Origin of the sequence: Bradyrhizobium sp. CCBAU 11386, from assembly GCF_028128955.1 — a bacterium.
In the GTDB taxonomy this organism is placed as follows: domain Bacteria; phylum Pseudomonadota; class Alphaproteobacteria; order Rhizobiales; family Xanthobacteraceae; genus Bradyrhizobium.
On record NZ_LBKA01000017.1, the window covers coordinates 8,302 to 63,775 of the forward strand.

General features: G+C 64.3%; 56 protein-coding genes and 1 pseudogene (1 of these 57 cut by a window edge). 31 read left to right on the top strand and 26 right to left on the bottom strand.

Going from position 1 to position 55,474, the window contains the following annotated elements; all coding sequences use genetic code 11:
• Positions 1-219, top strand: a pseudogene (locus tag XI09_RS04920) (hypothetical protein); the annotation flags it as partial.
• 98 nt (positions 220-317) lie between these two features.
• On the opposite strand, the gene XI09_RS04925 reads toward XI09_RS04920, so the two are convergent.
• Positions 318-950, bottom strand: a complete 633-nt coding sequence (locus XI09_RS04925; protein ID WP_271565857.1) for a hypothetical protein — start codon at positions 948-950, stop codon at positions 318-320.
• Between the two features lie 275 nt (positions 951-1,225).
• Between XI09_RS04925 and XI09_RS04930 the strand changes: the two genes are divergently transcribed.
• A complete protein-coding gene (locus XI09_RS04930) occupies positions 1,226-1,396 on the top strand; it encodes a hypothetical protein (protein WP_271565858.1) in 171 nt (56 codons plus the stop codon).
• A gap of 127 nt (positions 1,397-1,523) precedes the next feature.
• Positions 1,524-1,766 carry a hypothetical protein gene (locus XI09_RS04935; RefSeq protein WP_092181558.1) on the top strand — a complete coding sequence of 81 codons (243 nt, stop codon included), beginning with the start codon at positions 1,524-1,526 and terminating at the stop codon, positions 1,764-1,766.
• A 79-nt stretch (positions 1,767-1,845) separates the two neighbouring features.
• Here XI09_RS04935 and XI09_RS04940 read toward each other — a convergent pair whose 3' ends face one another.
• Entirely contained in the window at positions 1,846-4,950 is a 3,105-nt protein-coding gene (locus XI09_RS04940; protein WP_271565921.1) for a DEAD/DEAH box helicase, read from the bottom strand.
• A 591-nt stretch (positions 4,951-5,541) separates the two neighbouring features.
• Here XI09_RS04940 and XI09_RS04945 point away from each other — a divergent pair.
• Both XI09_RS04945 and XI09_RS04950 read left to right on the top strand, forming a co-directional pair.
• Entirely contained in the window at positions 5,542-5,781 is a 240-nt protein-coding gene (locus tag XI09_RS04945) for a hypothetical protein (protein WP_092181554.1), read from the top strand.
• Positions 5,782-5,987: 206 nt separating this feature from the next.
• Positions 5,988-6,266, top strand: coding sequence for a hypothetical protein (locus XI09_RS04950; protein WP_271565859.1), 279 nt, complete (start codon positions 5,988-5,990; stop codon positions 6,264-6,266).
• 1 nt (position 6,267) lies between these two features.
• Here the strand turns inward: XI09_RS04950 and XI09_RS04955 are convergent, their stop codons facing one another.
• Complete coding sequence (locus XI09_RS04955; RefSeq protein ID WP_271565860.1) at positions 6,268-6,657, bottom strand: NUDIX hydrolase; 390 nt, start codon at positions 6,655-6,657, stop codon at positions 6,268-6,270.
• A 144-nt stretch (positions 6,658-6,801) separates the two neighbouring features.
• The gene (locus tag XI09_RS04960; protein ID WP_271565861.1) at positions 6,802-7,899 is read right to left on the bottom strand and encodes an AI-2E family transporter; all 1,098 of its coding nucleotides are present in this window, start codon (positions 7,897-7,899) and stop codon (positions 6,802-6,804) included.
• A 239-nt stretch (positions 7,900-8,138) separates the two neighbouring features.
• On the opposite strand from XI09_RS04960, the gene XI09_RS04965 reads away from it, so the two are divergent.
• The gene (locus XI09_RS04965) at positions 8,139-8,366 is read left to right on the top strand and encodes a hypothetical protein (RefSeq protein WP_271565862.1); all 228 of its coding nucleotides are present in this window, start codon (positions 8,139-8,141) and stop codon (positions 8,364-8,366) included.
• A 64-nt stretch (positions 8,367-8,430) separates the two neighbouring features.
• Here XI09_RS04965 and XI09_RS04970 read toward each other — a convergent pair whose 3' ends face one another.
• On the bottom strand, positions 8,431-8,982 hold the full coding sequence (locus XI09_RS04970) for a hypothetical protein (RefSeq protein ID WP_271565863.1): 552 nt from the start codon (positions 8,980-8,982) through the stop codon (positions 8,431-8,433).
• A gap of 490 nt (positions 8,983-9,472) precedes the next feature.
• On the opposite strand from XI09_RS04970, the gene XI09_RS04975 reads away from it, so the two are divergent.
• The gene (locus XI09_RS04975; RefSeq protein ID WP_442869532.1) at positions 9,473-11,326 is read left to right on the top strand and encodes an acetoacetate--CoA ligase; all 1,854 of its coding nucleotides are present in this window, start codon (positions 9,473-9,475) and stop codon (positions 11,324-11,326) included.
• A gap of 91 nt (positions 11,327-11,417) precedes the next feature.
• A complete protein-coding gene (locus XI09_RS04980; RefSeq protein WP_271565864.1) occupies positions 11,418-11,720 on the top strand; it encodes a hypothetical protein in 303 nt (100 codons plus the stop codon).
• 5 nt (positions 11,721-11,725) lie between these two features.
• On the opposite strand, the gene XI09_RS04985 is transcribed toward XI09_RS04980, so the two are convergent.
• Complete coding sequence (locus XI09_RS04985) at positions 11,726-11,944, bottom strand: hypothetical protein (RefSeq protein WP_271565865.1); 219 nt, start codon at positions 11,942-11,944, stop codon at positions 11,726-11,728.
• A 129-nt stretch (positions 11,945-12,073) separates the two neighbouring features.
• Positions 12,074-12,247, bottom strand: coding sequence for a hypothetical protein (locus XI09_RS04990; RefSeq protein WP_271565866.1), 174 nt, complete (start codon positions 12,245-12,247; stop codon positions 12,074-12,076).
• 261 nt (positions 12,248-12,508) lie between these two features.
• On the opposite strand from XI09_RS04990, the gene XI09_RS04995 reads away from it, so the two are divergent.
• From XI09_RS04995 to XI09_RS05005, 3 genes are all read left to right on the top strand, one after another.
• Positions 12,509-13,096, top strand: a complete 588-nt coding sequence (locus tag XI09_RS04995; RefSeq protein ID WP_271565867.1) for a formyltransferase family protein — start codon at positions 12,509-12,511, stop codon at positions 13,094-13,096.
• A 172-nt stretch (positions 13,097-13,268) separates the two neighbouring features.
• Positions 13,269-13,619 carry a hypothetical protein gene (locus XI09_RS05000; RefSeq protein WP_271565868.1) on the top strand — a complete coding sequence of 117 codons (351 nt, stop codon included), beginning with the start codon at positions 13,269-13,271 and terminating at the stop codon, positions 13,617-13,619.
• Positions 13,564-14,109: a hypothetical protein gene (locus XI09_RS05005; protein WP_271565869.1), complete on the top strand. Its 546-nt coding sequence runs from the start codon at positions 13,564-13,566 to the stop codon at positions 14,107-14,109. The genes XI09_RS05000 and XI09_RS05005 overlap by 56 nt, the downstream gene beginning before the upstream one ends.
• 52 nt (positions 14,110-14,161) lie before the next feature.
• Here XI09_RS05005 and XI09_RS05010 read toward each other — a convergent pair whose 3' ends face one another.
• The gene (locus XI09_RS05010; protein ID WP_271565870.1) at positions 14,162-14,560 is read right to left on the bottom strand and encodes a RidA family protein; all 399 of its coding nucleotides are present in this window, start codon (positions 14,558-14,560) and stop codon (positions 14,162-14,164) included.
• A gap of 140 nt (positions 14,561-14,700) precedes the next feature.
• Here XI09_RS05010 and XI09_RS05015 point away from each other — a divergent pair, with 140 nt between their 5' ends.
• Both XI09_RS05015 and XI09_RS05020 read left to right on the top strand, forming a co-directional pair.
• Complete coding sequence (locus tag XI09_RS05015; protein WP_271565871.1) at positions 14,701-15,576, top strand: DMT family transporter; 876 nt, start codon at positions 14,701-14,703, stop codon at positions 15,574-15,576.
• Positions 15,577-15,777: 201 nt separating this feature from the next.
• On the top strand, positions 15,778-17,211 hold the full coding sequence (locus XI09_RS05020; RefSeq protein WP_271565872.1) for a caspase family protein: 1,434 nt from the start codon (positions 15,778-15,780) through the stop codon (positions 17,209-17,211).
• Positions 17,212-17,270: 59 nt separating this feature from the next.
• On the opposite strand, the gene XI09_RS05025 is transcribed toward XI09_RS05020, so the two are convergent.
• The gene (locus tag XI09_RS05025; protein ID WP_271565873.1) at positions 17,271-18,230 is read right to left on the bottom strand and encodes a LysR family transcriptional regulator; all 960 of its coding nucleotides are present in this window, start codon (positions 18,228-18,230) and stop codon (positions 17,271-17,273) included.
• Positions 18,231-18,355: 125 nt separating this feature from the next.
• On the opposite strand from XI09_RS05025, the gene solA reads away from it, so the two are divergent.
• The 5 genes from solA (at position 18,356) to XI09_RS05050 (ending at position 22,860) form a co-directional block, all read left to right on the top strand.
• The gene (gene solA / locus XI09_RS05030) at positions 18,356-19,525 is read left to right on the top strand and encodes an N-methyl-L-tryptophan oxidase (RefSeq protein ID WP_271565874.1); all 1,170 of its coding nucleotides are present in this window, start codon (positions 18,356-18,358) and stop codon (positions 19,523-19,525) included.
• 76 nt (positions 19,526-19,601) lie between these two features.
• A complete protein-coding gene (locus tag XI09_RS05035; protein ID WP_271565875.1) occupies positions 19,602-20,414 on the top strand; it encodes a transporter substrate-binding domain-containing protein in 813 nt (270 codons plus the stop codon).
• 99 nt (positions 20,415-20,513) lie between these two features.
• Positions 20,514-21,257 (top strand): amino acid ABC transporter permease, encoded by a 744-nt coding sequence (locus tag XI09_RS05040; protein ID WP_271565876.1) that lies wholly within the window; start codon positions 20,514-20,516, stop codon positions 21,255-21,257.
• Positions 21,254-22,096 (top strand): amino acid ABC transporter permease, encoded by an 843-nt coding sequence (locus tag XI09_RS05045; RefSeq protein WP_271565877.1) that lies wholly within the window; start codon positions 21,254-21,256, stop codon positions 22,094-22,096. Before XI09_RS05040 ends, XI09_RS05045 begins: the two co-directional genes overlap by 4 nt.
• Positions 22,097-22,107: 11 nt before the next feature.
• A complete protein-coding gene (locus XI09_RS05050; protein ID WP_271565878.1) occupies positions 22,108-22,860 on the top strand; it encodes an amino acid ABC transporter ATP-binding protein in 753 nt (250 codons plus the stop codon).
• A 62-nt stretch (positions 22,861-22,922) separates the two neighbouring features.
• On the opposite strand, the gene XI09_RS05055 is transcribed toward XI09_RS05050, so the two are convergent.
• Both XI09_RS05055 and cysK read right to left on the bottom strand, forming a co-directional pair.
• Entirely contained in the window at positions 22,923-23,162 is a 240-nt protein-coding gene (locus tag XI09_RS05055; RefSeq protein WP_092181501.1) for a BrnA antitoxin family protein, read from the bottom strand.
• 3 nt (positions 23,163-23,165) lie between these two features.
• A complete protein-coding gene (gene cysK, locus XI09_RS05060; RefSeq protein WP_271565879.1) occupies positions 23,166-24,143 on the bottom strand; it encodes a cysteine synthase A in 978 nt (325 codons plus the stop codon).
• 223 nt (positions 24,144-24,366) lie between these two features.
• Here cysK and XI09_RS05065 point away from each other — a divergent pair, with 223 nt between their 5' ends.
• Positions 24,367-24,585, top strand: a complete 219-nt coding sequence (locus XI09_RS05065) for a hypothetical protein (RefSeq protein WP_271565880.1) — start codon at positions 24,367-24,369, stop codon at positions 24,583-24,585.
• Between the two features lie 3 nt (positions 24,586-24,588).
• Here the strand turns inward: XI09_RS05065 and tgt are convergent, their stop codons facing one another.
• Positions 24,589-25,746 (bottom strand): tRNA guanosine(34) transglycosylase Tgt, encoded by a 1,158-nt coding sequence (tgt, locus tag XI09_RS05070; protein ID WP_271565881.1) that lies wholly within the window; start codon positions 25,744-25,746, stop codon positions 24,589-24,591.
• Between the two features lie 189 nt (positions 25,747-25,935).
• Here tgt and XI09_RS05075 point away from each other — a divergent pair, with 189 nt between their 5' ends.
• From XI09_RS05075 to XI09_RS05090, 4 genes are all read left to right on the top strand, one after another.
• Complete coding sequence (locus XI09_RS05075; RefSeq protein ID WP_271565882.1) at positions 25,936-27,144, top strand: patatin-like phospholipase family protein; 1,209 nt, start codon at positions 25,936-25,938, stop codon at positions 27,142-27,144.
• 135 nt (positions 27,145-27,279) lie between these two features.
• Positions 27,280-28,026 (top strand): TetR/AcrR family transcriptional regulator, encoded by a 747-nt coding sequence (locus XI09_RS05080; protein ID WP_271565883.1) that lies wholly within the window; start codon positions 27,280-27,282, stop codon positions 28,024-28,026.
• Positions 28,027-28,262: 236 nt separating this feature from the next.
• Positions 28,263-28,865, top strand: coding sequence for a PepSY domain-containing protein (locus XI09_RS05085; protein ID WP_271565884.1), 603 nt, complete (start codon positions 28,263-28,265; stop codon positions 28,863-28,865).
• Positions 28,866-29,097: 232 nt separating this feature from the next.
• Positions 29,098-30,135 carry an aspartate-semialdehyde dehydrogenase gene (locus tag XI09_RS05090; RefSeq protein WP_271565885.1) on the top strand — a complete coding sequence of 346 codons (1,038 nt, stop codon included), beginning with the start codon at positions 29,098-29,100 and terminating at the stop codon, positions 30,133-30,135.
• 120 nt (positions 30,136-30,255) lie between these two features.
• Here the strand turns inward: XI09_RS05090 and queA are convergent, their stop codons facing one another.
• The 5 genes from queA to coaD all read right to left on the bottom strand — a co-directional run bounded on the left by queA (position 30,256) and on the right by coaD (position 33,442).
• Positions 30,256-31,329, bottom strand: coding sequence for a tRNA preQ1(34) S-adenosylmethionine ribosyltransferase-isomerase QueA (queA, locus tag XI09_RS05095; protein WP_271565886.1), 1,074 nt, complete (start codon positions 31,327-31,329; stop codon positions 30,256-30,258).
• Positions 31,330-31,448: 119 nt separating this feature from the next.
• Positions 31,449-31,913, bottom strand: coding sequence for a peptidylprolyl isomerase (locus XI09_RS05100; RefSeq protein ID WP_271565887.1), 465 nt, complete (start codon positions 31,911-31,913; stop codon positions 31,449-31,451).
• On the bottom strand, positions 31,910-32,320 hold the full coding sequence (locus tag XI09_RS05105; RefSeq protein ID WP_092181476.1) for a hypothetical protein: 411 nt from the start codon (positions 32,318-32,320) through the stop codon (positions 31,910-31,912). The genes XI09_RS05100 and XI09_RS05105 overlap by 4 nt, the downstream gene beginning before the upstream one ends.
• An 11-nt stretch (positions 32,321-32,331) precedes the next feature.
• A complete protein-coding gene (locus XI09_RS05110) occupies positions 32,332-32,907 on the bottom strand; it encodes a peptidylprolyl isomerase (protein WP_271565888.1) in 576 nt (191 codons plus the stop codon).
• Positions 32,908-32,944: 37 nt separating this feature from the next.
• Positions 32,945-33,442 carry a pantetheine-phosphate adenylyltransferase gene (coaD, locus tag XI09_RS05115; protein ID WP_271565889.1) on the bottom strand — a complete coding sequence of 166 codons (498 nt, stop codon included), beginning with the start codon at positions 33,440-33,442 and terminating at the stop codon, positions 32,945-32,947.
• Positions 33,443-33,722: 280 nt separating this feature from the next.
• On the opposite strand from coaD, the gene XI09_RS05120 reads away from it, so the two are divergent.
• Both XI09_RS05120 and XI09_RS05125 read left to right on the top strand, forming a co-directional pair.
• Complete coding sequence (locus tag XI09_RS05120) at positions 33,723-33,980, top strand: hypothetical protein (protein ID WP_271565890.1); 258 nt, start codon at positions 33,723-33,725, stop codon at positions 33,978-33,980.
• 217 nt (positions 33,981-34,197) lie between these two features.
• Entirely contained in the window at positions 34,198-36,051 is a 1,854-nt protein-coding gene (locus tag XI09_RS05125) for a potassium transporter Kup (RefSeq protein WP_271565922.1), read from the top strand.
• 49 nt (positions 36,052-36,100) lie between these two features.
• Here XI09_RS05125 and gyrA read toward each other — a convergent pair whose 3' ends face one another.
• The 6 genes from gyrA to XI09_RS05155 all read right to left on the bottom strand — a co-directional run bounded on the left by gyrA (position 36,101) and on the right by XI09_RS05155 (position 43,966).
• Positions 36,101-38,833 (bottom strand): DNA gyrase subunit A, encoded by a 2,733-nt coding sequence (gene gyrA / locus XI09_RS05130; RefSeq protein WP_271565891.1) that lies wholly within the window; start codon positions 38,831-38,833, stop codon positions 36,101-36,103.
• 169 nt (positions 38,834-39,002) lie between these two features.
• Positions 39,003-39,401, bottom strand: a complete 399-nt coding sequence (locus tag XI09_RS05135; protein ID WP_271565892.1) for a DUF2306 domain-containing protein — start codon at positions 39,399-39,401, stop codon at positions 39,003-39,005.
• A gap of 448 nt (positions 39,402-39,849) precedes the next feature.
• Positions 39,850-41,763 carry an AAA family ATPase gene (locus XI09_RS05140; protein ID WP_271565893.1) on the bottom strand — a complete coding sequence of 638 codons (1,914 nt, stop codon included), beginning with the start codon at positions 41,761-41,763 and terminating at the stop codon, positions 39,850-39,852.
• A gap of 66 nt (positions 41,764-41,829) precedes the next feature.
• The gene (locus XI09_RS05145) at positions 41,830-42,234 is read right to left on the bottom strand and encodes a DUF6262 family protein (protein WP_271565894.1); all 405 of its coding nucleotides are present in this window, start codon (positions 42,232-42,234) and stop codon (positions 41,830-41,832) included.
• Between the two features lie 33 nt (positions 42,235-42,267).
• A complete protein-coding gene (locus XI09_RS05150; protein WP_271565895.1) occupies positions 42,268-42,798 on the bottom strand; it encodes a hypothetical protein in 531 nt (176 codons plus the stop codon).
• A gap of 211 nt (positions 42,799-43,009) precedes the next feature.
• Positions 43,010-43,966 carry a GSU2403 family nucleotidyltransferase fold protein gene (locus XI09_RS05155; protein WP_271565896.1) on the bottom strand — a complete coding sequence of 319 codons (957 nt, stop codon included), beginning with the start codon at positions 43,964-43,966 and terminating at the stop codon, positions 43,010-43,012.
• Positions 43,967-44,226: 260 nt separating this feature from the next.
• Here XI09_RS05155 and XI09_RS05160 point away from each other — a divergent pair, with 260 nt between their 5' ends.
• Entirely contained in the window at positions 44,227-44,646 is a 420-nt protein-coding gene (locus tag XI09_RS05160) for a helix-turn-helix domain-containing protein (protein WP_271565897.1), read from the top strand.
• Entirely contained in the window at positions 44,618-45,253 is a 636-nt protein-coding gene (locus XI09_RS05165; protein ID WP_271565898.1) for a PIN domain-containing protein, read from the top strand. The genes XI09_RS05160 and XI09_RS05165 overlap by 29 nt, the downstream gene beginning before the upstream one ends.
• Before the next feature lie 346 nt (positions 45,254-45,599).
• Here the strand turns inward: XI09_RS05165 and XI09_RS05170 are convergent, their stop codons facing one another.
• From XI09_RS05170 to XI09_RS05180, 3 genes are all read right to left on the bottom strand, one after another.
• A complete protein-coding gene (locus XI09_RS05170; RefSeq protein WP_271565899.1) occupies positions 45,600-47,204 on the bottom strand; it encodes a hypothetical protein in 1,605 nt (534 codons plus the stop codon).
• Positions 47,201-48,424 carry a tyrosine-type recombinase/integrase gene (locus XI09_RS05175; RefSeq protein WP_271565900.1) on the bottom strand — a complete coding sequence of 408 codons (1,224 nt, stop codon included), beginning with the start codon at positions 48,422-48,424 and terminating at the stop codon, positions 47,201-47,203. The genes XI09_RS05170 and XI09_RS05175 overlap by 4 nt, the downstream gene beginning before the upstream one ends.
• Before the next feature lie 251 nt (positions 48,425-48,675).
• Positions 48,676-49,170 (bottom strand): single-stranded DNA-binding protein, encoded by a 495-nt coding sequence (locus XI09_RS05180; RefSeq protein WP_271565901.1) that lies wholly within the window; start codon positions 49,168-49,170, stop codon positions 48,676-48,678.
• Positions 49,171-49,620: 450 nt separating this feature from the next.
• On the opposite strand from XI09_RS05180, the gene XI09_RS05185 reads away from it, so the two are divergent.
• The 4 genes from XI09_RS05185 to XI09_RS05200 form a co-directional block, all read left to right on the top strand.
• The gene (locus XI09_RS05185) at positions 49,621-50,382 is read left to right on the top strand and encodes an outer membrane protein (protein ID WP_271565923.1); all 762 of its coding nucleotides are present in this window, start codon (positions 49,621-49,623) and stop codon (positions 50,380-50,382) included.
• A 229-nt stretch (positions 50,383-50,611) separates the two neighbouring features.
• Positions 50,612-51,301 (top strand): outer membrane protein, encoded by a 690-nt coding sequence (locus XI09_RS05190; RefSeq protein WP_271565902.1) that lies wholly within the window; start codon positions 50,612-50,614, stop codon positions 51,299-51,301.
• 277 nt (positions 51,302-51,578) lie between these two features.
• Positions 51,579-54,554: an excinuclease ABC subunit UvrA gene (uvrA, locus tag XI09_RS05195; RefSeq protein WP_271565903.1), complete on the top strand. Its 2,976-nt coding sequence runs from the start codon at positions 51,579-51,581 to the stop codon at positions 54,552-54,554.
• A 78-nt stretch (positions 54,555-54,632) separates the two neighbouring features.
• Positions 54,633-55,474: the 5' portion of a hypothetical protein gene (locus tag XI09_RS05200; protein WP_271565904.1), read on the top strand. It continues 28 nt past the right edge of the window; 842 of the gene's 870 nt are visible here — the first part of the coding sequence; its start codon is at positions 54,633-54,635; its stop codon lies off the right edge, out of view.

Consider the following 55,474-nt stretch of genomic DNA (forward strand, 5'->3'; position numbering starts at 1 on the left):
CTGCTGCTGGGCCGACCGGATATCGTCCGGGGCGTTCTGATCTATTGCGCTGATTACCGCTGCGGACATTCCATCGCGCGGACCGCTGGCCTGGTGACCTGCGGGCTGTCCGACATCGAGCCGCGCTTCATCTGCACTGCCTGCGGCGAGCGCGGCGCTGACGTCCGGCCAGACTTCAATAGGGACGGGCTGCCGACACCGGCGATGGGATATCGATAGCGGGGAAAAAACGGCCCCGGCCGTGGGGTTTCGTGGTGGGCGTTGAGGCCGGGGCCGTGGGGTGCTTGAACCTTGGGGAAGCTCAAGCAGGTCCGAGCTTACTCACAGCTCGGAGCGCCGTTCTGTTCGTTTCCCAACATTGGCAGTAGTGTTCCGGACCGGAACGGCAAACTCTTGCGCAACGAACGACCGAACGAGGCTAGGGGCGGCCTTGCTTCAGTGCGGGTGGGATGCCGGCTTGGTGAGCGCGCTGGGGCTATGCCTCGGGCCGCAGCGGTTCCCAGTTGCGGCNCGACCCGTTCGTCCGTGATGCTCTGTCGCAGAGACAGGAGCACCATTGAATCCTGCTGCAGCAGAGCAGCATTTTGCTGCAGTGCGTGGTTGTTCTCCTGCAGCGAAGCCGTGTGTTGCTGCTGGGCCGACTGGATATCCTTCAAGGCGGCGACAACCGGATCCGGTTTCGGCGCGGAAGGCTCCCGGCGCGGAAGCAGTTCGGCCAGACTGCCGACATTCAGCGACGAAAAATCAGACGGCAATGTATAGAGGGCCGCCGAGCCATTGATGGCCAAGGCACACACCGACAGTGCCAGGACCGATGTTCGGCTGGACTGCTTGATCGGGGCCGGAGCTTCCGCGGCTGCGGGCTCGGATGCTGCTGCGGCGGCTGCAAGTGCCGCAGGGTCGAGTTGTTCGACAAGGCCTGGCGCTTCGAATGTCGTGGTCACGTGCATTGACCTCAAATGAGCGAGCAAAAGGAAGCCGTCGCCGGAACGTCCTCGCGACGCCTCCTTTACGCAGCACCCATCTACACAACTGTCTAAAATTGTGGGCTTTTTGGATTAATTCCACGTTAGCGGCAGGGCCGGCCGGCAGGCCCAGCCACCCCGGCCGATTACGGGGTCCATGCGAGGGAACGAGCAACGGGGCAGCCGGCTTCGAAGCGCCACAAAGCCGCGAGACAACATCCTCAAACAGTGTAAGATTCAGCAAAACAGGAGGGAGCGGCATGTTTGAAATCAACGGTTTCGACACGGCAGGCATCGTCAGCCTGAAGCGGCTGTCACTTGCGGCCGCCCTGAAGAAGGCCAGAGAGCTCGTCGAGGACGGGTGCTGGGACGTCCAGATCGTTGATCCGACCGGCCGGGTATACACCTCCTTTGAGGAGCAGGCCGCCTAGCCACTCCGCCTTCGCTACCCGGTGGCACGAACCGGCGCTCGACGCCCGCGCGCCGCGCCGTTGCCAATCAACTCATTTGGGAGCACGCTCTCTCCAGGCGCTGAAGACGCCGCACAGGGAGAGACCCATGAAGGAATCGGGCCTGGACGCTCGCCATCGGGACAAGGATGGCGGGATCAGCAAGAAGCACGGCAACACGCTGGTTGGCACGTTGCGCAAGATCTACGGAAAGGGTTTTGCGGCCGGCTATCCCGATGCGACCCAGCTCAGCGAGGTCCTGCTTCAGCTGAACGAGACGTCGCTGAGCCAGCTGCGCCGTGATCACGACACCGGGCATTTGGGGCACAAGATCGACCACGCCTCGAAGTGATGGGCTCCGCCTGTCTGATGCACGTGGCCGATTCACTTGGCCGATGCACTTGGCCAAGTTCATCCGGCGCGTCCGCCCCTCAGGTCTCGTCCAGCACCTCGAACAACTCCTCCACCCGCTCGAACGGCGCGTCGCGCATCTGGCTGTGATAGACGACGCGATCGCCGTCGCGCTGGAGTGACTTTCCTCTCGACTTCCGCAACCGTCCGGGCAGGAATGTTGCGGCGACCGCTCCGAGGCCGACGTCGAGCCGGATGATGCCCCTTCGCTTGCATTCGAGCCTGAGCTTCGCGGCGGCGAAGAAATCGCGCGCGACTTTCGGCAGCGGGCCGAAGCGGCGGGAGGTTTCCTCCTCGAGGTCGACGAGGTCGTCCTCGCTGCTGCATCTTGCGGCGCGCGCATAGAGTTCGAGCCGCACGGGCTCGGAATGCACATAGGTCTCGGGCAGCATGTCCGCGACCGGCAGGTTCAGGTCGGGCACCCACACCGCGGCCCGCTCCTCATCCGCCTTCTCCGAGGCCATTTTCAGCATGTGGCTGTAGAGCACGGGCCCGAACACCTGGACATGGCCGGATTGCTGCTCCGAAAACAGGTCGCCCGCACCTCTGAGATCGAGATCGCGCTCGCTGATGGCAAAGCCGGCGCCCGGCCGGCTGAACTCCTCGAGCACGGCCAGCCGCTTCTCGGACTGGCCGGAATTCGTCTCGGTCAGCAAATGGGCGAACGCCCGGATGCCGCTACGGCCGACCCGTCCGCGCAGCTGATGCAGCTGGGCAAGGCCGAACTTTTCGGGCCAGCAGACCACGATGGTGTTCGCACGCGGAATGTCGAGGCCGCTCTCCACGATGTTGGTCGCGAGCAGGACGTCGGCCCTGCCCTCGACGAAGCTCATCATCCGGTCGTCGATCTCGTCGGCAGCCAATCTGCCGTGCAGGCACACGATGCGAAGATCGCCGGCTACCGCCTGCACCCGCGCCAGCATCGGATCCAGATCCTGGATGCGCGGACAGATCAGAAAACTCTGGCCGTGGCGCCGCTGCTCGCGCAGCAACGCCGACGCAATGGCCGCGTCCGACAGCGGCGCAATCCTGGTTGCGACCGGAAGCCGGTGCACCGGTGGCGAGGCGATCACGCTGAGGTCGCGGAAGCCGGCAAGGCCGGCGGCAAGCGTGCGCGGGATCGGCGTGGCGCTCATCATCAGCACATGGACATTTTTGGCAAGGCTGGAAAGCCTGGCCTTCTCCGCCGCGCCAAAATGCTGCTCCTCGTCGATGATGACGAGGCCGAGATCGTCGAACTTCACGTCCTTCGCGCCCAGCGCCTGCGTTCCGACCACGACTTTGATCCGGCCGCTGCGCAGTCCCTCCCTGGTCTCCCGCAGCTCCGCGCCGGACGTCGCACGTGACAGGTTGCCGACCTCGATGCCGAACGGGGCGAAGCGCTTCTGGAACGTTGCGACGTGCTGCCGTGCCAGCACCGTCGTCGGCACCGCGATCGCCACCTGCTTGCCCGACAGCACCACGGCGGCAGCCGCCCGCAGCGCCACCTCGGTCTTGCCAAATCCCACGTCGCCGCAGATCACCCGGTCCATCGGATGGCCGGATGCAAGGTCATCCAGCACGTCGCGGATCGCCTTGGCCTGATCGATCGTCGTGAAATAAGGAAAGCGCGCAACGAACTTCTCATAGACCGATCCCGGCGGAACCAGCTTTTCGGCGCGCCGCCTTCGGCGCTGGCTGATGTGCTTGGCCAGCGCCTTGCCGGCGATCTGGATTTCGCGCTCGGCCTCGGTGCGGCGGGCCCACCAGGAGCTGCCGTCCGCCTTGTCGAGCGCCAGCTTGCCGGGCTCGGTCGCGTAGGGCCACATTAGGGCCAGATCGGGCGGCGGCACGAGAACCGCATTGTCGCCCGCGAACACCAGGCGGATCATCTCGCGCAGCGCGCCGCCGCCCGTGTTCACGGTCTGCAAGCCGTCAAGCACGGCAAGGCCGCGCTGGAGATGCACGACCACCGTGCCCTGCTCGGGCACGTCGGCATGGTCGAACGCCGCGCTCCAGGCCCGCGCCATCGGTTGCGGATGATGCGCCCGGCTGCCGAGCACGTCGGATGCCGTCACCACAACGAGAGACTTTTTCCCCGGCACCACGAAGCCCGCATCGAGATCGGCCAGAAGCGCCGCCTCGCCGCTCCGCCCGCGCGCCGCCGCGTCCCAATCCGCGCAGCGCTGCGCCTTGACGCCGCTCATCCGCTCCATCACGCGCAGGTCGTCCTCATGCGCCGCGACCAGGATCAGCCGCGAACCGGCCCGCCGCGTCTCCTCGACGAAGGCACGCAGCGCCTTCCTGGCGGAAGTCAGCTTCGAAAACTCCGGGATGGGCTGGAAGGACGCCGTCCGCGGCAACACCTTCATGCCCCTGGAGAGCTGCTTCCAGTCGCGCCGTCCGACGTATTCGCGCTCCCTCTCCGCGCGAGGCGCCGCCTCCTCGATCGTGCTCAGCCAGCCGTCGACGTGCAACGGGACCCCTGCGTCGGCGATCCATTTGGCGCGCCCGCAATAGTCGAACAGCGTCGCGCGCTTGCCGCGTTTGCCGGCGAAGGCCAGCCGCTCCGACATGGGATCGACGAGAAGCTCGCTGGTCTCGAAGATGATGTCGTGCTCTTTCGGATCGAACGCCACGATCCGGCTGATCGCGCGGCCTGAATGCTCGATCCGGAACGGCCCCAGCGCGCCCGCGGGAAATATCTCGAAGGTCTGCCCGTGAAACAGGGCTCCGCCCGGATAGTCCGGCTCGTCCTCGAGATCGTATCCCAGGACTTCGAGGCGTCCGCGCAGGTCGCGCTCGGAAAACGCGCCGCCCACCTTCAGGCTCACGCTCAGGCGCGACAGGCTCGCAGGCGGCGGCAGGCGCTCCATCACGGCTTCCGCCGTCGAGACCAGAAAGAGCGGCTTCCTGGATTTTGCGAGGCGTCGCAGCACGGAGGCTCTGCGCCCTGCGAGTTCGTGGGACGGCTCGAGCTGATCGAACGGCAAAGTGTTCAATCGCGGAAACACCAGGACCTCGCAGGAGGGATCGAGCGCGTGAATGACGCTGCCGAGCCGCTCCGCCCTGTTCTCGCTCTCGGCGAGAAAAACGATGCCGCTGCGTCCGGACTGCTTCCATTGTGCAAGCAGATGCAGAGCCATCGAACCGAGGGGCGACGAAGACGAGATCGTGGCGCGCTGCGACCCCTTGCCTTTCCTTGGCGATGTCTTGGTCGCCTTCGCCTTTTTGGTAAGCCTCACTTGAATCCGTCTCTGGTCGTAAACTGTCACCCACCGAACGCGAGCCGCCTCATTGTCGATTCGGCTGCTCGCCGCCATGCATATGGGATTTGCCCTGCCAACGCACGCCTCGTGGCAACGTTCGGGGCACCATTGCGCTTCCGAAATCTTTGGCTGTTGATCGCCCTACGGACGGGGAACTCGCCGCTGCTGAAGCATCCGACGCGGCGCAGGATCTGCTTCTCTGGATGCAGTGGCTGCTGCAATCGCGCGCGCCCTGCCCGCATGGCCGGCACGAAAAACCCCAGCGCTTGGACGCTGGGGTGTTTCGCTAAAAATGAATTGGTCAGGCAATGACACTTTCATAGCAGCGAATGCGCCGCGCGCTTGTGAACTGGTTCACACGCCTTGTTGGTTGTTGGCGCGGCCCGATCATGCCGGAACGGGGTACCGCACCTCCGGTTTGAGCCTGCGCGCGCCGCGCGCTAGGATGCCCCTTTTACGGAGGCTCATTTGAAACCATTCATTTTCATCGCCGCCATCGCGCTCCTTGCGACGGCCCCCGCCCGCTCGCAGCCGCTGGTCGATCCGAACAAGGTTGCTCCCGAATACCGCGAGGCGGCCGAGAAGCGCCGCGCCGAGCAGTTGCGACAGCGCGAATGCGCGATGAAGGCGGATCTGGAGAAGGTGCTGCCCAGGGATCGCACCGCCTTTCTCAACCATTGCCTGGACACGATGGCGGCCAAGCAATAGCGGCTGGTCGGGCAGCTTTGACGACCTGAGCCTGCCGCCGGTCGCGACGGGCCGATGACGCCTGGCCGCGTTTTGCGAGCATCGCCGTCGTGCGCGCGACATCGGCCGCGACAAGACCTCCCGGAAAACCGCCAAAGCCTTCAGGCTTTCTTCAGACATTTGCGATCACCTGACGATCCATTTCCATCAGTCATTGTCGATCGCGTATGAGTTTCGTCCAGATTCAGTGCACGCGCTGCAAGTCCGTGTTCCGCGATCGCGCCGGACGGTTGCAGGACGGCTATTCCAGGCAATGTCCGCGTTGCGAGGTGGTGCTGTTCTTCGCCGAGGATTCGCAGCACCCTTTCGTCAAGCGCGCGATGCGCAACGCGCGCAAGGCCCGCAAGGAGCAGCGCGAGGCCGAGGCGGCAAGGCGCGCAGCGCCCGAGCCGCGCGCGGAGCGGTCATTCGCCGGGCGGGGCCGTTCGGTGGGTCGAGAAGACTAGTTCACCGCTGCCGCTTCCTCGGAAACAGGCGGTCGCGGATATAGCGCGAGGTCGGGGTCAGGCGGATGCCGCGCGGCTTCTGCCAGGCGGCGCGGTCGATCTCCTTCTTGTCGCCGATCGCGAGCCTGCCCTTGGCGCCCTTGGCGATGAAGATCGCATCGCTCATCTTGCGGCCGGACCGCTTGTTCCTGGCCTTCACTTCCTTCCAGAGGCTGATCCTGCCGAGCTTCAGCTTGGGCAGCTCCTCCTTGATCTCCCGCCGCAGGCAGTCCTTCTCGGACTCGCGCGCGCGTTTGCGGCCGCCCGGGAACATCCACAGGCCGTCCGACCGGCGTCGAACCAACAATACCTTGCCGCGCTTGGCGGCAACCAGCTTGGAAGACTTCGCCATTGCTGCCGTAATCGAAAATAGAATCGTCCCAATCGTAACTTGTCTAGTCGGATAGACAAGTTCGGGACGCGCCTTGATCACAGCCGCGGGCCGTCGCACCGGCTGCGACACGGCGGGCAGATCATGCCGTTCGAGCGCGCGAGATCAGCCTTCGCCCGCCCTCGTGCCCGCCTCCGCCCGGTCCTCCGTCCTGATCCAGGCCATCATCATCTCCCAGGCCACCGACAGGATGATCGGCCCGATGAACAGGCCGACGATGCCATGGGCGAGCGTGCCGCCGATCACGCCGACGAAGATCACGATGGTCGGCGTGGTCAGGCCACGCCCCATCACGAGCGGCTTCAACATGGTGTCGATGAAGCCGACCAGGACGAGAAACACCGTGAGCAGCAGCGCCGTGGTGACGTCCTTGGCGGTCCAGATCCAGATGATCACCGGCAGCAGCACGAGGAAGGCGCCGATCTGCACGATCGAGAGCAGCAGCACGAGGAAGGCGAGAAGGCCGGCGCTCGGCACGGCCGCGAGCTTGAAGCCGATGCCGGCGAGCAGTGCCTGCACGATCGCGACGCCGATCACGCCTTGCGCCACGGCGCGGATGGTCGCGCCGGCGAGCCCCAGGAAATGCTCGCTCTGTTCGGGCACGATGCGAAACAGGAAGCCGCGGCCGGCCGCAACCAGCCTCGGCCCATGCGGGAACAGGAAGCCGGCCACGAACACCGAGACCAGAAACTGGAGCGTGCCGACGCCGGCATCGCCCGCGAGCGACAAGAGCGGCCCCGCCAGCGGCTGGAGATACGGCGCCACTTCCCGCAGCACCGCGCGGATGTTGGTATAGGCCTGGTCCCAGAGTTCGTAGAGCCACGGGCCGACGACCGGCCACGACTTCAGCTGCTCCGGCGCCGACTGGAGCGCGAGGTCGCCGGTGCCGAGCTGGTGCGCCAGTTCGCGCACGCCGTCCACCGCGCTGATGCCGAGCCAGGTTGCAGGGCCGATGACGATGCCGAGCGTGATCAAGGTGAGGATCGCCGCCGCGGTCTTGGGCCGCCCGCCGAGGATCTTGGCGACCCAGCTGAAGGCCGGGTAGAACGCGACCGCGAGCACGCCGCTCCAGGCCAGGATCGGCACGAACGGACGGATGATCAGGAAGGTCCAGATGATCAGCAGGGCGAGCAGGCCGAGCCGGATCACGAGCTGGATGATGTCCTCTCCCGTCAGGAGCTGACGGAGACTTTTCACGGGCACGACCTTCCTTGCGGCATCGACGCGGGTTCCGGCACTTGCACGGGCAAGCCGTTATTGCCAGCCACGGGCCGGGCGTCAAGACGAGGCGGGCTCGCGCCCGGCCCTCACCCGGGAAAATCCTGCAAGGGGTGGAGCCCGGCTTGGCTAACGGCGATTAACCGGATTTCGTTGCGCCGGTTTACGCCGATGCAAAGGCCCGCCCCTACCGTGCACCGAGGTCCCAAGAAACATTCCGTGCAATGGCCAACAGCATCTGGACGATCGAAGAATTCACCTGCACCGGTTGCAGCATGAACTACACCGCGACCCGGGAAGAGCACAGCGAGGTGCATTCCGGCAGCTTCAAATGCAGAATCTGCAGTGGCGTGGTGCACGCATGGTCCGGCAACCATCACTTCTTCGGCTGGCAAGCCGTGAAGACGAAGCCGCCGGTGTTTGGCCGGCGCTGGGCCGGCGTCGGGTGGTAGGCGACAGCTTTACAGGTGTGTCGTAACCCGGATGGAGCGCAGCGCAATCCGGGCTACGAGACCCTCACGAAACACTCCGGCCATGCCATCCCCTCGCTGTCATTGCCCGCGCAGGCGGGCAATCCAGTATTCCAGAGACAGCGAGGCGATACGGAGAAGCCGCGGCGTACTGGATACCCCGCCTGCCGCCTACGCTAAAGCTTCGGCGCCCCTGGACCTCAACCCCGGCGAAGCCTTGGCGTAGCCGGGTCGCGGGGTATGACGACGGAGCGAGAGGACCGACTTTGCCCGTCGAGCAAAACACCCCGCACAAATCTCCCGCCTCGCTTGTCAATCCTCGGCCGCAAATATATTCCACTTTACCGAAATTCGGATTTGCCCCCCCCCCCCCCCCCCCCCCCCCCCCCCCCCCCCCCCCCCCCCCCCCCCCCCCCCCCCCCCCCCCCCCCCCCCCCCCCCCCCCCCCCCCCCCCCCCCCCCCCCCCCCCCCCCCCCCCCCCCCCCCCCCCCCCCCCCCCCCCCCCCCCCCCCCCCCCCCCCCCCCCCCCCCCCCCCCCCCCCCCCCCCCCCCCCCCCCCCCCCCCCCCCCCCCCCCCCCCCCCCCCCCCCTCGTCACGAACCGCGGGCCGGGCAGCGATGGACGCGACGGCGTCGGGCGCGAGCAGCATTGCAGGGCGGGAAACCGTGAGCAATTGCCTTCGCGCGAACGACACGGCGCCGACAGCGTCTTCGCATGGCTTCGGGCGCGAGCACACGCCAGCTCTCGAAGTCCCAGCGAGGACGTGCGCGGACGGCGAAGTCGTGTGGTCCTGACGCCCGGGGTCTGTGCGTCAAGTCTCGTGGTGATGTGCGCTGCCCGACCGGGCCGCGCGCATCAGTCATCCGCGAGCCGACGGGGCAATAGTGCATCGCTCCCCGGGGAGAGCACGAAGGACACCGTTAAAACCATTCGCGCAGGGAAGGCCGGGCGATCCGGCGAAACCTGTGGTCCACCCCGTGTGCATCTTTTGTAGCGCACGGACCTGCGGGTGCCAGCCGGCGCCCGGCCTTCCCTGCGCCCTTGTCCTGATAAGGGCGACGCGGACGAAGCAAAGCTCGGGCGGAAGATGCCCGGCGCGGTCTGGTTTCCCGGCGCACAGGTCAACTATGCCCGGCAGGTGTTCCGGCATGTCGAGGCGGCCGACGCCGCCGGCCTGCCCGCGATCGTCAGCGGCGGCGAGGACGGCAGGCTGAGGGAAACGAGCTGGCCGGAGCTGCGGCGCAAGGCGGCGGCGCTCGCGCTGCATCTGAAGGATAACGGCATCAAGCCCGGCGACCGCGTTGCGGCCTATCTGCCCAACATCCCCGAGACCATCATCGCATTTCTCGCGACCGCCAGCATCGGCGCCGTCTGGAGCGTCTGCGCGCCCGATATGGCCGCGCCCGCCGTGATCGACCGCTTCAAGCAGATCGAACCCAAGGTGCTGATCGCCTGCGACGCCGTCACCTATGCCGGCCGGCAGCACGACCGGCGCGCAATCGTCGCCGAGCTGCGGCGATCGCTGCCCACGGTCGCGCATGTCATCCTGCACAGGGAGGCCGGCGCGCCGGCCGCACCGGATGCCCTGCTCTCCGAGATTGTCGCGAGGACAAGCGCCGCGATCGACGCGTTCGAGCCGGCCTGGCTGCCGTTCGATCATCCGCTCTGGATCGTCTATTCCAGCGGCACCACCGGCCTGCCCAAGCCGATCGTGCACGGCCATGGCGGCATCGTCATCGTGGTGCTGGCGCTGCTCGGCCTGCACAACGACATCGGCTGCTCCTATCACCAGAACTCCTTCGGCGAGCGCTATCACTGGTACTCTTCGACCGGCTGGATCATGTGGAATTCGCAAGTCGGCGGCCTGCTCAGCGGCACCACCTGCTGCACCTTCGACGGCAGCCCCGGCGGCGCCAAGGACAAGCCGGACTGGACCACGCTGTGGCGCTTCGTGGCGCAGTCGAAAGCGACCTTCTTCGGCGCGGGCGCGGCGTTCTTCGCCAACTGCGCCAAGGCCGAAATCGATCTCGCCGCCGCCGGCGATCTGTCGCGGCTGCGCTGCCTCGGCTCGACCGGCTCGCCGCTCAGCGCCGACACGCAAGCCTGGTTCAACGACCGCTTCGCCGCACTGTCGAAGACCAACGGCAGCAAGGCGCAGGCGGACATCTGGTGGGCGAACATTTCCGGCGGCACCGATTTCGCCGGCGCGTTCATCGGCGGCAACCGCGAATTGCCGCAGACGCCCGGCGCGATGCAATGCCGCCTGCTCGGCGCCGCTGTCGAAGCCTTCAGCGAACAGGGCCGCGCCGTCACCGGCGAGGTCGGCGAGCTCGTCTGCACCGAGCCGATGCCGTCGATGCCGCTCTACTTCTGGAACGACGAGGACGGCGTGCGTTACCGCTCCAGCTATTTCGAGACCTATCCGGACAATTTCGACGGCAGCGGCCGCGGGCCGGTGTGGCGGCACGGCGACTGGCTCAAGGTCAATCCGGACGGCTCCTGCATCATCTACGGCCGCAGCGATGCCACCATCAACCGGCACGGCCTGCGCATGGGCACGAGCGAGCTCTATTCCGCCATCGAAGCCTTGCCTGAGGTGCTCGACTCCCTCGTCGTCGACCTCGAATATCTCGGCCGCGACAGCTACATGCCGCTGTTCGTGGTGCTGCGCGACGGCGTCGCGTTCGACGACGCGATGCAGGCCAAGATCAACAAGGCGATCGAGGCCGGCCTGTCACGCCGCTTCCTGCCGAACGAGATCTTCGCCGTCGCCGAGATCCCGCGCACGCTGTCGGGCAAGAAGCAGGAACTGCCGATCAAGAAGCTGCTGCTCGGCCACCCCGTCGAGAAGGTCATCAACAAGGAGGCGATGGCCAATCCCGCCTGCCTCGACTGGTATCTCGCCTTCGCGCGCGACTATCTGGCACGGAACGCGGCCTGAAGGAGATCGCCCCAATTGCGTCGATGCCGTTTGCACTCCGTTCACCGATCGCCGCTAGATCAGGATGGATCTTCCGCAACGAACACGCGCCATGGCCGACCTCAACGCCGTCCTCACCAGGCTCAACGACCGCCTGCTCCGCCTCGAAGGCGAGCTGTTCGTGCTGCGCTCGCTGGCCCGCGCGACGCTGACCGCGGGCGACGACCATGCCGAGCGCATGCGCAAACTGGTCGAGGCCGCCAAGATCGCGCTCGACGACGAGGCGCTGAGGCCCCTGGACAAGCCGACACGGAAGTATGTCGAGGCTGCGAGCGCCATGGTCGACGAACTGCTGGTCGAACCGACCAAGGCCCGGCCACTGTTCACGGTGATCGACGGCGGGAAGCGCTCCTAGGCGCGCTAGAGCGCCGCGGGATTCTCCGCCTTCAGCCGGCTGAGGCCCGCCTCGATGATCGCGATCTCCTCGTCGATCTGGCTGATCGGCAGGCTGAAATCATAGCCGGACCTACTCTTCAGATCCACCGCGAGCCGTTGCCGGTGCATCATCAGCTGGTCGAGACCACGCCGGTTCTTCAGTCGGACATAGATGTCGACGATCTGCTCAATCGCGCTCGGCATGAAATCGGTCCCGGCGAAAAGGCCCGCGCGGCGCACCCACGCCGGCGGGACATTTTCGGTGTCGCGGTACGCAATACAAATCCGCGACGGATTCGTCGATACGCCAGGCTGGTTGAGAACGTATTACCGTCAGACGATTTCTCGATCGCCGAGCATGAAAAGGCCGCTGGCGATCAGGCCAGCGGCCAAAGCCGGGTTCGAAAACGGATGCGGGTTGAAATGTCGCCAGCCCCGGTATCGCCATTCTAACGGCGGGATGGATTCATTCTGTTCGAAATGAAACACAGGAACCGTCGCATCCATCACTTGCCGCCCGACCGTGGCCGTGCGGCAACGCTGGTCGGTGGCGCAGCAATAGGTCCGCGGCACTGTGCGATAGGCGCTGTAGGGGTAACACGGCCGGTAGGCGTAGCCGCGGGACGGTCGGCCGCGCAATCGTGGAATTCATCGTGTCCCGCGCCCGGCACATTGTTGATAACCGGCGCAAATGGCCCGCGGGTGGTGACACGGCGCCGGGACGTGTTATCGGGGGTATGACGCAGTTGCGAGACGGATCGGACACCCATGCGCATTACCCTCGTCGGCTCCCGCCATTTCGGCGTGGTCACCCTGAACATGCTCCGGGAGCACAGCGTCGCGATCGCACGGGTCGTCGTGACCGACGCCGAGGATCGCCTTGCCGCTGCGGCCAAGGCTGCCGGCATTGAGGTGGTGGTGCAGGCCAATCCGAAGCTGGTGGTGGCTTCCGAGATCGCCCCCGACACCGATATGATCATCACGGCCCACAGCCATGCCCGGATCGGCAGGGATGCGCTCGCCGCGGCCAGGTACGGCGGGATCGGCTATCACCCCTCGCTGCTGCCGCGTCACCGCGGCAAGGCCGCCGTGGAATGGACCATCAAGGAAGGCGATCCGATCGCCGGCGGCACGATCTATCATCTCGCCGCCCGCATGGACGCCGGCGCCATCGCCGCGCAGGACTGGTGCTTCGTCAAGAGGGGCGAGACCGCCCGCGAACTCTGGGAGCGCGCGCTCGCCCCGCTCGGGCTCAAATTGCTGGCCGACGTGATCGACTACGTCAAGGTTCACAAGGCACTGCCGGCCAAGACCCAGGACGAGCAGTTCGCGACCTCCGCACCGAGTCTGTCCTGACGTTTACCCTTAATGTGAAGCCGCATTGATTCTGCTTGGAAAATTGAAGCCAAAAACACAAATAAACCATTGTTTCCACAGGAACAATTTTCGATTTGGCATTGCAACAAATTTCGGTCACATTTCGTCCGAATAAGTGTCAGCATATCAGCCAAATTCAAGGACGGAATTCATGCGTTTTGGTCGCATCGCGGCGTTCTGTGCCGCTTCAGTTTTCGCCGGCACCCTCGCCGCCACCGCCTTCGCCCAGACCCCCTATGACGGCAACTGGCAGGTCACCATCGTGACCAAGTCCGGCTCCTGCGAACCGACCGCGAGCTCGATGCTGACGGTTGCCGACGGCAAAATCACCGCGCCCGGCGCTAACGTTTCCGGCACCATCGGCCGGGAGGGTCTTGTGAAAGTTTCGATCAATGGTGCATATGCCAACGGTCAACTCAGCGGCAACGCCGGATCGGGGAAGTGGAATGGAGCATCTGCAGGCATACCGTGCAGCGGGCGGTGGGAAGCATCGCGCCAATAAACCAACTGACGCTCGCGCCGGAGGCCGGCGGCTGCTGATCGCGGCCGCCGTTTTGCTTGCAGCAGCGTTCGCGAACACTGAAAGCAAGGCCCAGTCCGGCCCGTTTGCCCCGCTCGCGGGCAGCTGGAACGGCGGCGGCACCGTCACCCTGGATGACGGCTCTACCGAGCGGATCCGCTGCCGGGCCAAGTACGCTCCGATCGGGCCCACGATGGAGATGTCGCTGACCTGCGCCAGCGACGCCTACAAGTTCAACCTCGGAGCCAACGTCAAGGCCGAGGGCAGCGCCATCACCGGAAGCTGGAGCGAAGCCAGCCGCAATATCAGCGGCTCGCTCCAGGGCCGCGGCGGCGGCGGGAATTACGAACTGCTCGTCAGCGCGGCCGGCTTCAACGCCAACCTCGTGTTGAGGACGAGCGGCACCAAGCAGACGGTCTCGCTGAAGGCCGATAGCCAGTTCCGCGGCGCAAATATCTCGCTGTCGCGCTAAGCCGATACAGCCACGTCATAATCGATCCGGCGCCCGCGCCGGATCGATTTTTTTATGCGCTCGGAACGAACGCCGTCACCTCGATCTCGACCTTGGCCCGGTCGTCCACGAGGCCTCCGATATAGAGCAGCGTCGAAGGCGGGAAATTGCGTCCCAGCGTCTCCTTCCAGGCCGCGCCGATGCCGGCACCTGCGGCTTCATATTCGCTGCGACTGGTCAGGTACCAGGTCAGGCGGACGATGTGCTCGGGGCCGGCGCCGGCCTCGCCCAGGAGCTTGATGATCCGCTTCAGCGCGACCCCGACCTGCGCCGCCATGTCAGGGGCGTAGTCGCCCGCCTCGTCGCCGCCGGTCTGCCCGGCCAGCACCACCCAGCGGCCCGGCCCTTCGACCACGACGCCATGGGAAAAGCCGCGCGGTTTTTTCCATTCGGCCGGCTGCAGGATATGCATGAGCTGTTTCTCCCATTTCGCTCGTTGACCTTCCCTTAGCACGCACCCGCGCATCGCTGCATCCGCAGTTTTGGCCGTTGCAAACCGTATTGATGTCGCTGATACCAGCCTGCCCTCCAACGCCCTTGCCTTCCGCGTCAATGACCACTTCTCCGTCCAAAACGATGGCTGCATTGTGGATGGCCGGCTGGCTGTCCCTGACGCTGGTGATGGCGGTCGCGGGACGCGAGGCTGTGCGCGAGATGAACGTCTTCCAGGTGATGGAAGTGCGCTCGCTGCTCGGCCTCTGCATGCTCTATCCGATGATCCGGCGCGCCGGCGGCTTCGCGACGCTCAAGACCACGCGCCTGCCCCAGCACATCGCACGCAATCTGATCCACTACGTCTCGCAGCTCGGCTGGTTCTTCGCGCTGACGCTGATTCCGATCGGCCAGGTGGTGGCGATCGAGTTCACGATGCCGATCTGGACCGCAATCCTCGCCGCCAGCTTCCTGTCCGAGCGCATGACATCGTGGAAGATCGCCGCGATCGTGCTCGGCCTCGTCGGCGTGATCGTCATCGTGCGGCCCGCGACCGGCGAAATCAATCAAGGCCAGTTGATCGCGCTCGGCGCGGCGGTCGGCTTCGGCGTGTCCATGGCACTGGTCAAATCGCTCACCCGCACCGAGAGCGCGCTGGCGGTCCTGTTCTGGATGCTGGTCGTGCAGTCGGTCGCGGGCTTCCTGCCGACGCTCTATGTCTGGGCCTGGCCGCCCACTCATGTCTGGGGTTGGGTGGCCGTGATCGCGGTCTGCGGCACGTTCGCGCATTATTGCCTCGCCAGCGCCATGCGCTACGCCGACGCGACGGTGGTCGTTCCGATGGACTTCCTGCGGGTTCCCCTCACCGCCGCGGCCGGCTGGCTGCTGTATTCAGAGCGGCTCGACGGCTGGACCGTGCTCGGAGCGGCGCTGATCCTGTTCGGCAACCTCCTGAATCTGAAGCCAGCCGCCCCGATTCCGGCCCGCACGCCGTGAACCTGCGCGCTGCCTCGCGCGACAAAAACAAAGTGGCCGAGAGTGATCTGGATCACGTTGGAAGGGGCATCCCATCGTGCACATTCGGCCGCGAAGCAATGGGTTGGGCGAACCGTCGTTTCGCTAGCGCGAAGCCGGGCGTTTTCGTGTAGGTTCGCCGCCAATTTGTTGCTGCCTGCAATTCGATTCTGGGGATTTCAGATGCGCTATCTCACCCTCATCGCCTCGCTGATGTGCATGGCACTGTCGGTCAGTGCCGCGAAGGCCGACCGCCGTGTTGCTTTCGTCGTCGGCAACGGTTCCTACAAGAACGTCGCGCAATTGCCGAACCCGCCGATCGACGCCAAGGCGATGGCCGCAACGCTGCGCAATGTCGGCTTCGATGTGATCGAGGGGTCCAATCTCAGCCGCGACCAGATGACGGAAAAGCTGCTCGACTTCGGCCGCAAGGCGCAGGGCTCCGACATCGCATTGTTCTACTATGCCGGTCACGGCATCGCCGTCGGCGGCACCAACTACCTGCTGCCGGTTGACGCCGACATCAAGTCGGAGATGGATGTCAAGCTGGGCGCTGCCATCAACATCGACCTGACACTCGAGCAGACCATGGGCGATGCCAAGGTCAAGCTCGTCTTCCTCGATGCCTGCCGCGACAATCCGTTCGCCGCCAAGATCAAGTCGAACTCCGCGACCCGCAGCGTCAACGTGCAGAGCGGCCTTGCCGAGATGAAGTCCGGCGAAGGCACGCTGATCGCGTTCGCAACCGGCCCCGGCCAGACCGCGCTCGACGGCCAGGAGGGCAACAACAGCCCGTTCACCCGCGCGCTGATCGACAACATCACCAAGCCCGGCATCGAGATCCAGCAGGCGATGACGTCGGTCCGCGCCCAGGTCAATGAAGAGACCCACAAGGGCCAGCTTCCCTGGGGCCACACCAACCTGATCGGCGCCGTCTATCTCAACCAGGCTCCGACGACCCAGGTCGCCAATGCCGCGCCGACCGCTTCCGGCAGCGTGCCGGCAGCGACGGCCGGCAGCTCTGATGGTGTCGAGCTCGAGTACTGGCGCTCGGTGAAAGAGTCCAACAAGCCGGAAGAGCTCAACGCCTATCTCTCCGCCTATCCGAACGGCCAGTTCAAGGCGCTGGCGCTGGCGCGGCTTGCGGCGATCAAGAGCGGACCGTCGACGACGACCCGCACGCTCAACGCAGGCGTCGATCCCGCCACCTTTACCGATGAAGCCACTCAGCTCACCGAGGACCAGATCGGCCTCGACAAGAGCCAGCGCCGCGACGTGCAGCGTCGTCTCTCCGGGCTCGGCTTCGATACCAAGCAGACCGGCGTCTTCAGCGACGAAACCCGGTCGGTGCTCAAGCGCTGGCAGGCAGCGCGCGGCTATCCCTCGTCCGGTTACCTCAACAAGCTTCAGCACAAGGCGCTGCTCTCGGAGGTCGTGGCTGGCCCGCCGACCGCGAGCGACAACAGCCAGAAGGCGGCTCGGCGCGCCGCCAGCGCCCCCGCAGGCAGCAGCGCGCCGGCACCAGCTCCCCAACGCAACAACGCCGGCGATGCAGCCGGCGCGGCCTTCGTCGGCGGCGTCGTCGGCGGCATGATGGGCGGCATGTTCCGCCGCTGAGGCGAGATCAGACCCCGAATACAAAAGCCCGGCTCGCGCCGGGCTTTTTCTTGCTGGTCTTAGTAATCCTGGGTGAACCAGGGCACGAGCGTCCGGATACGCGGCATCGCCTGCGTCGTAATGCTCGTGCGAGCCATCTCTGCGATGCGCGGCGCCAGTGATGAGAGATCTCCCCGGCGGGTCACCAGAAGCAGTTCGCGAAAAAATCCAGGACCAGGCAGGGGGAGCGCGCTGACTTGAGCAGCGTGAGCGAGCCCCTGCAACAGACAGAGCGGCGTGGTGATCGCCACGCCCATGCCGGTAGCGACCATGGCTACCAAGCTGTCCGAGGTGTCAAACTCGAAGGCCCGTGGCGGGCGGATACCCAAACGGCTGAGATGACGCTCGACCTGAGCACCGACATAGGAGCGTTCGCTATGCCGGACAAGACGATGCCGGACAAGGATCTCGCGCAAGTCGAGGTCGGCAAATTCAGCTTCCAGTCCGCGCGGCACCACGAGCAGGTACGGCTCGCGGTAGAACGGGAAACGCTCGACATCATACAGATCGTCCATGGCATCGCATGTGATCGCCGCGTCGATCATGCGACGAACCAGGGCCTCCGCATGAGAATGAGCAAGACCCGACCATGCAGACAGGCTTAGTGCGATCGAACCCGTCATGAGCTCCTTGACGAGGTGCGCGCCGACCGTGCCCGCGTAGGAATCGACGAGCCCGAGCCTGAGATCAACGCGCTCGGACTGTTCGGCCGCAGCCCGGAGCGTGCTGAGAAGCACGTCGAAGTCGCGGTTCAGATCGAGAACGCGGTCGGCGAGGATGCGCCCCGCGCGGGTCGGCGTGAGCGGCCTGCGGCTCCGGTCGAAGAAGGCGACGCCGACCGCGGCTTCGGCACGCCGGACCGCCTGAGAGACTGCGGATTGCGTCATCCCGAATTGGCGGGACGCCTCGAGCATGCTGCCGGAGTCCGCGACAGCAGCGACAATCTGCAGGCTTCGCAGGTCTGGAACGGGTGGCTGCATCTCAATGACTTAAGCAGAAGTCATATGGGGATGCAAATTCTCTTCATTCCATGAATTATCCTTGTAGGAGAGCCGCATTTGAAAGCAGACTTGATGCTGTCCCAACAATTAAGCAGTCCCAATCCATGAGCGAGCGAGCGGACATTCTGGTGATCGGCCTCGGTGCCATGGGCAGCGCGGCCCTCTATCAATTGGCGAAGCGAGGGGTCCAAGCGGTCGGCGTCGATCGCTTTGCCCCTCCCCACCTGATGGGATCCAGCCACGGTGAGACCCGCATCACCCGGCAGGCCGTCGGTGAAGGCCGCGATTACGTGCCCCTGGTGCTGGATACGCACCGGATCTGGCGTGAGCTCGAAGCCGAGACGTCCGTCCAGCTCATGAACCCGTGCGGCGTCATCGTCATGGCGCCCGGCGTCGGCGAGACGTCGCACCACGGCAAGCCGGATTTCGTCGCACGTTCGATTGCGGCAGCTCGTGACTTCGGCATCGCGCACGAAGTGATCGACGGGCGAGAGGTGGCATATCGCTTCCCGCAATTCCTGAACCTCGAGGGCAACGAGAAGGCCTATTACGAGCCCGGCGGGGGATACGTTCTTCCAGAGAACTGCATCAAGGCGCAACTGACGCGCGCGGAGCAGCTCGGAGCCGTAATCCGCACGGGGGTCGAAGTTCTCTCTATCGCCCAGGCCGGCTCGGTTGTTCGGGTGGAGACGCCCTCAGGCAGCTTCGAAGCGGACCAGGTGGTCGTGTCGGCAGGCGCCTGGAATGCTCGCCTGTTGGGCGCGCCGTTTGACCGCGTGCTCACGGTGAAGCGTCAGGTGCTTCATTGGTACGAGCTCGATGACGTGAGCGCGTATCGCGCAAACGCCCCCGTGTTCATCTGGATGCATGGCGCGACGGATGTCGATTACCTCTACGGCTTCCCGCCACTGCCAGGCGATCGTCGCATCAAGGTGGCGACCGAGCAGTACGAGACGAGCACGACAGCCGATACCGTCGATCGCACCGTCGATCCGGCGGAGTCGGCCAAGATGTACCAGCAGCACGTCAAGGGGCGGCTCGCGGGCGCCACGCCACGCGTCGCGCAGGCGGCCGCCTGTCTCTACACGACCACGCCCGATCGGGGCTTCATCATCGACCGGCACCCCGACCAGGACAGAGTCTTTGTCGTCTCGGCGTGCTCCGGTCACGGCTTCAAGCACTCAGCCGGCATCGGAAACGTCGTGGCCCAGATGATGGTCGATGGTCGAAGCTCGATCGACCTTACCCCATTCTCCATGTCCCGTTTTTCGTGACGCTTGGCACGAACCTTGTAACGCAAAAGAATACGCGCGGCGCGCGTCGTGATTGCAATCCTGGAGGTGTCGTCCCATGAGAAATGTGCTCCGGTCCATGATGACAGGTGCCGCGGCGCTGCTGATGCTTGGCGGCGCTCAAGCGGCTGATGGCGTCGATGCCATCAAGCAGCGCGGCACGTTGAACGTCGGCGTCAAGGCAGACTACAAACCTTTTGGATACCGCGATCCCACCGGAAATGTGGTCGGCATCGAGCCTGATCTTGCCGCCGATATTGCCAAGCGCCTCGGAGTCAAGCTCGAGCTCGTTCCGGTCGCGGCGTCCAACAGAATCGAGTTTCTTCAGCAGGGCAAGGTTGATCTGCTGATCGCGACCATGTCGGACAGGCCGGAACGCCGCCGCGTCGTTCAAGCCATCGAGCCTCTGTATTATTCCGACTATGTGAACATACTTCTCAACAAGAAGGCCGGCATCAAGGACTGGGCCGAGCTCAAGGGAAAGCCCGTATGTGCAACGTCGGGGGCCTGGTACAACAAGGATGTTGCCAAATCCTACGGCCCCGAAATTGTTGCGTTTGACGGATCGGAGAAGCCTCTGTTCGCCATGAAGCAGGGCAACTGCATCGGCTATCTCTACGATCAGACCTTCCTGCAAGGCAAGTTGCTCGAGGACGAGTGGAAGACGGACTACGCCCTTCCCCTGAAAGGTGTCCTGCCTTCGCCATGGATGATCGCTGTCGCGCTCGAGAACACCAGCCTTCAGAAGCTGCTCGAAGATACGACAAAGGATTGGATGAAGACCGGCCTCATCGTGGAAGCGGAAAAGAAGTGGGGCATTACGCCGACCGAGTATTCACTCCTCATGCACGAGCAATACAAGGACAAATAGACGCGTGAAGCGGAGCGCCGGATCCATCTCGCGCTCCGAAGAGGTCAAGCCAATGCACTGATCCGAGGTGATTGCCTCAACAATTCGGTGTCGCGCAAAATGCAGGCAATCAGCAACTGGTTTCAGCGCCTCTATCAATCGACGGGGCTGAATTTCTCCGTATTCTACGATGCGTATGACTGGGATCGTTATCTCGGCGGACTGAAGATGACGCTGTTTCTGAGCGTCACGACCATCATGCTGAGCCTGGTCATCGGCGCGGCAGGTGCCTTGATGCAGGGTAGCCCGTCCAGATTGTTGCGGCTGGCCGTCAATATTTTCGTCGTGGTCTTCCGCAACACGCCACCGCTGGTCCAGATCTTCTTTTTCTATTTCGGGCTCGGCACCATGCTTCCGGCCGTCGAGACGGCAGGCATGCGCGTTGCACTGCTGAGCAACGTTCAGTGGGCCATCATTTCGCTGTCACTGTTTGCCGCCGCCTTCAACGTGGAGATCTTCCGCTCCGGCATCGAGGCCGTGCCGAGGACGACCGTGGAAGCCGCCGAGGCGCTGGGATACACGCGCCTCAAGGCCTACATCCATATCGTTCTTCCGCTGGCCATTCGCGTCTGCCTTCCCGCACTGAACAACAACCTCGTCAACCTGCTCAAGACGACCACGCTTGCCTACGCGATCGCGGTTCCCGAAACGCTGTATGCGGTCAAGCAGATCTGGTCGGAATCACAGAACGTTTTCGAAATGATGGTCGTGTTGCTTGCGACCTATGGCATCCTCGTAGGCGTCCTCGTCTGGTTGATGCATCGCTGGGAGCGGGCAATGCACATTCCGGGGTATGCACGATGAAGGCCGCCGAGCCCGTGCACAGGCTTGCCGTCCTTCTGCCGTATCGTCTCGCGCCGACCCGGATGTCCGTTCGGATCGGCCCGCTATCCGCCGCGATCCTCTGCTTCTGCGCCGTGATGGCTGCGTCCACGGCGTGGGCGCAGACCGCACCGACGATGCTGTCCCCGCTTCAGGTCATCGTGAAATGGTCGCCGCTCCTGCTGCGAGGGTTCGCTTTCAACATCCTGATCTCCTTGCTCGCCATGCTGCTGGGCACCGTCGTCGGTCTCGGCCTGGGTCTGGCCCTGTTGTCACAATACCGGTTGCTCGCCACCGCCAGCTGGTTCGTGACTCAATTCTTCCGCAACGCGCCCTGGCTGGTGTTGCTGTTCTTCATCATGTTTCTGGTGCCCTTCCAGATCACCATCTTCAACACGACCGTCCCTTTGCCGGACTGGATCAAGGCAACCGTGGGCTTCGCCCTGCCCGTCATGGCGAACGTCGCCGAGGTCGTACGCGGAGCCGTGCGGTCCGTTCCGTCGACGCAATGGGAGGCGGCTGAATCGCTGTCATTTACGCGACGCCAGACCATGTGGCTGATCATGCTGCCGCAATGCATCAAGCGAATGCTGCCGCCCTGGATGAACATCTATGCCCTTGTCGCGATGGCGACGGTGCTTGCATCGATCGTGGGCGTCTCGGAAATGCTCACGCTGACGGCGCAGGTGCATGCTGCCGAAGGCGGCAGACCGGAACTGTTCGCGCCGCTCTACGGTTTCGCACTGCTGTGCTTCTTTCTCTATTGTTATCCGATCAACCTCTGGACCGCTCGTCTCGAGCGTCGATTCCGCGTGCGCTGAGGGAGCAGAGCATGGTCGCGACCTGGACTCCGGATCAGCCCATCGTTCAATGCGTTGAAGTCAGAAAATCATTCGGCGCTCTCGAGGTTCTGAAAGGCATCAGCCTGTCGGTGAAGAAGGGCGAGGTGATCTGCATCATCGGCCCGTCGGGATCAGGGAAGTCCACGCTGATCCGCTGCATCAACGCTCTCCAGCCGATCTCGTCCGGCAGCATTCAGATCGAAGGCATCGAGGTCACCGATCCCAGGCTCGACAAGCTGGCGCTCCGGCGCAAGGTCGGAATGGTATTTCAGCAGTACAACCTGTTCCCGCACAAGACGGCGCTCCAGAACGTGATGATGGCGCCGATCCATGTTCTCGGCCAGAAACGTGCCGAGGTCGAGGCGCGCGCCCGAGCGCTGCTCGCCAAGGTGCGGCTCGCAGGAAAGGAGGACAGCTATCCTGGCGAACTCTCGGGCGGACAGCAGCAGCGCGTGGCCATTGCCCGTTCCCTGGCGATGCGGCCTGACATCATGCTGTTCGACGAAGTCACGGCCGCCCTCGACCCGGAAACCGTCAAGGAGGTTCTGGTGACCATCCGAGAGCTTGCCGAGGATGGGATGACGTGCCTCCTCGTCACCCATGAAATGAACTTCGCACGTGAGGTCGCCGATCACGTCTACTTCACCGATCGCGGTGTGATCGTCGAGCACGGGCCGCCGGAGACATTGTTTACGGCGGCCAGGGACGAGCGTACGCAGCGGTTTCTGTCCCAGGTCCTCTGAGCTTGCTGCGTGGATCCTGGGCGCATCGGCCTTCGAACGACCAGCCAGACCCGGCGTGGAGCCTACTTCCCCGCCGCCTTCCGCAGCGCCTCGTTGATGCGGTCCTGCCAGCCGGGGCCGCCCTCCTGGAAGAACTCCAGCACGTCCTGGTCGATGCGCAGCGTGACCTGCTCCTTGACCCCCGGCGCCACGTTCTGCTTTGGCGGCGCCGCGGCGACCTTGGCCGTCACCTTCTTGAACGCCGCCTCGGCCTCGGTCCTGGCATCGCCAAGCGTGCGCGGCCGCCTCGGTAGATCCGCCATGTCCTAGATTCCCTCAAACAGAGCCGTCGAAAGATACCGCTCGGAGAACGACGGCACCACCGCCAGGATGGTTTTTCCCGCAGCTTCCGGCCGCTTGCCGATCTGAAGCGCGGCGGCGATCGCAGCGCCCGAGGAGATGCCGCCCGGAATGCCCTCGTGCCGCGCCAATGCGCGCGAGGTCTCGATCGCCGTGGTCGAGTTGATCTTGACGATCTCGTCGATCACGGAGCGGTCGAGGATATCAGGGACGAAGCCCGCGCCGATGCCCTGGATCTTGTGCGGCGTATGCTGCCCCCCTGACAGCACCGGGCTCTCCTCCGGCTCGACCGCCACCACCCGCAACGAGGCCTTGCGCGGCTTGAGCACCTGGCCGACGCCGGTGATCGTGCCGCCGGTGCCGACCCCGGCGACGAAGAAATCGATGTTGCCGCCGGTGTCGTTCCAGATCTCCTCGGCGGTGGTGCGGCGGTGCACCTCGGGATTGGCGAGATTCTTGAACTGCTGCGGCATCACCGAGTTCGGCGTCGTCTTCACAAGCTCCTCGGCGGCGGCGATCGCGCCCTTCATGCCTTGTGCGGCCGGCGTCAGCACCAGCTCCGCGCCGAGAAAGGCCAGCATCTTGCGCCGTTCGATCGACATGGATTCCGGCATCACCAGCTTGAGCCGATACCCGCGCGAGGCGGCGACGAAGGCGAGTGCGATACCGGTATTGCCGGAGGTCGGCTCGATCAGCACGGTATCCGGCTTGACGATGCCGGCCTTCTCCATGGCGATGATCATGGCCGCGCCGATGCGGTCCTTCACACTCGCGGCCGGATTGAAATATTCAAGTTTTGCCAAAATCGTCGCATTCACGCCGTGCATGCCCGGCAGCCGGCGCAATCGCACGGTCGGCGTGTCGCCAAAAGCTTCGACAATCGAGTCATAGATCCGGCCGCGGCCGGGTTGGTGCGTTGCACCCGTGGTGGACGATGCGTCCATGATGAACTCCCTGTGACGACAATTGGCGCGCTGATCGCAGCTTTTACGCAGTTAGAGACAGCTTGCGGCGACACGCAAGCAGCAATGCGGCACATGTTAAATACGCTGCATCGCAAAATCACGTGAGCTACAAATATCAGAAAACCAGCGCTTTTGTGTTGCGACCTCGTCAAGCGATTCTGCTTATGTTAGACTTACGTCTCAAAGCAGGGAGGTCACCACGATGTCAGCAGTTGCTGAAGTGTTGTCGACCGTCGCGCCGAACCGCGATCCGCGTTGCAGCGAGTTGCCTACCTGTCCGGTCTGCGCCGACTCCATGGTCGCCGCCGAAGCATCCGCTTACGTCTCGGACCACATGATCAGCTATCTCTGGACCTGCGACAATTGCGGCTACGGCTTCGTGACCAAGCATGCCGTCAAGCACCGGATCGCGTGCAACTGACCCTCAGTCGACCTGGCGCGGGGCGATGTCGCCCCTCGCCCAATCCTCGCGCGTACGCTGGTAGAACTCGTCGAACGTTCCGTGTGCGATCGCGTCCCTGATGCCCTGCATCAGGGACTGATAGTAGGCGATATTGATCTCGGACAGCAGCATTGCCCCCAGCGTCTCGCCCGCCTTGACGAGATGATGCAGGTAGGCGCGCGCGTAGTTGCGCGTCGACGGCCATGAGCTTTCCTCGTCGAGCGGGCGTGGATCGTCGGCATGGCGCGCGTTGCGCAGATTGACCTGACCGAAGCGGGTGAAGGCGACGCCGTGCCGGCCGTTCCGCGTCGGCATCACGCAATCGAACATGTCGATGCCGCGCTTCACGGCTTCGAGGATGTCGTCGGGCGTGCCGACGCCCATCAGATAGCGCGGCCGCTCTTTCGGCAGCATCGGTGCGGTCTCGTCGATCATCGCCAGCATCACCGCCTGCGGCTCGCCGACGGCGAGGCCGCCGATCGCATAGCCGTGGAAGCCGATCGCGACGAGCCCTTCCGCGCTCGCATGACGAAGCTGTGGCACGTCGCCGCCCTGCACGATGCCGAACAGCATGTAACCGTCTGGCGCGCTCTCGAAGGCGCGCTTGCTGCGTTCGGCCCAGCGCAGCGACAATTGCATCGCGCGCTCGATATCGGCGGGCTCGGCAGGCAGCCGCACGCATTCGTCCATCTGCATGGCGATGTCGGAGCCGAGGAAACGCTGCACCTCGATCGAGCGCTCCGGCGACAGCTCGACCTTGGCGCCGTCGATATGCGAACGGAAGGTGACGGCGTGCTCGCTGACCTTGCGCAGATCCGCCAGCGACATCACCTGGAAGCCACCGGAATCCGTCAGCATCGGCCCGTTCCAGCCGGTGAACCGCTGCAAGCCGCCGAGCGCCGCGATCCGCTCGGCGCCGGGGCGCAGCATCAGATGATAGGTGTTGCCGAGCACGATGTCGGCGCCGGCATCGCGCACCTCGCGCCAGTGCATGCCCTTCATGGCGCCGGCGGTGCCGACGGGCATGAAGGCCGGCGTCCGCACCACGCCATGCGGCGTGGTCAGGCGCCCGGTGCGCGCGGCGCCATCGGTGGCGAGCAGTTCGAAATGATTGGGAAGAGCTGCGTCAGGACGATTCATGGCGGTGCTTATTGCGTGTCGGAGAAGGCCGATCAACCCGCGGGACCGCACTTCGGCCGGCCTGTGCCTCAGACTGGGACACAAATGGCCCCCGATATCGTCCCAGCCACCTTGTTAAACAAAACGATACCGTGTAGTTTTAGGGTGGGGCTGGACGAGATGCCGCGGCGAGTTTGCCGGCGGCGGTAAATGCGTGATCGCCAGCCACCGACGATGCCCTTCCCTTCATATTCGACTGAAAGGTCCGTCCCTTCACATGGCCGGGGCAGGCAGACAGGCGCCCGCCTGATCGGGTTCCTGGTCCTGGCCTGCAGCCTGGCGCTCGGCGCCTGCACCTCCCTGCCCCGCACGCCCTATACCGCCGCCGAGGCCAGCACGTCGCGCGTGCTCGATATCGACGGCCTGCGGCGCTACGCCGACGACCCCGTCACGAAGTTCAGCTTCGAGAAGGACAACAGCAACGCGGCGAAGTCCTATCTGGCGCTCTCCGGGGGCGGTGCGGACGGCGCCTATGGCGTCGGCGTGCTCAACGGCTGGACCGCGGCCAGAACCCGTCCCACCTTCTCGGTCGTCTCGGGCGTGAGCACCGGCGGCCTGATCGCGCCCTTTGCGTTTCTCGGCTCGCAATATGACGACACGTTGAGGGAGGTCTACACCAGCGGCATCGCGGAGAGCCTCCTGAACGATCCCAGCATCATACGCGTGCTGTTCGGATCCGGCCTGTTCGGCAATACACGCCTGCGCGAGCTCGTCGCCCGCTATGTCGGGCCGGAGATCATGGCACAGGTCGCGCGCGAAAACGCCAAGGGCCGACGGCTGCTGATCGTGACGACCGATCTGGACACCCAGCGGACCGCGATCTGGAACATGGGCAAGATCGCGGAGGTCGGCACGCCCGAGGCGCTCAAACTGTTTCGCGACGTGATGGCGGCCTCCGCCAGCATTCCCCTGGTGTTTCCACCGATCATGATCGACGCCGAAGGCCAGGGCCGCAGGTTTCAGGAGATGCACGTCGACGGCGGCGTGACCGCCCCGGTGCTGACGCTGCCGGAAGCCTTGCTGTTCCAGGGCAGCCGCCTGCCGGGCAGTGCGAAGATGGACATCTACATCCTCGTCAACAAGAAGATCGAACGCAACTTCGAGCTCGTGTCCAACAGCACCGTCGATGTCGCCTCGCGCAGCCTGTCGTCGATCACCCAGTCGCAGACGCGTTCGATCATCTTCTCGACCTATGATTTCGCCAGGCGCAACCACCTCGGCTTCCATCTCTCCTACATCGCGCGCGACTACCCCGCACCGCCCTCGGAAGGCTTCGACACCGCCTATATGCGGGCGCTGTATCAGTACGGATATGAGAAGGCGGCCGCGGGCCAGGCCTGGACTTCGGCGCTGCCATGAGACCCCGGTGGCGGAACGAGGTCGTTTCAAGACCGTTGACGATGCGGCCAATTCGGCCAGATTGGCGATGACGCCCCGGCTGCTGCGCGTTATAGAGCAATGACTGACGTCACGACCGCGCAGGAATCATTGGGCATGGGATTGACTGCGACCAGGACAAGACCGGCGGCAGCACGGCGCGAGGTGCCGAAATCGCGCGGCGGCCGGCCGACCAAGACCGCCGCGATCGAGCGCGACCAGCGGCTGATCGAGGTCGCCACCCGTCTGTTCCTGGATCGCGGCTTCGACGCCACCTCGCTCGATGCTGTTGCGGAAGCGGCGCGGGTGAGCAAGCCCACCGTCTATTCCCGCTACGGCGACAAGCGCGGCCTGTTTGCCGCCGTGCTGAGGCGCGAGATCGCGCGCTGGCTTGCGCCGCTGTCGGCGGCCGCCGAGACGCAGCTCAGCAGCGCCTCGGACATCCCCGTCGAGCAGCGGCTGGTCGAGATCGGGCGCGAGATGCTGAGCTTCACCTGCGGGCCCGATGCCGTCGCCTTCAGCCGCATGATGACGTCACAGGCCATCAACTTCCCCGATGTCGCCAAGCTCGGCATGGAGGAAGGCTGGCTCAAGGCTGTTGCCACGACGGCGCGCTTCTTCGACCATCTGGTGGCGCAAGGCGCGCTCGACGTCGACGACACCACCATCGCAGCGGAAGTATTTCTCGACGTCGTCGTCGGTCATACCCACCGCATGGCGACGTTCGGAACGGCACTGGAGCTGAAGTCCGCGGAAAAGCGGATGCGCACGGCGATCAAGCTGTTCCTGGCCGGTGCGCTGGGCCCCGCCGGCCGCGTCCAGGACGCCCCCAAGGGCACGCCGCGGCGACGCTCCTCCCGCTGACAATTCCGTGAGCTGGCAATCTATCCCCAAGGGGGCCATCGCAACGCCGTTGACCAAAATAAAACGATACGGTATGGTTTAGTTATAAGCCGGTACGGGCCGGATGATCGTAAAGAATTCGCGGCCGGCCGCAGAGCGTCGTGGCGGGCTGTACCCGTCGCGGCGTTCGAAGCGGTATGGACCTCTTTTGGGGCTGGTGAAAAAAGCGGCACACTCGCTGGCCGAGGGTTTCGAGCATGACGACAGCCAAACGATGGACCTCGCGACTGTTTGCGATCGCCTTGCCCGCGCTGCTCCTCGCAGCGCCCGCACGAGCGCTCGTGACCACAGGCACACCGACCGCGCTCCACAGCGACACAGATGGTGACGCCGAGGCAGACCGCCAAGCGGTCAGCCGCGAGATCGAGCGCTTCCGCGGCTCGCCGATCTCGATCAGCCAGGCCATGGCCATCGCAGAGTCCCGCCATGCCGGCGCCACGACGGCGGACGTGAGTTTTGACGGCGCCTCCGGCGTGCCGGTCTACCGGGTGAAGACCCTGCACAACGACCGGATCTGGCGCCACACCATCAATGCCGCGACCGGCGAGCTCGTCGGCGGCGAAGCCGCCCTCCCCCTCGCCGAACTCGACCACGAAGACCGCGACAATCTCGCAGCGCTTGGTACGATCAGGCACCGCCTCGCCGACGCCGTGCGCGTCGCCGAGCGCGCGGCCTCGGGCAAGGCGATCAGCGGCGGGCTCGTGCGCGAACACGGCCGGCTCAATTTCGCGATCGTCGTGATCAGCGGCGACGACCTCAAGGAGGTCATCCTCGAGCCGCCGGGCGCCCGGACGAAGTAGACACGGGTCCCGGCCGACGGCCACAATCCCGCCGAAAAGCCATTGACGGGCGCAAGACTCTCCCGCATAAGTCGCCGCCATGTTCACGACCACCAAACGCACGACCAAAACCACCACGGCCTTCGGGGCCCGGGGAGGCGTGCGCGCGTAGTCGTCGACTGAAACGCATCAGCTTTACCGAAGCCCCGCCCTCGATGGTCCGGGGCTTTTTTGTTGTCTGGATTTCAACGCAATGGAGGACAAAGTGAGTAACGATCCCGTCGTCGCGATTGTCGGCGTCACCGGTGCGGTGGGCGCCGAATTCATCGCCACCATGGACAAGCGTGGTTTCCGCGTCGGCAAGCTCAAAGCGCTGGCAAGCGCCCGCTCGGCCGGCAAGACGGTGTCGTTCCGCGGGCGTGACGTCGTCATCGAGGAACTGACCGAGCGGTCTTTCGAGGGCGTCGATATCGCCCTGTTCTCCGCCGGCGGCAGCATCTCCAGGAAGTTCGCGCCTGTTGCGGTCAAGGCCGGCGCGGTCGTGGTCGACAACTCCTCCGCCTTCCGGATGGATCCGAACGTGCCGCTGGTGATCCCCGAGATCAACGCCAACCGCATCCGCGACCACAAGGGCATCATCGCCAACCCGAACTGCGCCGCGATCACCGCGCTGGTGCCGCTCTGGCCGATCCATCAGAAGAACCGCATCAAGCGCGTCATCATATCGACCTACCAGGCGGCCTCCGGCGCCGGCGCCGCCGCGATGGAGGAGCTTGTCGAGTCCACCCGCGCCAATCTCAACGGGCAGGTCTATACGCCCAAGGTGATGCCGCACCCCTACGCCTTCAATCTCTTCAACCACAACACCGCGGTCGACCCCGAGACCGGCTACAACGACGAAGAGACCAAGGTTATCAAGGAAACCCGCAAGATCTTCGAGGACGAGACCATCGCCGTCGGCGTCACCTGCGTCCGCGTGCCGGTGCTGCGCGCCCATTGCGAGGCCATCACCTTCGAATGCGAGAAGCCGATCAACGAGGACCAGGTCCGCGCCATCATGGCGCAGGCGCCCGGCGTGAAGGTCGTCGACGACCGCGTGAAGAACCACTTCCCGATGCCGATCGACGCCTCGGGCCAGGATGATGTCCTGGTCGGCCGCATCCGCAAGGACCTCAGCGATCCCTCGGGGCATTCGATCTCGATGTTCGTGGCGGCGGATCAGCTGCTCAAGGGTGCTGCGCTCAACGCGGTGCAGATCGCGGAGTTGCTGCCGCAGCGCGTGATGGCGTAACGAAGCAGGTACGTAGGGTGGGTTAGCCCGCGGCTGCGCGAAGCGCAGTCCGCTGGCGTAACCCACCTCTTTCGCTTCCGCGAAGATAGACCGTGGTGGGTTACGCTTCGCTAACCCACCCTACGGCTCTGCCCGAAACAACAAGCATGCATCGCCATACGAATAGAACCGGTAGCCTTGCGCAATCGCGTGCGCATAGGCCCGCCGCATCGTCTCCAGCCCCGAGAATGCCGACGCCAGCATGAACAGCGTCGACTTCGGCAAGTGGAAATTGGTCAGCAGAATATCGACGGCGCGGAAGCGATAGCCGGGGGTGATGAAGATCGACGTCTCGGCCGCAAACGGCTGGATGGTGCCGTCCTCGCTTGCTGCGCTTTCAAGCAGCCGCAGCGACGTGGTGCCTACCGCGATGATGCGCCCGCCGTTCTTCCGCGCAACGTTCAGCCGCTCCGCGGTCTCGGCCGAGATCGTGCCCCACTCGGCGTGCATCTTGTGACCTGCGGTGTCGTCCACCTTCACCGGCAGGAACGTCCCTGCCCCGACATGCAGCGTCACGCGGTTGAGGCCGACGCCGCGCTCGCGCAGCGCCTGCTCCAGCGCGGGCGTGAAATGCAGCCCTGCTGTCGGCGCTGCAACAGCGCCTTCGTTGGCCGCGAACATCGTCTGGTAGTCGGCGAGGTCCTGATCGTCGGGCGTGCGCTTGGAGGCGATGTAGGGCGGCAGCGGCGGGCTGCCGAGATCGGCGATCGCCTGGTCCAGTGTCGGGCCGTGGAACGAGAACGACAGCGTCACCTCGCCTTCGCTGCCCTTGGCCTCGACCTCGGCGTCGAGATGGCCGAGCAGGCAGACCTTGCCCTCGTTGCCGAAGCGGATGCGGTCGCCGGCAACAAGCTTCTTGGCGGGCTTCACCAGCGCCTGCCAGCGCGAGCCGTCGAGCCGCTTGATCAGCGTCGCCTCGATCTTCGGCTCGGTCTCGCGGCCGATGCGGCGGCCCTTGAGCTGCGCCGCGATGACCTTGGTGTCGTTGACGACGAGCTGGTCGCCGCCCTTCAGCCATTGCGGCAGCTCGGAAATGATCCGGTCGCGCAGCGCACCGCCCTCCACGACCAGCATCCTCGCGGAGTCGCGCGGGCTCGCCGGGCGCAGGGCGATGCGCTCGGCGGGCAGGTCGAAATCGAAGAGGTCGGTGCGCATGTCTCACTATCACCGTCATTCCGGACGCCGCGCCTCAAGCGCGGCGATCCGGAATCCCGAGATTGTGGCGCGAGATTCCGGGTTCGCGCTTCGCGCGCCCCGGAATGACCGCTACGCGGTCACTCCGTGTCCGCCGCCATCCGCGCCTTGACGATCTTGTCCGGATTCTGCACCGGCTCGCCGCGCTTGATCTTGTCGACGTTCTCCATGCCCTCGGTGACCTTGCCCCACACGGTGTACTGGTTGTCGAGGAAGCGGGCGTCGTCGAAGCAGATGAAGAACTGGCTGTCGCCGGAATCCGGGCTCGCAGCGCGCGCCATCGAGGCGGTGCCGCGCACATGCGGCTCCTTGTTGAACTCGGCCTTCAGCTTCTTGCCGGAGCCGCCGGTGCCGGTGCCGTGCGGGCAGCCGGTCTGCGCCATGAAGCCCTCGATCACGCGGTGGAACACGATGCCGTCGTAAAAGCCTTCGCGGACCAGCTCCTTGATGCGCGCGACATGGCCGGGCGCGAGGTCGGGCCGCATCTCGATGGTAACGGGGCCCTGCGTGGTCTCGAGGATCAATGTGTTTTCGGTGACACTCATGCTGGTCTCTCTTGCGTTGGAGGTGAAGTCTTCCGGTTGCGGAACTGGATCGCGAATGGACGCCCCGCGGCGGCGCCGGCCATTGCATCGGTAAATGGCATCGGCGTGCAGCGTTGCAACGCCTCCATCACCGCGATCCGGTATTGCAGCCGGTCATTGTCGGAGGCCTCCGCGGATTCATAGGTAATCCTCGGATGGCCCAGAATGTTTCCGGACCGGTTAAAGCTCACGACGACGGTGATGTCGATAGGGCGAGCCTTTGCGGGCGGCGGCGGCTTCCAGCAGGTGCGCAGATGCCGGAAGATGTCCTGGATGGTGTTGACCTGCGCGTCCTCGGCGGCCGCGCCGGAGATGCCGAAAAACAGCACCGCGGCAGCCAGCAGAAGCTTGTTGCCGCAGCGCGCCATCGCCCCTCCCATTATTTGATGTCGGAGGCGACCTGCACCTTCACCATCTTGTCGGGATCGGTGACGGTGCCGCTCGGCGAACCGGCCGGCGCTTTCTTCAGCTTGTCGACGACGTCCATGCCCTGCACGACCTCGCCGATCACGGTGTAATTGTTGTCGAGGCTGCCGCCGTCCGCGAACATGATGAAGAACTGCGAGTTGGCGGTATCGACGCTGTCGCCGCGCCGGGCCATGCCGACGATGCCGCGCGCGAAATGCACCTTGGAGAATTCCTGCTTCAGGTTCGGATATTTCGAGCCGCCGGTGCCGTTGAAATTCTGGCCGTCGCCGGTCTGCGCCATGAAGCCGTCCATCACGCGGTGGAACGGCACGTTGTTGTAGAAGCCCTCGCGCGCGAGCTGCTTGAGGCGCTCGGCGTGCTGGGGCGCAAGATCGGTCCTGAGCTTGATGACGATGCGGCCCTTGGTGGTGTCGATGACGATCGCGTTGGCCTTGTCGAGGCCGGCCGGCAGGGTCTGTGCGCCCGCCGGGACCGCGCCAACGAGCGCGGCAAAGATCGTGGCAAGAATTGCGAGACGACGGATCATGAAAACTCCGGATCAGGTCAGATGAAGAGGTGCGCCGTTATCCGGCGAATTTGGCCTTGAGCAGACTTGCTACCAGCGGCGGCACGAAGGTCGAAATATCTCCGCCCATGGCGGCGATCTGGCGCACCAGTGTGCCGGTAATTGGGCGGACCGCCGGAGAAGCCGGCAGAAAGACGGTTTGCACGTCGGGCGCCATAGCGCCGTTCATTCCGGCGAGCTGCATCTCGTAGTCGAGGTCGGTGCCATCGCGCAGACCCCGAATCATGACAGTCGCGCCGTGCCTGCGCGCCGCGGTGACCGCGAGATCGTCATAGGTCACGGCCTCAAGCGTGCAGCCGACTTGGGCCGCGACCGGCCCGCAGACGTCATGGAGCATCTTGAGCCGCTCCTCGGTCGAGAACAGCGGCTTCTTGCCGGGATGGACGCCGATCGCGACCACCAACCGGTCACACAGCGGAACGGCGTGCCGGACCACGTCCAGATGGCCGTTGGTGATGGGGTCGAAGGAACCTGGGTAGAAGGCAATGCGCGGCATGGCCCCGTCCTACCGCGCCCCGCCCGGCCCGGCAAGCCGGGCTGGTTCCCTGACCGCTTTCCTGCCGTTTCTCTGCCGTTTCCCGAAAAATGTCCCGCCTGCCGCGTCGGCGACGGCCGCTTTGTTTCGTCCTCGGGACGGCCACGAAACAAAACGGAGCGCGAACGAAACCATTTCCCGCGTCCGCGAAGACGTCCGGAAACTGGCCATGGTTACTAATCCAGCCAACGAATGACGGGCCGCATACTGGGCGTAGCGGCCGCATCACAGGGGACTGTCAATGATCAAGGCTCTTTCAGCGATCGCTATCTCTGCGTGTGTTGCCGCAGCCCTCACCCTCCTGCCCGGCTTTGCCCCGACCGTCGAGGCCAGCGTGCCGCAGCCGCTTGCCAAGGCCGATCGGCTCGACATCCGCTCCATCGGCCGCGATTGCTCGCAGCAGGCCTGGCCGAATTTCGAAGCGTCCTGCCTCCGCCGCGCCGGCACCAAGGCTGACGTTCGCGTGGCTCGCCTCGTGACGGCCGACCGCACCCCGTAGCCCGGTCTGTCAGTTTCGCGTCAGGTGAGCCTCCCAGATCGAGTCCAAGATCGACGACAAGATAAACCCCATGGATATTTGCGACGTCTCGTCGCAGACTGCGTGATGCTCGCGCCCGTCGGAATGGCCCGCCGGGCGCGATCCTATCAGGGGGTCGCCATTGTCCAGTACGCCCGCAGTCGCTTCCGGCCATCATCCTGATCCACTGCCGCTTGCCATGACGATGGGCGCCCTCGGGGTGGTCTATGGCGATATCGGCACCAGCCCGCTCTACGCCCTGAAGGAAGCCGCCAAGGCGGCCACCCACGGCGCGACCGTAACTCCGGACGCTGTCCTGGGGGTTGCCTCGCTGATCCTGTGGGCCCTGCTGCTGATCATCTCGCTGAAATATGCGCTGCTGATCCTGCGCGCGGACAACCGCGGCGAAGGCGGCATCGTCGCCCTGCTGGCCCTGCTCCACGCCCGCAACGCCCAACCCGGCACCTGGCGCGCGCATCTTCTGGTGATCGGCCTCGTCGGCGCCGCCCTGCTCTATGGCGACGGCGCGATCACGCCGGCGATCTCGGTGCTCAGCGCCATCGAAGGCCTCAAGGTCGACGCGCCCTCGCTTGCACCGGCCGTCGTGCCCGTCACCGTCGTCATCCTGGTCGGCCTGTTCATGATGCAGAAGCAGGGCACCGGCTTCATCGGCCGCATCTTCGGACCGGTGATGCTGGCCTGGTTCATCGTGCTCGCCGCCCTCGGCATCCACGGCATCGTCAAGGCGCCCGCCGTGCTGGCAGCGCTGAGCCCGCTCTACGCCGTCGAATTCCTGATCCACCAGGATTTTCACGTCTCCTTCGGGATCCTCGGCGCGGCCTTCCTCGCGGTGACCGGCGGCGAGGCCATGTATGCCGACATGGGCCATTTCGGCCGCCTGCCGATCCGGCTCGCCTGGTTCGCAATCTGCCTGCCCGCGCTGGTGCTGAACTACTTTGGCCAGGCCGCGCTGCTGATCACCGATCCCAGCATGATCGAGAACCCGTTCTTCCAGCTCTGCCCCGACGCCCTGCACTATCCGCTGGTCGCGTTCTCGGCGGTGGCGACCGTGATCGCCTCGCAGGCGATCATCTCCGGCGTGTTCTCGCTGACGCAACAGTCGATCCAGCTCGGCTTTTTGCCGCGCATGCAGATCCGCCACACCACCAGCGATGCGATCGGCCAGATCTATGTGCCCCTGGTGAACTGGCTGCTCGCCGCCGCAACGTTAGGGGCGGTCCTGAGCTTCGGCACCTCGGACGCGCTCGCCGGCGCCTATGGCATCGCGGTCTCGCTGCTGATGGCGATCACGACGCTGCTGGCCGCCCTGGTTGCGATCCAGTGGGGCTATTCGCCCTGGCTCGTGGTCGCGGTCAACGGCTCCTTCTTCGTCATCGACGTCATCTTCTTCTCGGCCAATTCGATCAAGCTGTTCGAGGGCGGCTGGTTTCCGCTGCTGCTCGCGGGCCTCGTCGCTTTCCTGATGCTGACCTGGCGCGCCGGCGTGAAGCTGGTCGAGGCGGCGCGCGCGAAGCTGCGCCAGCCCGAGGAGGACCTGATCGAGACCGCGGTGAACAAATGCAGCGCCCGCCTCCCCGGCACGGCCGTCTTCCTGGCCTCCGCGCCGCGCGGCGTGCCGCTCGCGCTGACCCAGTTCGTCAAGCACAACCATGTGCTGCACGAGCGCGTCCTCCTCGTCACCGTGCTGATCGAGGAATCCCCGCACATCACGGACGAGGACCGCGCCGAGGTGATCGAGATCATCCCGGGCATCACCCGCGTGATCCTGCATTACGGCTTCATGCAGAACCCGACGATCTATGAGGGGCTGACGCTGACCTGCCGCCAGGACAAGCTGCCCGGCATCGACCTCTCCGACATCACCTATTACGTCGGCCGCGAGACCATCATCCCGCGCGAGGACGTGCCGGGCATGTGGGTCTGGCGCGAAACCGTGTTCGCCTTCCTCCAGCGCAACGCCGAACGCTCGGCCGCATTCTTCGGCGTGCCGACCAAGCAGGTGGTGGAGTTCGGGACCGAGCTGGAGATTTAGCGAATGGTGAGTGCCGAACAGCGAATAGGCTTATCCTATTCGCTACTCGCTATTCCCCGTTCGTCCCATTCCCGCTCTCCGCCTCCTCCGTGATGTGCTCGACCGAGACGACGTGCTCGTCCTCGGCGGTGTCGAACACGATCACGCCCTGCGTCGAGCGGCCGGCGATGCGGATGCCTTCGACCGGGCAGCGGATCAGCTGACCCTTGTCGGTGACCAGCATGATCTGGTCGGCGTCCTCCACGGGGAAGGACGCAACCAGATTGCCGTTGCGGTTATTGACGCTCATGGCGACGATGCCTTTGCCGCCGCGCCCCGTCGTGCGGTACTCGTAGGACGAGGTCCGCTTGCCGTAGCCGTTGACGGAGACGGTGAGCACGACCTGCTCGGCCGCCGACATCTCGACATAGCGCTCCTGGGCGAGCTGGAAGCTGCCGGAGGTTTCCTCGGCCTCGGCGTCCACCGCAGGCTCCTCGGCCGTGGCTTCGCCGGCCACCGCGCGGCGCATCTTCAGGTACGCCGAGCGCTCGTCGGAGGTGGTCTCGACATGGCGCAGGATCGCGAGCGAAATCACCTTGTCGCCCTCGCCAAGCGCAATGCCGCGCACGCCCATCGAGGTACGCCCGGTGAACACGCGCACGTCGGTGACGGGGAAGCGGATGCACTGGCCGCCGGCGCCGGTCAGCAGCACGTCGTCGTGCTCGGTGCAGATCTGCACGTCGACGATCGCTTCATTCTCGTCGAGCTTCATGGCGATGATGCCGGAGCGGCGGACGTCGACGAAGTCGGACAGCTTGTTGCGCCGGACATTGCCGCCCGTCGTCGCGAACATCACGTCGAGGTTGCCCCAGGTCGATTCGTCCTCGGGCAGCGGCATGATCGTGGTGATGCGCTCGCCCTGCTCCAGCGGCAGGATGTTGATCAGCGCCTTGCCGCGCGCGTTCGGCGCCGCCATCGGCAGCCGCCAGACCTTTTCCTTGTAGACCTGGCCGCGCGAGGAGAAGAACAGCACCGGCGTGTGCGTGGAGGCGACGAACAGGCGCGAGACGAAATCCTCGTCGCGGGTCTGCATGCCGGCGCGGCCCTTGCCGCCGCGGCGCTGCGCCCGGTAGGCCGACAGCGGCACCCGCTTGACATAGCCGGCGTGCGATACGGTGACGACCATGTCCTCGCGCTGGATCAGGTCCTCGTCCTCGACCTCGCCCTCCTGCTCCATGATCACGGTGCGGCGCGGGGTGGCGAACTCGGCCTTCACCTCGGCGAGCTCGGTCTTGATGATGCCCAGCACGCGCTCGCGCGAGCGCAGGATGTCGAGATAATCGGCGATCTCGCCGGCGAGCTTGTCGAGCTCGTCGCGGATTTCGTCACGGCCGAGTGCGGTGAGGCGTTGCAGGCGCAGGTCGAGAATCGCCCTCGCCTGTTCCATCGACAGCCGGATCGTGCCGTCGGCGCTGATGCGGTGACGCGGATCGTCGATCAGCGTCAGCATGTCCTCGACGTCCCGGGCCGGCCAGTCGCGCGACATCAGGGTGTCGCGGGCGGTGGTCGGATCGGGCGAGGTCCGGATGACCCGGATCATCTCGTCGATATTGGCGACCGCGATCGCGAGACCAACCAGGATATGCGCGCGATCGCGCGCCTTGGCGAGCAGGAACTTGGTGCGCCGCGTGACGACCCGCTCGCGGAAGTCGACGAAGATGGCCAGCAGGTCCTTCAGATGCATGATCCGCGGACGGCCGCTGTCGAGCGCCACCATGTTGACGCCGAAGCTCGTCTGCAGCGGCGTGAATCTGTAGAGCTGGTTCAGCACGACGTCCGGCACGGCGTCGCGCTTCAATTCGATGACGACGCGGTAGCCGTCGCGGTCCGATTCATCGCGCAGGTCGCCGATGCCCTCGATCTTCTTTTCCTTGACCAGCTCGGCGATGCGCTCGACCATCGTCGCCTTGTTCACCTGGTAGGGAATCTCGGTGATGATGATCGCCTCGCGCTCCTTGCGGATGGTCTCGATCGCGACCTTGCCGCGCATCACGATCGAGCCGCGGCCGAGGTGGTAGGCCGCGCGGATGCCCGCGCGTCCGAGAATGACGCCGCCGGTCGGGAAATCCGGTCCCGGCACGATGTTGATGAGCTCGTCGATGGTGAGCGCAGGGTTGTCGATCAGAGCGACGCAGGCGTCGATGACCTCGCCGAGATTGTGCGGCGGGATGTTGGTCGCCATGCCGACCGCGATGCCGCCCGCGCCGTTGACGAGAAGGTTCGGGAACTTGGCCGGCAAGACCGATGGCTCGGTCTCGTTGTTGTCGTAGTTCGGCTGGAAGTCGACGGTGTCCTTGTCGATGTCGGCCAGCAGAGCCAGCGCCGCCTTCGTCAGGCGCGCTTCGGTGTAACGATAGGCGGCCGGGGGATCGCCGTCGACCGAGCCGAAATTGCCCTGGCCGTCGATCAGCGGCACGCGCATCGAGAAGTCCTGCGCCATGCGGACCATGGCGTCGTAGATCGACTGGTCGCCGTGCGGATGATACTTACCGATGACGTCGCCGACCACGCGGGCGGACTTGACGTACTTCTTGTCGGGTGTGTGCCCCTGCTCGTTCATCGAGTACAGGATGCGGCGATGCACCGGCTTCAGACCGTCGCGCGCATCGGGCAGCGCCCGCGCCACGATCACGCTCATGGCGTAGTCGAGATAGGACTTCTTCATCTCCTCGAAGATGGAGACGGGGCGAATATCCGAGGGTTGCGCCGGCTGGTCGCCGGGCTTGTCGTCGTCGTCAGCCAAGGGGGAATCCGGTGAGGTTTTATCTGGGAATCATATAGCGCATCGAGCCCTTGATAACCACCCTTGCCGGGGTAAAGGGAAGCGCTTTTTCCGACTGTTTTTCCAGAGACTTACGCCCTCCCCGGCACCGCCCTGGGCGGGGCCCGGACGAGCCGCCCGAAACCGCCCCTTACGCCCCGAAAATCACGTGGTGCATGATGCGCCCCGGCATCAGTGTGAACAGGCCCGCCACCACCAGCGCGCCGGCGAAGATGAAGATCATCATCCGCCGGTGATCGGCCACGCGATGGGTGTGCGCCCGCCATACCGCGAGCGGCAGTACCACCAGTGTGAAGATCGACAGGAAATGGATCGGGCTGAATGGTCCGACCAGGCGAATCTGGTGGATCCAGAACGAGGAGGCGGCCACGACCGCCATCAGCACCACCCAGATCCAGCCGATCGTCCGGTGCGGCAGCGTGCCTTTGGGAGCGGCAAACTGGACGAGGCCGAGCACCAAGGCGGTCATGGCGGCAAAGGCATGCAGCGGGATCGCTGGAGCAGCCTCAAGCAACGGCGCGAGGCTCATGCGGGGCTTTCTCCGATCAACAGGCGATCCATGTAAATAGGATTAACATAAAGTTAATACCATTCACATGATGCCCCGTCAAAGGCTTGAAGCAGCGCATGAGGCAAGCCCGGAAAAACCGAGCTTTACCCGCCAATTGGTCAGAAATCCTGTCGCTCTACGCGAGCAAGACGACATTCGGGGCGAAGCGCCCCGCCACCCTCAGAACGGAAGAATGTGGAGTGCTTTGTAACTGTGTGTGTTAGTCCCTTGATTCGACTACGAAAGTCCCCCGGTCGGTCAACGGTTTGTCAACAAACACCGAAACAAAACCGACCCTATCGTGCACATGGCAGTCGAGATAGAGCGGTCGCCCGCTTCTCCACATATCTCCACATAAGAGTGGAGCTGTTCACCCGGGGACCGGCCAGAAGCCCCGGTTTGGGTACCATTCGAATCCTTGAATCGATCAGAAGGTCGTGGTCGGGTACGAAGGATCCATCGACAATCCCAGCGCGGTCTCCCGCCGTTCGGCGTGGGCTTCTCGTCGTAGAGCCTGCTTCAACACCTCGCTGTCGCCGACCATGACCGCCAGGTCCGTGGCGCGCGTGACTGCGGTGTAGACCAGCGACCGGTCCAGCAGCCGCGTTTTCTGGATCGGGATGACGACTTTCCGGAAGCTGGAGCCTTGGGCCTTGTGCACCGTGATCGCATAGGCCAGCGCGAGGTCGTCGAGCCCATAGCCGCTTAGTTCAACCTCGGTCCCGTCGAAGTCGGTGGTCACCTTCCCGTCCTCGATGCCGGTGATGCGGCCGAGGCTGCCGTTGCGCAGTCCCAGTTGGTAGTCGTTCTTGAGGAACATCACCGGCTCGCCCTCGGCGAGGCGCCTTGTCGGATGCCGGCGGCGGCCGACCGCGAAAATGTCGTGGAAGCGCGCGTTCAGCGCCTCGGTACCGGCCGGGCCGGCCTTCACGGCGCAGACGATCCGCAGTTCCTCCGCGAAGCCGCCGAGGTCCGCGACCACATCGACGATCTGGTCGGTGGAAAGCTCGCTGGACGAGATCAGCGCGACCCCGTGGCTGGCAGCGTCGACCTTGTCCGGCAGGCCGGGCAGCTGGCCGGCTCGCACCGCGCTGGCGACGGCGGGAATGCCCGTCGCCTCGGTCTGGCGGTACACGCGGGTGAGCTCGACCGACGGGATCTCGTTCCGCTCGACCAGCGCATGCAGCACCAGGCCGAACTGAATCGGGGGAAGCTGGCCAGCGTCGCCCACCAGCAGGAGCCGGCATCCGTCCGGCAAGGACCGCAAAATCCGGTACATGGTCGGCAGATCGAGCATCGAGGCCTCGTCGATCACGACCAGCGACTCCGGGCCGAGCGCGATATTCCTGGCTTCAACCCCCTTCAAGAACGCGGCGATGGTCGATGCCGGCCAGCCGGCCGCCTCACTGATGCGGACGGCGGCACGGCCCGCTAGAGCCATCATGTGGGTCGTCCGGCCGAACGACGCGCACGCACGGGCGACGGCCTTCAGAACCGTGGTTTTGCCTACGCCAGCGCCCCCACGGACGATGCCGAAGCGCTCTTGGACTGCGATGCGGACGGCCTCCCGCTGCTCGTCGTCGAGCGCCACGCCCAGGTCTTGCCGATCGAGCCACGCATGGAGCTCGCCGTCGGAAACCTCGCGGGCGATCAGGTCGCCCATGGCGGGCTCGGCGAGCATCTCCCGGATCCGGTCCGCGACGTAGCGCTCCATCATGTGCGCCCCGGCGGCCTGGAAGCCGCCTCCGATCGGGATCGCCGCCCGCTGTGCGACAGCGGCCGCCAGGGCCTCCTCGGCCTTCGCAGGTGGGCACTTCAGCAGCCGGCCGACCGCGGTGACGAGATCGCGATGTCCGATCCAGGTGTGATGCTGGTCCAGCCGGGCGTAGAGCACGGATTCCACGGCCGCGACGAGGCGCCTCGGATCGTCGGTAGAAACGCCGATCTTTCGGCCAGCGGCATCGACCACCGCCCAGTCGGCCAAGGCCATCATCACGTAGGGTGATTCCCGCAGCTTGGCGGCAGCGTCTGCACCCCACAGGCGGATGATCTTCTTGGCAAGTCGTGCGTCGAACCCGTGTTCATCAAGCCAGACGACGACGTCGCCTTCGGCCAACTTCTCCCGCCACGCCAGCACCAACCTTTCGGCTCGGTCCGCGCCCAGTACATCGGCCAAGCGCACGGCATCACCATTGCCGAGCAGTGCATAGAGATTGTCGCCGAACGACTTCCATAGCTTGGCCGCGGTCGCATAGCCGATGCCTTCGAACGCCGGCTCCTCGGCCAGATGACGCACGATGGTCTCGCCCGACTTGGCATGGCGGCCCGTGGTCTCAAACATGACGCCTCGATCCGACTGCAACGCGGCGATCCTGCTGTTCGCAGGTCGGCTCCGAGGGACGGGACTTCATGACACGCGACGTCCCGTCGTGACCATGATGTCCTCGACCTGCTCCAGACGACGCAGCTTCTCCCGCAGGCCGGCGTTTTCGGCGCGCAGCGCGGCGTTCTGCTGCTCGAGAGAGAGGATGCGCCGATCGCGACGGTCGGACTTCGGCTCGGGCTTGGCCTCGTCGTCATGCGCTACACTCGTGTCCAGCTTCTCGACCGCGGCTTCGAGCAGCGCCTTTGCAGCTGGATTCTTGTACAGGACTTGGCGGTCGAACCCGCAGGCGAGCGCGATGGCGGAACGGTTGGGCTCGCCGCCCCGCACGGGGAGCGGCCGGCTCTCCCGTTCGAGGGCATCGAGATAACTCTTCAAGCGATCGACGTTCTCGGCGCCGATCGCGCCGCCAGACTTGGAATCCGCCACGTCGTCCTCCGAATGCTACCCCGCCCGAAGCGCTCACCGATCCTTGTCGGTCTGTCCGCGGTCGGGCTTATCGAGTTTTTCGTCGAGCTTCTTGATCGACCAGCCATTCAGATAAGCGTTAGTCTTCCAACGCACATAACGCTCTTCAAGCGTTGCATTGGTCGCCCGCAGTTTTTGGTTCTCTTCCCTCAAGGATCGTACGTGCTTCTTGAGGACCTCGACGGTTCCGTCACCTTCCGCTTTGCGCTGGCGGCCGGTAGCCTTTCCTTCCAAGGCGCGGAGCCTCTTCTTTGTGTCCCGGAAGGCCTTCTGAAGTTTCGGATGCTTGGCAATCGCGACTCGCGTCCAGTTGCCCTTGAACTCAAGGTTTACGACCTGGACGACGGCTGCCCAGGTAATCTTGGGCTCCTTCCAGTCCTCGATGATGTCCCGAATCCGCGACTCAGTCTTCTCTTTGATCAGTAGCCGCTTCTTGCCGGCCGGCGCCGAGCGCCAGCCGTTGCGGACCGGGCGCTTGCGCCCGCGCGGCATGATCGTGTCCCAGCCCCGAGGCACCTTGCCCATCGTATCCTTCGAAGGATCAGTTGAAGGATTCGATGAGTAAGCTGATTCTACCTCAGAGTGGGAATCGGGTCCCACCACACTCGTCACAGTGCACCTACATCGCGATACGAAAGCACATAGCCGCGAGCCTCACGGCCCTCGACACCAATCAAATCTTCCGCACCACCACATCATGGGGTAGTGATAATCAAATCCTAGAAAGGTTCGGCACCTATATCCTGGGCGCGGAAGGGAAGCCGTCCTCGTCCAAGAGGTCATGAAGCGGACGAATGGTCTGAACGTGGTCCTCGATAAATGGCTCGGTCCACCGCTCGTGGACGAGCTTCACCATGGCGGCGTTGAGCTCGGCTGAGGCCTCGCGCCGGATCAGCGACATCTCCTCGACGTCGAGGACCACAAAGCGCAGTAGGCAGTAGGCCCGCGGCTCGAGAACCGCGACCGCGGCGGCACGTCCGTTGCGGTCGACCAGCATCGAATGCATCACCGGCAGGTCGAGAGCCCACTGCGCCGCCTCCGCGCCGTACGCCGAACTCTCCGCATATCGGTCGATCAAGCCGCCAAAGGTCGATATCGTGTAGAGCCGGATGCTCAGGCCTTCTTCGGTCCGGAGTTCGACCGCTGCTTTGTCGGTGCTGAGCACCGCGCGCTGCACCTCGATCTTGGCTCGTCTCAGCACTCCGATGAGCTCGTCGATCACGTCCGTCGGGTGAACACCGGCGACCAGCAGGTCCATGCCGCCGTCGGGCAGGATCTCGCGCGCCAAAAGCGCCGCCATCTCGCACTCGTAGGAGTAGATTGCAGCCTCACCGATGATGGTGACGTGGTCGATCAGTCCGGACAGGCCGATGGCGCGCGCCACGGCGCCGACTTCCTCCGGGGCGCGGGTGAGCCGCAGCGCCCGCGCCATCCTGGTCTGCTCGGCGATTGTCGGCCGCAGGGCCGCGATCTGGCGATCCAACTCGGCCCGTTCTTTGATGAAATGGTCGTAGATCGCCTCGGTCTCGGGTGACCGGCGCCCGATCGAGGCTGCCTTCTGCTCGCCAGTGAGGGGATCCCGCCGATACCGGGTCAAGTATTCAAATTTCTTGACCTTCAGCCACTGCATGCCTCCGCCGAACTCGTCCCGCGACCGGGCGAGCGCGGCAAACTCGAGCGTGGTGGAGCGCATGGTTTCCACCAGCCGCCGTTGCTCCCTGGTCATAGGGGTGTGCATCGCGCTTTTAGCTCATGGACAAATAAGTGCTTGATGATATAAACTAGCACATTAGAAGGCGAGAGTCGAGTATCTTGGCGGCGTGGCTAATTCGACCGGCAGCGAAACCCGAGCTTTCTTCCAACCCAGCCCTTGAAATTTCGGCCATTTCAGATATTTCAGATGTTGAGACGAGCCGCCCCGGGCGGTTGGACGATGTCCGAGAGGAGGCAGTCATGCCGCTGGCCAAGGTGATTGAAAGCCTGGACGAGGAGACCCGGCAGCAGGCTGCCAGGCTGCATCGCGAGTTCGAGTCCGCCACGGGCAACAGCGTGACGGTCCGGGTCGAGGGTCCGATGATCGGGATTCTCCGCGACGCGACCGCGATGATGGAGAAGGTCGCCGGCTTCGCGATGGCCGCCCTGGCCGACGAACTCACGCCCGAGCAGGCCGGGAAGATACTCGGCATTTCGCGGCCGCTGGTGGTCCGCCGGATGGACGACGGTCGTCTGCCGTTCCGGTACGAAGGGGCTCACCGGCGATGCAAGCTCGTGGACGTCCTCAAGCTGAAGGCGGCCGAGGAGCAGCAGCAGAATACGCTGCGGGAGCTGGCGGAGATGGACGAAGTTGACTACCAGCCCACGCCCCGCTTCTGAGGTCGCGCTCGTCGACGCAAACGTCCTCTTCCCTCATCACCCGCGCAACGTCCTGGTGACGCTGGCGTCCGAAGGCATTTTCGAGATGCGCTGGACGGGCGCAATCGAGAAAGAGTGGACCGAGGCGCTGCTGCGTGAGCAGCCTCATCTCCGGCGAGAGGCGGTGATGGCGACCGCCGAGAAAATGAAGAAGGCGCTGCCTAATGCAGACGTAACGGGCTACAAGTCACTCGAAGCAGATTTTCCCAAGACCGACGCCAAGGATCGGCACGTCGCCGCGGCGGCCGCGCGATGTGCGCCAAGCACGCTGGTCACCTGGAACAAGAGGGATTTTGACCAGGAGGAGCTCACCCGCCACGGTGTGAAGCTGACCGATCCTGACAGCTTCCTGTGTCGACTGTTCGATGATGATTCGGAGCTGGTCTTCGGCGCCACGCAGACGGCGTTTGGCTTCTTGAGGCGTCCTGCAGGTCGTCCAACGTGGGAGGAATATCTCGATCTGCTCGCCGACAAGAACAACCTTGATCGGTTTGTCATGAGGCTGCGAGGGTACGGAAGGCGTGATGAACCATCCGAGCCTGAAAATGGCAATGACGCGGCTCCGTAGCCGCTCCAGTCTGCCGATCGAAGTTGCTCGGGCTCACACAGGGATCAGGACGTCTGCCCCCGAGCGCCTTCGTCTACGGCTCTTCCTTGGCACCGTCGTGCTCGCCTGCAAGGGACGCTTCGCTCTTCGCCCTTGCATGCTCCGCGCGCCGATGCCTGCAGGACGCCTGCGACGGCGGCTCCGGGGATCAGACTGATGATGCTGGGCTTCGACTTCAGGAAGTCAGGACCAAGAAAGGCCGACCGTGCGACGCTCGTCCGCGTACGGGATGAAGTTTCAATTGTGCAGCAGCCTGTTGCACAATTGGCAGCCGCTCTTCTAGCGATCCATCGGTTGTGCTGACTGGTCAGGTCTGAACCACTGTCCCGTCAGCGATAGTGGGGTCCTTATGCACAGCGATGGCCTTCCGCAGCCCATCTACCATCTTCCCGTTGTGCTCGACCCAGGGACCAGCATCGAGCTCGCCTTCGGCCATCGCCTGCGTCGCCTGGTCAAGCATGGCTTCGTGCTCGGCCAGAAGCTGCTCGGCCCGCTGCAGGTGCTTCTGGTTGCCCTTGACCAGCATGTGGTCGCCGCAGCCGGCCGCGCAGGCCCCATGCGAGGCGCAGGGAGCCAGGCTCCAATCCGAAACGCACATGCCGATATCGGTGGTATGTGCGGTCGCGAACCGCGCCTTGAGGAAGTCCTCTCGCGCGGCAGGCCGAAGCTTCTTGACGGTGGCCGCGATCGAACCCTGCATGGCCTTCGACTTCGCGAGCTCCCGCATGACGCGTCCGAGCGGCGCCCCGCCTGTGTGGTCGTATGCTGCATTCTGGGAGACGTCCTTACGCCCCGACCAGCGGGCGATGTCGAGATCGGACAGGAGTCCCTCGTTGGCCATGTTGTTGAGGTAGTGCCTTGGCCCGTGCGAAGGCACTTTGAACGGCTTGCCGCTCGAATCGAGAATGTTCAAGCGTTCGAAGATCGATCGGCCGTCGCCGCCGACAAGGAAGTCGCGCATGTGACTCTGCGCCAGGAAGGTCGGGATCGGCGCGACGGGCTCCCTCGCTCGATGAAAATAGTTGTGTGGGAAGAGAAATAGATATTCCGAAAGCTTTCGGCCTTTCGGAACCTCCTTCATCACTTCTGCGACGTCCGATAGGATCGCGTCCTCGAGCTGCCCCTGATCATACCAGGATCGATGTTTCTCCCGGCGGGCGGTATGGCCGTGCACCTGCATCCAGTGCGTTGCGACACTGTGGCTCGCAAATCCCATGGCCGCAGCCACCTCCGTCGTCGTCATCGGCGTCTTCAGATCTCGCAAGCGCCATGTATCTGGGAGCCAAGCACGGCCGGGATGCTCTTCCATCCAGCGTGCGACCGCGCGGGACGGCTCCGTCAGCCGGATAAGATCCTTCACCGCGCGTTCGGCGATCGGCTTCATGTCCGTCGGCACAAATTTGACCGCATCCGGGGCTTCCTTAGAGCCTTCATGCGCTATTCCGAACTTGACCGATCCGTCGGGACGCTTGTCCCAGCGCTCGCAGTCGGCGCGCACGCCAAGCAGCTCGTTGATCCTCCAGGGCGCTGCGCGGATGTAGTGAAGGCGCCACGCAGCGAAGTTGTTCACGAGCCGGAGCTCAGAAATCAATCTCAAGTCCAGCGCCCCGTCGACTGCGTCGCATTCCCGGAAGTGCTCCGACCGCTGCAGGAAGCGAAGCGTATCGAACGTGTTCCGGACGTTGTCGACCGACGTCGTGGCAACGAGGTCGGCGATGTACTTGACGACGGCCGTCAGCAGACCGGGGGACTTGATGCCCAGATTCCGGAAGTCCAAGCGGACCGAGGAAACCGCGTGATTGAGACTCCAGACCCATCCGGACGCATCGACTGGAAGCTTGGCTCGGTCGTGGATCGTGCCTTGACTCGGAAAGTCGCCGAGTTCGACCGTAGAACGCTGAACTGCGGTCACTCGGCTTCTCCTCTGGTGAGCTTGTCCTGCATCACATCGAGGATCATAGCGGCCCGCTTGCGGATACGCCGGCGGCTATAGCGGGTGCCCTGATCGGACTGGCGCGTCCAACCCATCGCGTGATTGCGAACCTGCTTCTCGACCTCCGGAGTGATCTTGATCTCTTCCGCCGCCTCGCCGAGTTTATCATTCCAGGTCCGACGGTTGACGTGCGTCGAGAAATCCGCCGGGAGTCCAGGCACCTTCCTCAGTTCGAGGGACATGGCGTCGACCGCGCCGATGGACAGAGGCTTGCCCTGCTGCGAGAGGAACAGAAAGGGCGAGGTTTTGGCGTTCTCATAAGTTCGCCGATCGCCCACGATGTAGGCGTCCAGGGCGTCGTGCAGCCGATCTGTGAACTCGACCGGATGCGCCTTGGTTTTCGTGACCGGCTGCTGGGCACGTGTATCCTTCGGGTCGTCGGCGTTGCGGTGGACAGTCAACCCCGGGTCGTTGCCGCCCAGGCGAACGTCGCGCGTCTTGATGACAAGCGGCTCGGACCGTCGCAGTCCGCCGTCGATGTACAACAGCCAGAGGGCCTCGTTCCGCACCTGGTTGCGCGGTTTGAACGGATTGCTGGGGTCGCCGACGGTGATCGCGCGCACCAGGATTTCGCGCTGCTCCTCATTCAAACCCTCGAGCAGGTCGTTTTCGTAGACCGGGATGTCGCCGACGATCCATTCGTGGAGCTTATCCACCATCAAGCGCGCTTCGAACCGCCGCGGATCCCTGATGTCGAGCCGCAGGATGATGTCGTTGACACGCCACACTAGATAGTCCGCGCAGGCCTGCAGCCGGTTGCGCCAGTGTCCGTTGCCCACAATCTCGGGAAGGTCCTTGCTCTTGTCGCCGCTCGCCCGCTTGCGGGCCGTGCGAAGGTCGGCGCGAAAGGCGATGCGCAAGGCCTCGATCTCGGCGAGAGAGAACAGAGTCAGCGACTCGATCCGGTGTTCCAATGGAATACCCCGGACTGTGCACCAGTTGAGGAGCAGACAGACGGCGTCCATCTCCTTCCGCATGGTCGACAGCATCAGGCCACGGGCCCGCAGCGACACAGACGCATACACGACAGGCCAATCGACCGGCATGCCGTGGCCGTCGACTGCCATCGCGAAGCGTTCGCCAGACTTGAAGCGTACGACCTTCGTCGTGAAGGGTCCGTCCTTGCCGAAATCGAACATCCAGCCCCCCGCAATATCTGAGGCCGTTAGATGGATGCTGAACCCGCGTGACAGGAGTTACAAACCTGTTGTGCGGACGATTCCGCCAATTGGCTGGAATCGCTACCGAAATTGCAGGCTAGTTTACAAACCTAGGAAACCGTATTGGATTTTGAACAACAGTTTACAAAAGAACAAAACGAAACCGGCCGTAACATATTGTATTTACGGCCGGTTTCTCCATTTAGTTTACATTTCGGAAAAACACTATTCTAGAACGGGATGTCGTCGTCCATGTCGCTGTTGCGGCCGCCGCCACCGGCAGCAACGGCGCGGCGCGGCGCGCTGCTGACGGGACCGGAGGAGCCGAAATCGCCGCCCGGCTCCTCGCCGAAGCTGCCGCCTCCCCCACCGCCGCGGCCGTCGAGCATCGTGAGCGTCGAGTTGAAGCCCTGGAGCACGACTTCGGTGGAGTACTTCTCCACGCCGCTCTGGTCGGTCCATTTGCGGGTCTGGAGCGCGCCCTCGACGTAAACCTTGGCACCCTTCTTCAGGTACTGCTCGGCGACCTTGCAGAGCCCTTCATTGAAGATCACGACACGGTGCCACTCGGTCTTTTCCTTGCGCTCGCCGGTGTTCTTGTCGCGCCAGGTCTCCGAGGTGGCGACGCTCAAATTCGCAATCGGCCGCCCGTCCTGGGTACGGCGGATTTCAGGATCCTTGCCGAGATTTCCAACCAGAATGACCTTGTTGACGCTTCCCGCCATCGCCGCTCTCCGCTCCGAATGCCACTGAATTCATAAGGCCCGACCGCACCCCGCGGTCCTCAGCAACCTGTTGAGGCGACCCTATACGCTTGCGCGGACCGATCAGCCCATCGGCCCCCGGGTTATCCCCATATATAGCATCGGCCACCGGTTTGTTCCAGATTTGTTCCTGCGCGGGCGAGTGCGCAATGTTTGGGCCGGACGGTACCCACGCGCTGCCCAAATGGTTAGCGCTGGATGGAACCTTTCCCGGTTCCCGTGAACGACAAAAAGAACTTAACATTCATCAAGTTACGCGCGTTGCAGTTGCCGTGCGACTGTTGCATTTCGGCGACGGACTCTGCCTCCCGCTTAAGCTACGTTTGCCTTGGAATTAAGTTCATATGGGCGTCGCGCCTGATTGGCCGCTTCGGGGATTTCAAGAAGCGGATCGAAACTGGGGAGACTGCAATGAATAAGATTTTGTTTGGTGCAATCGGTGCAATGGCGTTGAGCCTGTCGGCTCCCGCAAGCGCGGCGGACCTCGCTGCGCGTCCCTACACCAAGGCCCCGCCCCCGATGGTCGCCGCCATCTACGACTGGAGCGGCTTCTACATCGGCATCAACGGCGGCTGGGGTACGAGCCGCAATTGCTGGGACTTCGTGACGCCGGTCGTCGGCACGCTGGTTGACGACGGCTGTCATGACTCATCGGGCGGCACGGTCGGTGGTCAGGTCGGCTACCGGTGGCAGTCCAGCAATTGGGTGTTTGGCGTGGAAGGCCAAGGCAACTGGGCTGACTTCAGCGGAAACAACATCAGCCCGACTGCTCCAGATCAGCAGAACCGTACGCGGATCGATGCGTTCGGCCTGATTACCGGCCAGATCGGCTATGCCTGGAATAACGTTTTGTTCTACGTGAAGGGTGGCGCCGCCGTCGTGGACGACAAATACGACCTCCTCGTCGCGCCAGGATTCGTGGGTGCAGGCACTGTCTTCGGTTCGGCCCGCGACACCCGCTGGGGTGGAACGGTCGGCGCGGGTGTCGAATTTGGCTTCGCCCCGAACTGGTCGGTGGGCGTCGAGTACAATCACATCTTCCTTGGCGATCGTAACGTCGACTTCAACTTCGCCGGCGCGTTCGTTCAGACCGAACGCGTCAGCCAGGACGTCGATATGGCTCTCGTCCGCGTGAACTACCGTTGGGGCGGCCCCGCGATCGCCAGGTACTGATCGCAAGCAGCGCTTCTTCTGACGAAAGGCCGGCCTCGTGCCGGCCTTTTTGCTGCTTCACGGCCTCGCGGAACAATAGGTCCATTACGTTTTGTAACTGTTGTGGCTTTTGAGAGACACAACTTGCAGCTTTGTTGGTGTAAGCACGACATCAGTTGGACCACAGCGTCCGATGCCCTTCCCTATCGTGGAAGGCACAACAGAAACTGGGACTGGGATTAGGTTGAAAATGAAGAAGGTTTTGTTGGCTTCGGCCTGTTTGTTCGCTCTTGCCGCCCCCGCGTCGGCTGCCGACCTTGCGGCTCGCCCGTACACGAAGGCTCCGGTGGCTGTGGCCTCGGTCTACAACTGGACCGGCTTCTACCTCGGTATCGTTGGCGGCGGCGCCTGGGAAAACGCTTCGGGCGACCCGAAGATGAAGGGTGGCTTCGTCGGCGGCACCGCCGGCTACAACTGGCAGACCGGCAACGTCGTGTTCGGTATCGAGGCCGATGGCGCCTGGGCTGACGTCAGCGCTACGGCGACCGGCGCCACTGTTGTCCCCGGCTTCGGCGTCGTGACCGCAACCGCGACCTCGAAGACCGATGCCATGGGCACCGTGCGCGGCCGCATCGGCTACGCCGTCAACCAGGTCCTGTTCTACGGCACCGGCGGCTACGCCTGGATCGACAACAAGATCACCCTCTCCGCTCTCGGCGTGACCGCGTCGGACAGCAAATGGCACTCCGGCTGGACCGTCGGTGCGGGCGTCGAAGCCTTCTTCGCTCCGCAGTGGTCGGTCAAGGGCGAGTACCTCTATCGCAGCCTCGGCGGCGAGACCTACTTCTCGGGCGCCCTCCCCACCGGCACGCTCAACTTCCACACCGTGCAGGTCGGCGTGAACTATCACTTCGGGGGCCCGGTGGTCGCGAAGTACTGATCTTCGCCACCGACGTCACATCGTCACGAAAGGCCGGCCTCGCGCCGGCCTTTTTGTTCTGGCGGTACGTTCAGCGCAGTTCCGCACTCTCTGCTGCTGCCAGATGCCGCCAGCACGCCAACAATCCGTTGACGATTCGCAACTCGCACTGGAAATCCGTCGCCGTTCTTCCTACGTTCGCTGACAACCCCATCGGCGCCGATCCCGGTTCCGGGCGAAGCGCGCCTTCACCATTGGCGCGGCCGCGCGTCTTTGGGATTCCCTAGGGACCACCGGGATGGATGAAGTGATCAAGGCGAAGCGCCAACAACAGAACGCGGGCTCCAGCCTGCGCGCAATTACGATCCGTGGCGCGCGCGAGCACAACCTCAAGAACATCGACGTCGAGATTCCCCGCGACAGGCTCGTAGTGTTCACCGGCCTGTCCGGCTCCGGCAAATCCTCGCTCGCCTTCGACACCATCTACGCCGAGGGCCAGCGCCGCTACGTCGAATCGCTGTCGGCCTATGCACGCCAGTTCCTGGAGATGATGCAGAAGCCCGACGTGGACCAGATCGACGGCCTGTCGCCGGCGATCTCGATCGAGCAGAAGACGACCTCGAAGAATCCGCGCTCCACCGTCGGCACCGTCACCGAGATCTACGACTACATGCGCCTCTTGTGGGCGCGCGTCGGCGTGCCCTATTCGCCGGCCACCGGCCTGCCGATCGAGAGCCAGACCGTCTCGCAGATGGTCGACCGCGTGCTGGCGCTGCCCGAGGGCACGCGCCTCTATCTGCTTGCCCCCGTCGTGCGCGGCCGCAAGGGCGAGTACCGCAAGGAGCTCGCCGAATGGCTCAAGAAGGGCTTTCAGCGCGTCAAGATCGACGGCACCTTCCATGAGCTCGCGGAAGCGCCGACGCTGGACAAGAAGTTTCCGCACGACATCGACGTCGTCGTCGACCGCATCGTGGTGCGCGCCGACATCGGCCAGCGTCTCGCCGAAAGCTTTGAGACCGCGCTGAAGCTCGCCGAGGGCCTCGCCGTCGTCGAATTCGCCGATGCGCCCGCGGCGGCGCCGGCCGAGGAAAAGAAGAAGACCGCGAAGATCCACGACAAGAGCGGGCCCGAGCGCATCCTGTTCTCGGAAAAGTTCGCCTGCCCGGTGTCCGGCTTCACGATCCCTGAGATCGAGCCGCGCCTGTTCTCGTTCAACAATCCCTATGGCGCGTGTCCTGCCTGCGGCGGCCTCGGCGTCGAGCAGCATGTCGACGAGGACCTCGTCATCCCCGACAAGGAGCTCGCCATCGGCAAGGGCGCGATCGCGCCCTGGGCCAAGTCGTCGTCACCCTATTACGTGCAGACGCTGACGGCGCTCGGCAAGCACTACAAGTTCACGCTGACCACCAAATGGAAGGATCTGCCCAAGAAGACGCAGAACGCGATCCTCTTCGGCTCCGGCGAGGATGAGATCAAATTCTCCTACGAGGATGGCGTCCGCTCCTACGACACCAAGAAGCCGTTCGAGGGCGTTATCACCAACATCAACCGCCGCTACCGCGAGACCGAGAGCGAGTGGGCGCGCGAGGAGCTGGCGAAGTATTTCCACGACGTGCCCTGCGGCGCCTGCAACGGCTTTCGGCTCAAGCCCGAGGCGCTCTGCGTCAAGGTCGGCACCAAGCATATCGGCGAGATCTCGGAGCTGTCGGTCAGGAAGGCCGGCGAGTGGTTCGAGACCGTGCCGGAGGCGCTGAACAAGCAGCAGAACGAGATCGCCGGCCGCATCCTCAAGGAGATCCGCGAGCGCCTCACCTTCCTGCTGGACGTCGGTCTCAACTACCTCACCCTCTCCCGCTCCTCCGGCACGCTGTCGGGCGGCGAGAGCCAGCGCATCCGCCTGGCCTCGCAGATCGGCTCGGGGCTGACCGGCGTGCTCTACGTGCTGGACGAGCCCTCGATCGGCCTGCACCAGCGCGACAATGCGCGCCTGCTCGACACCCTCAAGCGCCTGCGCGACCTCGGCAACACCGTGGTCGTGGTCGAGCATGACGAGGACGCCATTCGCCTCGCCGACTACGTGCTCGACATCGGCCCCGGCGCCGGCATGCATGGCGGCCACATCGTCGCCGAAGGCACGCCCGCCGAGATCATGCGCAATCCGAAATCGCTGACCGGAAAATACCTCACCGGCGAGCTCGAGGTCGAGGTGCCGGAGCGACGCCCGCCGAACCATCGCCGCACCATCAAGGTGGTCAACGCGCGTGGCAATAACCTCAAGAACGTCACCGCCGAGATTCCGCTCGGCCTGTTCACCTGCGTCACCGGCGTTTCCGGCGGCGGTAAGTCGACGCTCTTGATCGACACGCTCTACCGCGCCATCGCCCGCAAGCTGAACAATGCCAGCGAGGGCGCCGCGCCGCACGACCGCATCGAGGGCCTCGAGCACATCGACAAGATCATCGACATCGACCAGTCGCCGATCGGCCGCACGCCGCGCTCGAACCCCGCGACCTACACCGGCGCCTTCACGCCGATCCGCGAATGGTTTGCGGGCCTCCCCGAAGCCAAGGCGCGCGGCTACGAGCCCGGCCGCTTCTCCTTCAACGTCAAGGGCGGCCGCTGCGAGGCCTGCCAGGGCGACGGCGTCATCAAGATCGAGATGCACTTCCTGCCCGACGTCTACGTCACCTGCGATGTCTGCAAGGGCAAGCGCTACAACCGCGAGACGCTCGAAGTCCTGTTCAAGGGCAAGAGCATCGCCGACGTGCTCGACATGACCGTCGAGGAAGCCGCCGACTTCTTCAAGGCGGTGCCGCGCGTGCGCGAGACCTTCCAGACCCTGCATCGCGTCGGCCTCGACTACATCCACGTGGGTCAGCAGGCCACCACGCTGTCAGGCGGCGAAGCCCAGCGCGTCAAGCTCGCCAAGGAGCTGTCCAAGCGCGCCACCGGCCGCACGCTCTACATCCTGGACGAGCCGACCACCGGCCTGCACTTCCACGACGTCAAGAAGCTCCTGGAGGTGCTGCACGAGCTGGTCGCGCAGGGCAACACCGTCGTCGTCATCGAGCACAATCTCGAAGTCATCAAGACCGCCGACTGGGTCATCGACCTCGGCCCCGAAGGCGGCGACGGCGGCGGCGAGATCGTCGCCTGGGGCCCGCCGGAAGACATCGCGAAAGCGCCAAGGAGCTATACGGGCAAGTTTCTGGAGCCGGTGCTGAAGAAGGCCAGGAAGCCGAAGCGCGGGAGGACGAGCGAGGCGGCGGAGTAACTATCTCATGCTCGAAGACCGCTGCGACCAACGACTAAGAATTGTTGGCCCTGCTCTTTGCTCTGGAGGATTGGCCTGATGCTCGTACCCGAGCGGGTCCGCCAATGCGTGTGCTTCCTAGGCATTAAGCAGGCAGATCAATTTCGACCTCGCGCAACGGCATTCGCCGTCGAGATCGACGAGCAGGAATGCCGCTGGAGCTACCTTGTAACTGCTGAGCACGTTGTTGCCAGATCCTTGGCGCTGGGCCATGACCTTTGGTTACGAGTCAATAGAAGGACTGGTGAACCAGCCGAGATCAAGATCGATCCCTCGGATTGGTATTTCCACCCGAACTCTGCCGAGTCCGCAACTGATGTTGCGGTTTGTCCGATCAGTTTCGATCACGGCGAGGAGATGATTGCCCCCGTACCGATCTATGGACCGAGATCGGTCGCCGCCACGCGAGCAGTTATGGACGACGTCAGGATGGGTGTCGGCGATGAGGTCGTCGTAGCTGGACTTTTTCGCAGCCATTACGGGCAGCAAAAAAACGTTCCCATTGTCCGAGTGGGAAACGTAGCGATGCTCGACGGGGAACCCGTTAAAACCAAGAATGGCAGTTATGTGGAGGCCTACTTGATCGAGGCTCGATCAATCGGAGGATTGAGCGGATCGCCCGCCTTTATCCATTTGCCTGCGATAAGGACGATCGACGGTAAGACTAACCTCCTTCGCCAGAAATCCACCTACCAACTCTATCTTCTTGGGCTGGTGCATGGGCATTTCGATTTGGAAGACCTAAACTTAGATGTGGCCTTAGAGAACGCAAGCGACGCATCGTCTGGAATTCACTCTGGAATAGGCATCGTCATTCCTGTCGAAAAGATTATCGATACAATCATGCAGCCAAAACTAGTCGATGCGAGGGCGAAGATTGT

What these genes read in the sequence shown, in the direction of transcription:
- XI09_RS05150 (WP_271565895.1), bottom strand. Translation starts at nt 42,798, where the DNA reads ATGGGCAAGGTGCCTCGGGGCTGGGACACGATCATGCCGCGCGGGCGC.
- XI09_RS05000 (WP_271565868.1), top strand. Translation starts at nt 13,269, where the DNA reads ATGCGTTTTGGTCGCATCGCGGCGTTCTGTGCCGCTTCAGTTTTCGCC.
- uvrA (WP_271565903.1), top strand. Translation starts at nt 51,579, where the DNA reads ATGGATGAAGTGATCAAGGCGAAGCGCCAACAACAGAACGCGGGCTCC.
- XI09_RS05180 (WP_271565901.1), bottom strand. Translation starts at nt 49,170, where the DNA reads ATGGCGGGAAGCGTCAACAAGGTCATTCTGGTTGGAAATCTCGGCAAG.
- XI09_RS05100 (WP_271565887.1), bottom strand. Translation starts at nt 31,913, where the DNA reads ATGAGTGTCACCGAAAACACATTGATCCTCGAGACCACGCAGGGCCCC.
- XI09_RS04980 (WP_271565864.1), top strand. Translation starts at nt 11,418, where the DNA reads ATGGCCGACCTCAACGCCGTCCTCACCAGGCTCAACGACCGCCTGCTC.
- XI09_RS05125 (WP_271565922.1), top strand. Translation starts at nt 34,198, where the DNA reads ATGACGATGGGCGCCCTCGGGGTGGTCTATGGCGATATCGGCACCAGC.
- XI09_RS04985 (WP_271565865.1), bottom strand. Translation starts at nt 11,944, where the DNA reads ATGCCGAGCGCGATTGAGCAGATCGTCGACATCTATGTCCGACTGAAG.
- XI09_RS05110 (WP_271565888.1), bottom strand. Translation starts at nt 32,907, where the DNA reads ATGATCCGTCGTCTCGCAATTCTTGCCACGATCTTTGCCGCGCTCGTT.
- XI09_RS05135 (WP_271565892.1), bottom strand. Translation starts at nt 39,401, where the DNA reads ATGAGCCTCGCGCCGTTGCTTGAGGCTGCTCCAGCGATCCCGCTGCAT.
- XI09_RS05040 (WP_271565876.1), top strand. Translation starts at nt 20,514, where the DNA reads ATGCAGGCAATCAGCAACTGGTTTCAGCGCCTCTATCAATCGACGGGG.
- XI09_RS05015 (WP_271565871.1), top strand. Translation starts at nt 14,701, where the DNA reads ATGACCACTTCTCCGTCCAAAACGATGGCTGCATTGTGGATGGCCGGC.
- XI09_RS05140 (WP_271565893.1), bottom strand. Translation starts at nt 41,763, where the DNA reads ATGTTTGAGACCACGGGCCGCCATGCCAAGTCGGGCGAGACCATCGTG.
- XI09_RS04930 (WP_271565858.1), top strand. Translation starts at nt 1,226, where the DNA reads ATGTTTGAAATCAACGGTTTCGACACGGCAGGCATCGTCAGCCTGAAG.
- XI09_RS05090 (WP_271565885.1), top strand. Translation starts at nt 29,098, where the DNA reads ATGGAGGACAAAGTGAGTAACGATCCCGTCGTCGCGATTGTCGGCGTC.
- XI09_RS05160 (WP_271565897.1), top strand. Translation starts at nt 44,227, where the DNA reads ATGCCGCTGGCCAAGGTGATTGAAAGCCTGGACGAGGAGACCCGGCAG.
- XI09_RS04955 (WP_271565860.1), bottom strand. Translation starts at nt 6,657, where the DNA reads ATGGCGAAGTCTTCCAAGCTGGTTGCCGCCAAGCGCGGCAAGGTATTG.
- XI09_RS04965 (WP_271565862.1), top strand. Translation starts at nt 8,139, where the DNA reads ATGGCCAACAGCATCTGGACGATCGAAGAATTCACCTGCACCGGTTGC.
- XI09_RS05005 (WP_271565869.1), top strand. Translation starts at nt 13,564, where the DNA reads ATGGAGCATCTGCAGGCATACCGTGCAGCGGGCGGTGGGAAGCATCGC.
- XI09_RS05175 (WP_271565900.1), bottom strand. Translation starts at nt 48,424, where the DNA reads ATGTTCGATTTCGGCAAGGACGGACCCTTCACGACGAAGGTCGTACGC.
- XI09_RS05065 (WP_271565880.1), top strand. Translation starts at nt 24,367, where the DNA reads ATGTCAGCAGTTGCTGAAGTGTTGTCGACCGTCGCGCCGAACCGCGAT.
- XI09_RS05050 (WP_271565878.1), top strand. Translation starts at nt 22,108, where the DNA reads ATGGTCGCGACCTGGACTCCGGATCAGCCCATCGTTCAATGCGTTGAA.
- XI09_RS05080 (WP_271565883.1), top strand. Translation starts at nt 27,280, where the DNA reads ATGGGATTGACTGCGACCAGGACAAGACCGGCGGCAGCACGGCGCGAG.
- XI09_RS05075 (WP_271565882.1), top strand. Translation starts at nt 25,936, where the DNA reads ATGCGTGATCGCCAGCCACCGACGATGCCCTTCCCTTCATATTCGACT.
- XI09_RS04975 (WP_442869532.1), top strand. Translation starts at nt 9,473, where the DNA reads ATGCCCGGCGCGGTCTGGTTTCCCGGCGCACAGGTCAACTATGCCCGG.
- XI09_RS05010 (WP_271565870.1), bottom strand. Translation starts at nt 14,560, where the DNA reads ATGCATATCCTGCAGCCGGCCGAATGGAAAAAACCGCGCGGCTTTTCC.
- XI09_RS04935 (WP_092181558.1), top strand. Translation starts at nt 1,524, where the DNA reads ATGAAGGAATCGGGCCTGGACGCTCGCCATCGGGACAAGGATGGCGGG.
- XI09_RS05055 (WP_092181501.1), bottom strand. Translation starts at nt 23,162, where the DNA reads ATGGCGGATCTACCGAGGCGGCCGCGCACGCTTGGCGATGCCAGGACC.
- XI09_RS05105 (WP_092181476.1), bottom strand. Translation starts at nt 32,320, where the DNA reads ATGGCGCGCTGCGGCAACAAGCTTCTGCTGGCTGCCGCGGTGCTGTTT.
- XI09_RS04940 (WP_271565921.1), bottom strand. Translation starts at nt 4,950, where the DNA reads ATGGCTCTGCATCTGCTTGCACAATGGAAGCAGTCCGGACGCAGCGGC.
- queA (WP_271565886.1), bottom strand. Translation starts at nt 31,329, where the DNA reads ATGCGCACCGACCTCTTCGATTTCGACCTGCCCGCCGAGCGCATCGCC.
- solA (WP_271565874.1), top strand. Translation starts at nt 18,356, where the DNA reads ATGAGCGAGCGAGCGGACATTCTGGTGATCGGCCTCGGTGCCATGGGC.
- XI09_RS05045 (WP_271565877.1), top strand. Translation starts at nt 21,254, where the DNA reads ATGAAGGCCGCCGAGCCCGTGCACAGGCTTGCCGTCCTTCTGCCGTAT.
- XI09_RS05085 (WP_271565884.1), top strand. Translation starts at nt 28,263, where the DNA reads ATGACGACAGCCAAACGATGGACCTCGCGACTGTTTGCGATCGCCTTG.
- XI09_RS05190 (WP_271565902.1), top strand. Translation starts at nt 50,612, where the DNA reads ATGAAGAAGGTTTTGTTGGCTTCGGCCTGTTTGTTCGCTCTTGCCGCC.
- XI09_RS05025 (WP_271565873.1), bottom strand. Translation starts at nt 18,230, where the DNA reads ATGCAGCCACCCGTTCCAGACCTGCGAAGCCTGCAGATTGTCGCTGCT.
- XI09_RS05155 (WP_271565896.1), bottom strand. Translation starts at nt 43,966, where the DNA reads ATGCGCTCCACCACGCTCGAGTTTGCCGCGCTCGCCCGGTCGCGGGAC.
- coaD (WP_271565889.1), bottom strand. Translation starts at nt 33,442, where the DNA reads ATGCCGCGCATTGCCTTCTACCCAGGTTCCTTCGACCCCATCACCAAC.
- XI09_RS04990 (WP_271565866.1), bottom strand. Translation starts at nt 12,247, where the DNA reads ATGGATGCGACGGTTCCTGTGTTTCATTTCGAACAGAATGAATCCATC.
- XI09_RS05035 (WP_271565875.1), top strand. Translation starts at nt 19,602, where the DNA reads ATGAGAAATGTGCTCCGGTCCATGATGACAGGTGCCGCGGCGCTGCTG.
- tgt (WP_271565881.1), bottom strand. Translation starts at nt 25,746, where the DNA reads ATGAATCGTCCTGACGCAGCTCTTCCCAATCATTTCGAACTGCTCGCC.
- XI09_RS05020 (WP_271565872.1), top strand. Translation starts at nt 15,778, where the DNA reads ATGCGCTATCTCACCCTCATCGCCTCGCTGATGTGCATGGCACTGTCG.
- XI09_RS04950 (WP_271565859.1), top strand. Translation starts at nt 5,988, where the DNA reads ATGAGTTTCGTCCAGATTCAGTGCACGCGCTGCAAGTCCGTGTTCCGC.
- cysK (WP_271565879.1), bottom strand. Translation starts at nt 24,143, where the DNA reads ATGGACGCATCGTCCACCACGGGTGCAACGCACCAACCCGGCCGCGGC.
- XI09_RS04995 (WP_271565867.1), top strand. Translation starts at nt 12,509, where the DNA reads ATGCGCATTACCCTCGTCGGCTCCCGCCATTTCGGCGTGGTCACCCTG.
- XI09_RS05185 (WP_271565923.1), top strand. Translation starts at nt 49,621, where the DNA reads ATGAATAAGATTTTGTTTGGTGCAATCGGTGCAATGGCGTTGAGCCTG.
- XI09_RS05120 (WP_271565890.1), top strand. Translation starts at nt 33,723, where the DNA reads ATGATCAAGGCTCTTTCAGCGATCGCTATCTCTGCGTGTGTTGCCGCA.